The following is a 54,764-nucleotide window of genomic DNA, read 5'->3' as shown; positions in this document are numbered from 1 at the left end:
AAAACAGTCCATAAACAGTTATGCTGGCGACTATAGCAAGAGTGAACCACCTGATCCCTTCCCGAACTCAGAAGTGAAACCTCTTCGCGCTGATGGTAGTGTGGGATTACCCATGTGAGAGTAAGTCATCGCCAGCATCTTATTCCTTAAAAAGCCCCCTATAATAAGGGGGCTTTTTTTTATGCTGGAAAAAATTAATTAATCAATAAAGTTAACCATATTGATGCAATATGCTCAGGCTATACAGAGCCATTCTTACTATAAATTAGGTAAATACTTTACCCAATGAGCTGTAGTAAACTTTCCTTCATAAATCTCTGTGCTATGTTTATACAAAATTAGACTTTGATTCATGATCTTAAGCATGTTAAAACTAAAAATATTCAAAAAAACAGTGATAAGTAAGGGAATTTGACATGACCGTAAATAAAGGCATTGCAGTTTATGAAAATAATGCAGATGCAATTGGAAATACGCCATTAGTTAAAATTAATCGTATTATTTCTGGTGGCGCAACGGTACTTGCAAAAATTGAAAGCCGAAACCCTGCTTTTTCGGTGAAATGTCGTGTTGGAGCCGCACTGATTAAAGATGCTGAAGAACAAGGTGTTTTAAAAGCAGGTATGCATATTGTTGAGCCGACGAGTGGTAATACAGGCATTGCACTGGCATTTGTTGCGGCGGCCAAAGGGTATGAAATTACTTTAACAATGCCTGCAAGTATGAGTTTAGAGCGTAGAAAAGTACTTAAAGCATTGGGTGCAAATCTTGTACTTACTGAGCCAAGTAAGGGGATGAAAGGCGCAGTGGATGAAGCAATACGTTTAGCTACCGAAAATCCAGAAACGTATTTTCTACCACAACAGTTTGAAAATCCAGCAAATCCCAAAATTCATGAAACAACAACAGGACCTGAAATTTGGGATGCTACAGGTGGTGATGTAGATATTTTGGTATCTGGTGTAGGTACTGGCGGAACAATTACGGGGGTTTCTCATTATTTTGAGGGAGTTAAAGGTAAACCACTATATTCTGTGGCAGTAGAGCCTGCAGAATCTCCGATTATCACTCAGACTAAATCTGGAGAAGCGATTACCCCTGCACCCCATAAAATTCAGGGAATTGGTGCGAACTTTATTCCTAAAAATCTAGATTTAAATATTGTAGATGAGGTACTTACAGTATCTAGTCAAGATGCTATAGATTGGGCCAAAAAATGTGCCACTCAAGAGGGTATTTTAGTCGGTATTTCTTGTGGTGCAGCTTTAGCAGCGACAGCTGAAATTGCAGCACGACCTGAAAACAAAGATAAAACAATTGTTGTTGTTCTCCCAGACAGCGGTGAACGTTATTTATCTTCTGTACTATTTGAGGGCTTGTTTGAAGAATAGTTTTTTCTCGTTTATAAAAAAGGTCGCTATAACCTATAGCGACCTTTTTATTATTTTGATTTAACAGCAACGGCTGTCATTTCAACCAGTACTTCAGGAGCATATAGTTTTGCTTCTACGCATGTACGTGCAGGTGGGTGTTCTGGATCAATCCATGCATCCCAAACAGCATTCATGGCTTGGTAGTCTGTCTCTATATTTTTAAGGTAGATGGTCACAGATAGAATATCACGTTTGTTTGCATCTGCATCAGCCAAAAAACGGTCAATATTGTCTAGGGTTTGTTGTGTCTGAGAGGTAATATCTTTAGAAGTATCATCTGCAAGCTGTCCTGCTAAATGAATAAGGTCACCAGAAATAGCAACTTCACAGAATCTAGAGGTTTTATGTAGTCGAGAAATACTCATATTTTTACTCTTTATCATAGATAGTGAACATGATAATACGAAATAATCAGAGCGTTAAGTCTATACGTGGCTTATTGCTGTTTTTCTAGGTAATGTAAGTAGTTTTCCCAAATATCTTGTGATGCAGCGTAAACATTGATATCAACATCACCGTCGATACCATTAATACGCCCTTGTTTTGTGTGTTGCCAAAAGAACCAACTGTGCTGATCTGCAAGTATAGGTGGCGTAGTTTGGTAATGTCGAATCCACAATGGGGCAAAGCTAAATGTAGGGCTTAAAAATAAGTTGTAAAAACGACTCGATGTATAAATAATCGGTTTTTTTCCATAATGCTTTGCAAGTGATTGATATATTATTTTGATTTCTTGATTGAGCTGTTCTTTTGTATATGTTGTTATGCATTTACTGTCATATTCGATATCAATAACAGGTGGTAAATTACTGACTTGATTGGGTACAGTCTTAATAAAATTATTTGCTTGATCTTTTCCTAGACTACATAAGCGATAAAAATGGTATGCACCAACATGAAAGCCTCTTTCTTTGGCATTTAGCCAGTTTTCTTGAAATTTAGGATCTTGATAATCTCCACCTTCTGTTGCTTTGATATAGACAAATTGGTATTGCTGTGGTGATATTTTATTCCACTGAATATTGCCTTGATGGTGTGAAACATCGAAGCCTTTGACGGTATAGTCTTGTGCGTAGAGTGTTGAATTGAAAATAAATATGCTAGTGAAAAAGGCCAGATATATACTCAATGTTGTTGTATTTTTCTTAAGCATAAATACATGGCCTGTAAATAAAGCAGTATTGTGCAATATTTACATGAAAATTCAATAGATGTTGTGTTTTCAAATGGCAGATGAAATATAGTTATAGCCCAATGGATAATATCAATTTTTGCTTAAATCTTACAAAATAGACCATTAAGTAAAATCTTATTTATCATTTAATAAGGAAGAAATATGACAATGCATTATAGTGAACAAGAAAAACGTAGTCGTATTCAGGGAATTGTTGGAGCCGCATCTGGTAATTTGGTGGAGTGGTTCGATTTTTATATTTATGCAGTCTTTGCGGTTTATTTTACGCATGCTTTAACTGCACCGAATATGGATTCAACGACAAAGTCGATTTATGTTTGGGGGGTGTTTGCTGCCAGTTTCTTTATGCGTCCGATTGGAAGTTGGTTATTTGGACGTATTGCTGACCGTCATGGTCGTAAAAAGTCGATGGTCGTATCTATCTGCTTTATGGCGGCGAGTTCATTTTTGTTTGCGTTGTTACCTACATATGAACAAGTTGGTCTATGGGCACCATTTTTACTGTTAGTCATTCGCTTGCTACAAGGGCTTTCTGTGGGGGGAGAGTACGGTGCTGTTGCAACTTACATGAGTGAGATGGGGCTAAAAGGACAACGTGGTTTTTTCTCTTCGTTTCAGTATGTGACCTTAGCGGGTGGACAACTCTTAGCAAGTTTGCTTAGCGTAATTATGTTGGCTTTTTTAACGACACAGCAATTAGAAGCAGGTTGGTGGCGTTTGCCATTTTTTATTGGTGGTTGTGCTGCTTTATTGTCTTTATTGGCTCGTAGTCACTTAGAAGAAACTTTGTCTGTGGATGACAAGGATGATGCAAGTAAAAAAGCATCGGGTAGTTTACGTGAGTTACTTAAAAATCACTGGAAATCATTTCTATTGGTTGTTGGATATACCTCTGCTGGGTCATTGGCATTTTATACAATTACAGTATATTCAAAGACGTATTTAACCAATAGTGTTGGTGTGTCTGCACAGTCTGCAGGCTATATTATGACGGCTGCATTGTTTGTTTTTATGGTGATACAACCTGTCTTTGGCATAGTGGCAGATAAGATTGGTACACGTAAAGTCATGTTGATTTTTAGTGCAGCATTGGCGATTTGTATTTACCCTGTAATGGCTGTTGCAATGCCCATGAGTGTTCACTCACCCTTTTTACTGGCTGTGTTACTTATCTTTATGATGTTACTTTTGAGCTTTTATACATCTATTAGTGGGTTAATTAAAGCTGAAATGTTTCCAATGCATGTACGTGCTTTGGGTGTAGGTTTTTCATATGCTGTGGGTAACGCATTATTTGGCGGATCAGCACCTTCAGTTGCTTTGCAGTTTAAGTCTGCAGGTGTAGAGAATAGCTTCTTTTTCTATGTGATTGTTATGCTTGTGATTTGTTTCTTATGTAGCTTGGCTTTGCCGAAGAAGCCCGAGTATTTAGAGAAAGATCATTAATAGAAAAATGTTGATTGACCTTTTAAGTGGGGTTTAGATATATATGATGAATGATGTTCTAGACTTTTGGTTCTCTGAGCGACATCAACCGCTATGGTTTAAACAAGACAGCCAGTTTGATCAGGCGATTTTTAGCCAATTTTCAGGATTGCATAATCAGGCAAAACAGGCGGAGCTATGGTCTTGGCGTGAAACAGCAGAAGGTAGATTGGCAGAAATTATTGTATTAGATCAATTTTCTCGTAATTTATTCAGAGGGTCGGCACACGCTTTTGCTCAAGATGGATTAGCTTTGGCTTTGGCACAAGAGGCGATCGCTTTAAAAGTAGATGAGGAGTTATCGTCACAACAACGTGCTTTTTTGTATATGCCATTTATGCATAGTGAATCTAAAAAAATACATGAGCATGCTGTGGTGTTGTTTACAGCACTGGGTAATGCCAATAATTTAGATTTTGAGTATAAGCATAAAGCAATTATTGACCGTTTTGGGCGCTATCCACACCGTAATCAGGTTTTAGGGCGAGAGTCTACAGGCGGATGAACTTGAGTTTCTGAAACAGCCTGACAGCCACTTTTAGCTTAAAATAAATAAAGTGGATTCATTACTATGAATCCACTTTATTGCTTTAACAATACTCAATATTTATTTTGTTAACGCTTGGTCAATCACATTGAATACATCGGTGTTGTCGATGTAGCGACCATCATTCATTTTTGTATATTTTGCATAGCCTTTATCTATCCCTTTGACTTGATGTGCAAATCGTTCTGATCCAGCACCTTTTGCCCATAATGGTACTAGTGCATTTGAATGGTCACCTGTAGGTCTAAAGCTAAATTTTGGTAGATTGCCTTTACCTTTGTTTTCAATGAGCTGGAATGGTTTAGTATTTGCATCTGCACCCATTGGCATACCGTTGTCATGGTCTGTGGTAACAATAACAAGCGTTTCATTCCAGTTGCTGTTTTTTTCTACCCAATCAATGGTTGCTTTAACTGCATCATTAAAGTCTTTGGTCTCTTCCATCAGGCGACCATATTCAGGTTCGTTTGTACATGTACCATAGTTCCATTGTGAGCTACATGAGCTTGTATGAGCTGACCAGTCTGTTGCTCCACCTTCGACCATAAGAAAAAAGCCGTTCGGGTTTTTACTTAAATGGTTAATTGCACCTTTTGTCATCACACTTAATGTTGGCACTGTTTTTACGTAAGCATCACCTGATGGATTTTTACCGTCTTTACCAACAATGGCAACTTGTCTTGCTTGTTGTAGGGTGTTGGCAATTTTTGGAGAGGCAAATATTGGGCCTGTATAGACTTTGCTACCGTTAGCAAGCGCTTCAAAGTCTTGTTTGTCTCGAATAATGTTCCATGCAAATGCATTATTTTTAGCAACCAATTGGCCTTTTGTGAGTTTGTTCCAATCTTCGCTAGAGAGGTAGGTACTTCTGGTTTTTTCGTCACAACCGACTTTAGACTCGTTGCTTGCCAAAGCTTCACATGGTGTTCCGTTCACATTATAACCTGGTGCTCCCGTACCCATGACTAAGTCTAAATGCCCTTGAGAGAGCATTTGGTTGGAAATGGCATGGTAGTTGTTTCGTGAAATATTTTGTGCACCAAAAGCGGCAGGAGTTGCATGTGAAAATGGTACAGTGGTAATGACACCTGTGGCTTTGCCTTCTTTTTTAGCAGTAAGAGTAATAAAGTCGACTGGGTTACCGTAATTGTCATAGTTAATGGCATTATTAAAGGTTTTTTTACCTGAAGCCAAGGCTGTACCTGCAGCGGCACTGTCTGTTGGGTTTTTAGAAAGGTATTCGTAACCTTTTACGGCCAGTTTTTCTGATTGCGTTGGTGTAGTGTCCCATGCTTGTTGAGGGTCATAATTGACAACGGAGTCAGAGTTATTTGTCGGGCTTTTTGATGTATTAAGCGGGTAAGTTGTCATAGCATATTTTGCAGGGAAATTTGCATATGGTGTTTTCTCTCTACCACCATATTGCCAGTTTGCAGTGGCATCCCATGTGCCTACGCCTGCGCCATCATTAATGAGTACAATAATATTTTTAGGTTTTGCTACAGGTTTAGTCGTATTTTGACTGACAAGATGTTGTTGACCACAACCAACTAAAAGTAGTGAGAGTGACAATATGCTAAGAGCAAATAATTGATGTTTTTTTTGCATGATGCTTTGAATCTTAAAATAATCTTAAAAAAGAATATTAGAATATATATATTGCAATCATGTTAAATGGTGGTTGCCACTCCTTATGCTGTGTTGGCTTTAGATTGCCGTAAGCTCGATGGACTATAGCCAAAAAACTTTTTAAAGCGATAACTAAAGTGACTACTTGAGCTAAAACCATATTTAAATGCAATGTCTGTGAGTGTTTGATGATTCATTAAAATATCTGCATGCGCTTGGGTTAAACGTTGTTGCATGACATATTGATGTGGTGGTATTCCCATAGAGATCGTAAACAAGTGGGCAAAGTGGTATTCGCTGATTCCAATAGTCTGTGCTAACTCACTGATGGTGAGTGTTGTATCTAAATGATGATGAATCCATTCAATAATAAATTGTCGTTGAGTTGTACTTAGCCCCCCTTTGAGCTGTGGTACATGCCAAGATGTATTACTGTATTGCTTGATGATATGCGTGAGTAGCAACGTTGCTGCTGTACTCATTTCAAGGAGATTTTCACCTTGTTGCCAGTCATTATTGGTAATGAATTGTCGATATAAAGAGGTGATTTTTTCATCTAATACAAAGTTTTGTTCTGTCAGATGAATATGGCGAGGTTCTTTATCCCAAATTTGTGTCACGACCTGTTCTAGGTGTTGTTGCGTGTAGTATAGATGCACAAAAGAGAGGTCACCTCGTATATCCCATGTTGATTCTGTATGTTGTGGCATTAGGCAAAAATGGTCAGGTGCTCCACCATTTTCCCAACCTGTATTGGTTTTGCGGTAAGTATCATATCCTCCTCTTACATAAAGGCTCAGCGTATGGTGGTCACTACAGACGTGTACCTGATCTTGGTTGTTTGACCAATGTGCCAGTTGCATACCCGAGCCAATTTTTACCGTGTTGAGTAATTGTGCTTTGAAGCGCTGTAATTGGTCTAATGTTTGGTAGTGCATGATGTTTGGCTCATAAAATATGATTTATTATTTTGTTTTAAGCATATGGTTATTAAGCTTTAAAAAGCAAGAATATGTTAGTGCATCGCAAGAATATATAAGCTTCTTTTGGCAGTGTATATACAATAAAAATAAATATTTGGTAGATGTATGCATGAAATTAAATGTCTTTTTATATGCGTTGGTGGTTGTGCTGTGGGGCACAACCTGGAGTGCCATTACACTACAGCAAAGTAGTTTGATTGCACCTGAAGTTGCGGTGTTTTGGCGTTTTTTTATTGCGGCAATGATTTTATTGCTAGGCTTAGCTACCACAAAAAAACTGGTAAAGTTGTCGTTAAAAGATCATCTTTGGTGTGGGTTACAAGGGTGTTTTATTTTTGGCTTTAACTTTTTTTGTTTTTATACTGCAGTTGATTATATTAATAGTGGCTTAGAGGCTGTTATTTTTTCTATGGCGGTATTATTTAACACCCTAAATAGTAAGTTGTTTTTTAAGCAACCGATTAGGCTTCGTTTCTACCCTGCAGTGAGTTTTGGTTTCTTAGGCATGATTGCGTTATTTTGGCATGACCTACAAGGGACACATTTTAAACTAGATACTTTAAAAGCGATTGCTTTATGCTTACTGGGGACGTATGGGTTTTCTTTAGGCAATATGTTGAGTCTATATCATCAGAAAAAGGGCAACCCTGTATTGTCTACCACTGCCTATGCCATGTCGTATGGTGCATTGGTGATGTTATTGATCAGCCTTTTACAAGGCCATGATGTATTTCCTACATTAAAAACAGTGTCATTATTAGCCATTCTTTACTTGGCAATTTTTGGTTCAGTGATTGGTTTTTGTGCCTACTTCTTTTTAATTGGGCGAATTGGTGCAGGAAATGCGGCCTATAGCACCCTTATTTTTCCTTTAATTGCCTTATTATTGGCAACCTACTTTGAAGGTTATATTTGGCAGAGCAATGCAGTGATTGGTATTGTATGTATTTTAGTGGGTAATGCCATTTTCTTTGTGCCTTTTGAGCGAGTATGCCATGGCTTCAAACAGCGTACTTAACTAGTTTTTGACCACAATAGAGTCTATACCACTATTTTGTAAAAGTTGTTGAGCATTGAGGGCATTTTGTTGAGTTAAATAAGGCCCAGAAACAACACGATACCATGTGTGCCCATGCTCATTGAGCGTGATGACATTGGCAGGCAGTTTATTCATTAAAATTTCTGAACGTCGAGCATCTGCACTGTCTGGGTCACTAAAGCTTTTAATTTGTAAAAAATAGGCTGTTGTTGGTGTATCTTTGGCAGTGGCTGGGTCAGAGGCCATTTGTTGTGGTGCAGATACAATAATACTGTCGGTATTGATTTGTGACTTAGGTACAGCTTGTTCAGGAATAGGAGTGACTTGTTGTTTTGGAAGTTGCTCATAAAAGCGATAGTCATGGTTGGTTTCTTGGGCCATTTGTTTACTGTCTACCACGTTTGGGTTGACAGGAGCCCAAGGTTTCCAAAAGGCAAACCCAACAACAATACACATTAAAATAAAAAACACGACCGCTGTGCCTGCCCATGCGGGGAGCAGGGCAGGTTTAGGATGTTTTGGTTTTTCAGAAATGCAATGTTGCGTTTTTCCAAACACGAGTCTTTCCTTTTTTTATTACATGCTTTCAGGTGCAGATACGCCAAGTAGCGTGAGGCCATTGCGAAGTACCTGTTGAACATTTACCGAAAGCAATAAGCGTGCTTGGGTAAGTGCTAAGTCATCATTGAGTACTTTATGTTCGTTATACCATGCATGAAAGAGTGCTGCGAGTTCTTTTAAGTAATTACCGACTTGATGTGGCTCATAGCTACTTGCTGCACGGCGAATGATCTCTGGGTAAGCGGCCAATTTCGCTAAAATGGCTTCTTCTGCTGCTAAATCTAGGCGCGCAACGTGGTTTTGAGCTTCTTCTAGATTAAAGGCTACAGCGGTATTTTGTGCTTTTTCGAGCATACGGCAGATACGTGCATGTGCATATTGAATGTAGTACACAGCATTGTCTTTACTTTGCGAAACAGCAAGGTCTAAGTCAAAGTCAATGTGTTGTTCACTTTTACGCATGACGTAGTAAAAACGTGCAGCATCATTACCCACTTCTTTACGTAAATCTCGAAGCGTGACAAATTGACCAGAGCGAGAAGACATTTGTAGCATTTGACCACCACGCCATAGGCTAACAAACTGCACCAATAAAATGGTCAGTTTTGATGAGTCATAGCCTAATGCATCAATGGCTGCTTTCACACGTGTCATATAGCCATGGTGGTCTGAGCCCCAAATATTGACTAAATGGGTAAAGCCACGTTGTAACTTATTTAAATGATAAGCAATGTCTGAGGCAAAGTAAGTTGCTTGCCCATTACGACGTTTAACAACACGATCTTTTTCATCACCAAATGCTGTCGATTTAAACCAGATATTGCCATCTTGCTCGTATAAGAAACCACGTTGTTCAAGGGTTTCTAAAGCTTCATCTATTTTGTCGGCTAAAGTTGCTTCGCTAAACCATTGGTTAAATGTTACCCCAAACTCGCCTAAGTCATCTTTAATGTCTTCTAAAATGGCATGTAAAGCGGCTTGGTGGAAAATACGGTAATTCGGGCCAAGCAGTTGTTGTGCGTTGGCAATTAAACCATCAATGTGTTTTTCTTTGTCGCCAGAAAGAATGACTTTGTTGCCTTCAGCATCAAGCTCTTCGGCATATTGCACATCTTCAGGGACATTGTTGTAAACGTCAGCTACGGCAAACACATAGTCTTGGCCATCTTGGTCAATGATGCTTTGTGCAATTTCTTTGACGTAGTCGCCTTGGTATGCATTTTTAGGGAAAACTAAGTTTTGCCCACACAGTTCAAGGTAACGCAAATAGGTCGATGTGGCCAAAATGTCCATTTGACGACCTGCGTCATTGACATAGTATTCACGTTCAACGCTTGCACCTGTTGCCTCTAAAATATTGGCGATGGTCATGCCGTATGCTGCACCACGACCGTGTCCAACGTGTAGGCTTGAGGTTGGATTGGCAGATACAAATTCAATTTGTACACGCTCGTCTTTATTGTCTTGGCTTTGGCCAAACTTATCTTTTTCGGCTTGAATGAGCTGAAGTACGGCGTAGCGCTCATCTGCATTTAAAAAGAAATTAATAAATCCAGGGCCTGCAATTTCAGCTTTACTAATTTCAGACATTTGTGGCAAAGCCGAGAGAATTTTCTCTGCTAAATCACGTGGTCGCATACCTGCAGCTTTTGATGCCACCATTGCAATATTTGACGCGAAGTCACCGTGACTGCGGTCTTTAGTGCGTGTAAGTTGGCTAATATTTTTCCACTCAGAAGGCAGAATGTCTTGTGCAATGAGCGTTTGCACCGCATGGTCTAAAGCTGCTTGTATGGCCGTATTCATATTAATTAAAAAAGCTGTGGCATAAAAATGCTAAATATAGCAAATTTAGCGTCACTTGGGGGAAACGATTTATGGCACTTTGGTGTAATTTTTGCCTAGATGATGAATACAGCAGAGTTCAGATTGACAAATGCGAAATATTTCATTAGTGTTATGTTATAAAGTAACAATAGAATTGAATTTAGGACAATGGCCATGAGAGAAAATATTCACCCGCAATACCAAAAAGTATTGTTCCATGACACCAATGCAGACGTTTATTTTCTGATTGGTTCAACCATGAAACCAAGCCAGAAAAAAGTGTATGAAGGGGTAGAATACCCTTATGTCACTTTAGATATTTCAAGTGCATCACACCCGTTTTATACAGGTGAAATGCGTCAAGCCAGCAGTGATGGTCGTGTCGCTAACTTTAATCGTAAATTTGCGCGTTTTGCGAAAAAGAAAGCAAATTAAAAGACTTGATTTAAACGGTTCATATGTTTTGCTCTTAAATGATTTGTATGATTTAAGGGCATTTTTTTTGTTTGGTGGTGTTACAATGAGCAAACCTATTTTTGTCTAAAAACATGTCAGGTGGCCTGTTTAGTCATAAATAACACAGTCACAATGTATTTTAGCCAACCTCTGAGAGAAAGTTATGAGTGTAGATTTATCGCAGAAACGTCCGCTTTATATTCCTTATGCGGGAAATTCATTGCTTGAGTTACCTTTACTCAATAAGGGTTCTGCATTTGGTGAAGATGAACGTACACGCTTCAATTTACATGGTTTAATTCCTCACGTTGTAGAAACTATTGAAGAACAAAGCCAACGTGCGTACCAACAATATAGTGCGTTTAATAGCGATATTAACAAGCACATCTATTTAAGAAATATTCAAGACACCAATGAAACGCTATTTTTTAGAGTGCTTCAAGACCATTTAGCTGAAATGTTGCCCATTATTTATACTCCTACGGTGGGTGAGGCGTGTCAGCGTTTTTCTGATATTTATCGCCGTCATCGTGGTGTATTTATTTCATATCCAGACCGTCACCATGTGGATGACATCTTACAAAATGTGAATCGTAAAAACGTTAAAGTGATTGTGATTACTGATGGTGAGCGTATCTTAGGTTTAGGAGACCAAGGTATTGGTGGTATGGGTATTCCAATTGGTAAGCTGTCTTTATATACCGCATGTGGTGGTATTAGCCCTGCCTATACCTTACCAATTACCATTGATGTGGGTACAAATAATCAACAATTACTCAATGACCCCATTTATATGGGCTGGCGTCAGCCTCGTATTTCGGGTGATGAGTACTATGATTTTGTTGATGAAGTCATTCGTAGCGCACGTCGTCGTTGGCCAAAAGCCCTCATTCAGTTTGAAGACTTTGCACAGAAAAATGCCTTGCCATTACTAAACAAATACCGTGACCAAATTTGCTGTTTTAATGATGATATTCAAGGTACAGCAGCAGTTTCTGTGGGGAGCTTAATTGCGGCCAGTCGTGCTGCGGGTAAATCACTCAAAGACCAAACCATTGCATTTTTAGGTGCAGGGTCGGCAGGTTGTGGGATTGCTGAGCAAATTGTGGCACAAATGGTGGCCGAGGGCTTAACAGATGAACAAGCTCGTGCTCGTGTGTTTATGGTTGACCGCTTTGGTTTAATTACCGATAACCAGCCAAATGTGCTCGATTTCCAAAAGAAACTGGCACAAAAAGCAGATGTGGTCGAAGCATGGGTGAACCCAACAGATATCATTTCTTTACTTGATGTTGTGAAGCATGCCAAACCAACCGTATTGATAGGTGTATCTGGACAACCTGGCCTGTTTACTGAAGAAATTGTACGTACCATGGGCATGCATTGTTCACGCCCGATTATTTTCCCATTATCTAACCCAACATCACGTGCAGAAGCTGTGCCTGCTGACTTAATTCAGTGGACTGAAGGCCGTGCTCTCATTGCAACAGGTAGCCCATTTGCACCTGTTAATTATCAGGGACAGCTTTACACTATTGCACAGTGTAATAACTCGTATATTTTCCCTGGTATTGGTTTGGGGGTGATTGCATCGGGTGCAACACGTGTTACAGACAGCATGTTAATGGCTTCAAGTAATGCTTTAGCAGATTGCTCACCGTTATTACATGATACGCATGGTGACTTACTGCCTGATGTGAAACTGATTAAAGATGTCTCTCGTAAGATTGCTTTTGATGTGGCCAAAGCAGCGATTGCTGCTGGGGTTGCTCCTGCGATCTCTGATGAAATTTTGACAAAAAATATTCAAGATAATTTTTGGACACCTGAGTATCGTCAATACAAACGTGTCCCATTTTAATTAATGCATGTATAGGATAGTTAAATGAGTAACGAAAAGAAAAGTGGCCATAAAGGCTGGATTGGTGTAGGTATTACTGTATTTCTTGCAGTACTATTTTTAGGCTTTTTATTTATTTCTGTACAACATGACACACGTACAGTGAATAAATATGCTAAAACATGGGCGGGGGATGGTGCATCTGACCCTATGGCCAGTATGCCGATGGGCCATGATGGTATGAATCATAGTGGCCATGACCACGGTAAGAACTAAAGAGTAATTAGAAAAATGATTTTGTAATAAATTCATTCTACTAAGTCAAATTTCTTATTATTGGTGTAACAGTGACATTAAACTTATTGTATGCAATATTGCAGTAAGTTTAATGAAAATAATATGAGTATTTTTATCAATAATAATATGACATAGCATATTTAAATCCAACATTCATCATGATGTTAGAGAGTCTTTAAATAGTATAGCTTTAATTGACCAAAGCTAAAAATAGGGGTTTACCTGCTATTTAGTATAAGTTGCTTAAATTCATTTTAACTTCGTTACTTGATTTTAAATGCAAATAATTATCATTTGTGGTATTATTTTCACAATATAAAACTCTTAAACATATAGCCATATGAAAGATTCATCCTTACATATCGAAGAAAATGAAGAGCGACAAGTATTCATAAAGATATATAAAGAAAACTATCAATGGTTGAGTCATTGGCTATTCAAAAGTCTAAAGTCAAATGTACATCTAGATGATCTAGTTCAAGAAACGTTTTTAAAACTTTTTATTTCAAAAAATGCACACTTAATTCGTGAGCCGAAAGCATATTTAGCTACTACAGCACGTAGATTGTTTATCGATCAAACTCGCCATGAAATTATTGAAAGAAAATATCGCGATTACTTAAAGGAATCAGCAAATGAATACTTTGATCATTCGCCAGAAGATATTTTGTGTAATTTACAATTACTAGATCAGGTTGCTATGGCAATGAGTGAGTTGCCTGAGCGTCAAAGGATCAGTTTTTTACTCTATTATTTAGAAGGGATGAAGCAAAGTGATATCGCCATGCGATTTAATGTTTCAACCCGTACAATACAAAATGATCTTGTTAAAGCAATGATAAGATGCCACCTTTGTCTTCAAAAAGATTGTTAATCTTATTTTATGGCTCAAACTCAAGATCATCAAGAAGGCTTAGCATTCCATGCAGATGTTATGGAACAAGCAGCGCATTGGATTCTTGTTTTAGGTGATGATTATACACAAGAAGAATATGAACAGTTTCAAGTTTGGCTAAAAAAAAACCCTCAGCATGCATGCTGTTTTAATCAACTTAAATCTACTGTTGATCAGTTTTCTCAGCTTAGGCAGAGTCATCGAAGACCTATTCCACATCAATTGATTGAAAACTCAATTAAAAAAGCCGATGAAAATAAACTATTTAAGAAAACACGGTTATATTCAATAGCCATTACTTTTTTTCTTGTATCGTTATTATGGTGGGTAGTCCCAACAGATGCTTGGTTAGCAGACCAGAAAAATGCTTATAATGTATGGTCAGAAAAAGAGCTTTCTGATCACTCTGATATTAAAGTGAGTGGAAAAACATTATTTAATATTGATTATGATCAAAATCAAAGAAGTATTCATTTAATTACAGGTAATATTCTTGTCGATGTTGCTAAAGACAGTAAACGTCCTTTCTTTGTAAAAACTGATCAAGTGAGTATTAAAGCATTAGGGACACGCTTTATTGTTCATTACTTTAATGGTTTAACAATACTAACAATGCTTCACTCAACAACTCAGGTTGAATTTAATTTGCATGGTGGCGAAAAACAGAAGGTTTATGCACATGCAGGGCAACAACTTATTATAGATGAGAGTGGTGCATACTCAGTGCAAAACCTTTCTATAAATTTAGCTGAAGAGTCATGGAAAAAGCAAAGATTAGCAGTTGATCTGATGCCTTTAGACCAAGTATTAAATATTTTACAAACCTATGAAAAAAATACATTAAAGTATGATCCAACCGAGCTACATCATATTAACGTTTCTGCAATTTTACCGTTAAATGGTTCAGGTGTTGAATTATTACAAGACACTCTACCTATTTCTGTGAGCAGTAATATTCTTGATCAAAAGGTTATTTCTATTAAAAAAGAATAAATTTTTTCGTAATTTTAATTTTTGTACGACCTCTAGAGTGAAAAGGCAAATTTGATTTTTTTGCTTTCATTGTGAATTAAAGGGGAAGATTTGTGCAAAAAGAAACGCTATCACTGCGATTAAAAAGTGAAACAGCATCGGAACATGAGCGCATGTATCAATTGATGCATGCTGCTAATGTATTTTCAACAAAAGAAAAATATACCCAATTCACATTGTCTCAATACTACTTTCAAAAGCAAATTGAACACTTATTTTTAAACCCTAAGGTTATGGCCATTATTCCAGATTTAGATACGCGAGGGAGATCAGATTTAGCATTGCTAGATTTAAAATATTTGGGAGTGACACCACAAACACCTTACTCATTAAAAGAAATTGATTACCCGCAAGCATTGGGATGGATTTATGTTTCAGAGGGTTCAACATTAGGTGCAGCTTTTTTATTCAAAGAAGCACAAAAGATGTTGGGGTTCAATGAGAATTTAGGTGCCAGAAACTTGGCAGCTTATCCTGAAGGGCGTATGAAAGTATGGAAGCGGTTTACTCAAGCATTAAATGATGCAAGTTTTAGTATTGAGCAGCAAAATTTGGTGATCCAAGGGGCTTTAGAAGGATTTGAATACTTTGGTGAACTTTTACAATGTATAGGTAGTCTGGAGTAAATTGTTGATTCGTTAGAACTTTATATTAAAAAATACTAGGTCAATCTTTTAACTAAAGAGCCAAAAAAAATTATGACTATTTTTGTAGATCAAGAAAACCCCAAATCATTTTGGCTACGTTGGGTTTATTTTACGCTTGCATGTGTTTGTATTGTTTTAGGTTTTATTGGTATGTTTTTGCCAGGGCTACCTACAGTAGACTTTTTTGTTTTGGCTTCATTTTTTGCGGCGAAAGGATCTAGGCGTATGCATCAATGGTTCGTGAATCATTGGTGGTTTGGCCCAATTTTAAAACAATGGCATGAGCATAAAACACTACCAAGATCTGCAAAAATTTTGTCAGCTGTAAGTATGACGGTTAGTGCATTACTCATGTTGTACTATATTCCTCACCTTGAATGGGTTTTAGTGGTGATTTTTTGCATGCTTTCTTTTCAAGTATGGCTATGGGCTAAAAAATAACTATTTAGTATAGTGTTTTAAAAATTAATGAAAATAATTTGCATTATTATTTCGCTTTTTGTGTGTTTATACGACTTATTTGTAAAAGATGTAATTGTTCTTAACATTTAACAGCAGATCTGGGTAGTGAATCTTTTATGATGAAAACAAATCCTTTACTAAATAAGTTTAATTTAAAGCCGATGGTCATGAGTATTCATCTTGCATTGGTATCTACATTAATGCTTTCAACAAGCTCGACATTTGCGGGCACACAAGATGTTAAAAACTACAATATAGGTTCAGATAGCCTGAGCCATGTTTTGAGTCAATTTGCAGATCAGGCTGGTGTTACGATTGCTATGAATGGAAGTGAGCTTTCCACTTTGCAAAGCTCAGGGCTACAAGGGGAGTATCAGGTAGATCAGGGGTTTAATAAACTACTTTCTGATACAAGTTATCGTGTTGAAAAAACAAAGAATGGCTATGCTGTTTTGAAGAAAGTAGCGGATGCTGAATCAGCAACAACGATTACAACAGGTACATTAAATATTGCGGGTCAAACGGGAAATCTGGGCAATAGTGGTGACACAGAAGTATCTACTTTTGATGTTTATAAAATGCCAGGGTCTGTAGAGCATGTTTCTCATGAAATGTTAGAAAGAGTTCCTTATAGTCGTACAGGGGATATGTTTAATGATACGCCAGGTGTGGCAGCATCAAATAGTACTAACTCTACGGGCTTGCAAGTTAATATTCGAGGATTACAAGGACAAGGGCGTGTAAGAACGTTAATTGATGGTGCACAACAAAGTGTTTCGACGTATCGAGGCTACCCTGGTAATCGTGACGATACCTACATAGATCCTGATCTTATTGGAGCCATTGATATTAACAAAGGCCCAAGTGCAGGCGCCAATAGTGCAGGAGTTATTGGCGGTGTAGTTGCTTTAAGAACACTAAATGCAGATGATGTTATTACAGATCCTAATAAAAATTGGGGTGTGCGTATACGCGGTTCATTAGGTAACAATATTGTGTCAGGCCGTACCTGTACTCAGGTCTCTGAGTCTTATACAAGGTGTATTAACCGCTCAGAAGGTACAGGAGTCAGTTCTAGCCCATGGTCAAGCCGTGAGTATAGTCTTAATGGCAAGATCCCTAAGCATAATCTTTCAGGCAGTGTAGCAATGGCTTGGCGTCCAACTGAAAATTGGGATATTACAGTTGCACATGCTGAACGTGAATCTGGAAACTATAAATCAGGGAAAAAAGGAATCGAGAAGTGGAAAGGAATATATCGTGATTTTCAAGATGCTGAAGTTTCAAATACATCTATCGACTCTGAAAGTACATTAATAAAAACTAGAGTGAGATTTTTAGAAGATCATTCACTGGCATTTAGCTATTCAAGTTATGAGAATAATGCGGGGTATTATAGCTCTACGGCTGGACTTTTTACAGGTCCTAGACTCCAAGGTTCTTTGAGACGGACAGTAGCTAATAATTATACAGCAAATTATGCTTGGAACCCAGATACACCTTGGTTTGATCTTAAATTAAATGTATGGGGTACTAAAGTAAAAGGTGGTGAGGATATGCCAGATACTATAGATACTCCTACGGTGAAAATAAAAAGCCATATTATGGGAGCAGAGCTGTTTAATACTTCGAAACTTCCTGTACCTGTTGGTCATTTAAATGTGAAATATGGTTTATCTTTCTCTAAAGAAAAAACAATATTTGGATTAGATGATAATGTTGATACAAGTTATGGAATGTTTGTACATGGTCAAAAGACGAATACTGGACTATTTACATCTATAGATTGGCAAGCAACGCCATGGTTAACATTAAATGCAGGTCTACAGCATAATAAAAGCATGGCCAAAAATTTAGATACGCGATTAATTGAAGGTTTCCAAGGAAACCTTCCACAGAATCAAGAGAATACGTTTACTACAACTTCTCCAAATTTTAGTGTGGTTATGCAACCAACAGATGAATTACAGGTTTTTGCAAGTTGGAGTAAAGGAAAAAGAACGCCAAGTATTCGTGAATTATATATGGGTACCGTTGTAGAGTCTGACCCTAATCTGCGTCCTGAAGATCAGCGTAATTTAGAATATGGTATCAACTTTACTAAACAAGGCTTGATTACAGAGGATGATAAGTTTGGTATCAAGTTTTCTAGGTTTGAGAATTTGACAAAAAATTATATTGCCCGTGTGAGTTGGGCTGCTTTAGGAGAAAATAGGTTTGATCATAATGCAAGCTATGTATTTCATAATATTGAGAAAGTACAGCTTAAAGGGTATGAGCTATCTTTAGACTATGATAATTATCGTATGTTCTCAAATATTGGGTTAACGTATTTTGATTCGGTGAAGGCTTGTTATCCATCACGAGATGATGACGATAATACAATACCTAGCCAATGTTATTCTGTACCAGGTAGTGATGATTGGAGTGCAAGCTATATGCCTCCACGTTTTGAAGCTAAAGCAACGTTAGGCCTAAAGTTTCTTGATAGCAATTTAAAACTCGGCGCTAAAGTTCGTCACTCTACGGCAAGTTTGAGTGGAGGCTCTATGAGAGGGGTTAAAATGAGTGAGATGATTTGGGACAAGTACACCGTTTATGATCTGTTTGGAGACTACAAGATTAATAAGAACTGGACTGTTGGCTTTAGTGTGGAGAACTTAACAGATCAGTACTACATTCCGAGTTATTCAAATGCACTTGAGGCATTGCCTGCACCTGGCCGTACTGCACGTGGCACGATAACTTTTAACTTTTAACTTTTAACTTTTAACTTTTAACTTTTAACTTTTAACTTTTAACTTTATTTAATTAAAGAGCATTGGTTACATTTGATATATCCGATGCTCTTAAAGTTTAGAAAATTAATGATTGAGCATACATCATGGCGATTGATTCAAAAACTTCAGTTGTTTTAAACCCATGGAGCATGTTTTTACATGCCGATTGGGTTGTGCAAAGTACAATGATATTACTGATTATTGCATCTATTGCTACATGGACGATTTTAATTGCAAAGAGCTTAGAATTACGAAAAATAAATGCACATCTTTACCAAAGTTATAAAGTACTCGGCTCTATAAAAATCTTGAAAGATATTTCGATATCTCTAGATGTTAAAAATAGCGTAATTCAAGACTTCCTAGATGAAATAGATACAGAGTTTGAGCAGTCGAAAGGCTTGGCCAAATATTCAGGTATGAAAGAGCGTATTGCTGTCAGATTAGAAAATGTTGAGCTCTTATACTCGCGACATTTAAAAAAGGGGATCGGTCTATTAGCAACAATAGGTGCAGTTTCTCCTTTTATTGGCTTATTCGGCACCGTGTGGGGCATTATGAATAGTTTTATTGGAATTACACAAAGTAATACAACTAGCCTTGCAGTTGTTGCACCAGGTATTGCAGAAGCACTTCTTGCAACAGCATTTGGCTTAATGGCAGCGATACCAGCAGTTATTATTTATAACTACTTTACTCGTGTGTTAAATACTATGAATGAGAACCTTGGCTGTGTATCTTTATTAACGCAACAAATAGTATCTCGTGACTTAGATTACTACGAAGAACTTCAAAATGTCGAAAGAACAGAGTCTAGTTTATAATGAAGCGAAATCGATCTAGAGATATTTTAGAAGAAAGCCATAATATAAATATCACGCCATTTATTGATGTTATGTTGGTTTTACTAATTATTTTTATGGTGGTTGCACCACTTTCTACAGTTAATGTACCTATTGATTTACCTGCAAGTACAGAGAAGAAACAACAAGAGCCAACTAATCCAATTTATGTGACTATAAAAAAAGATTTGTCACTGGCTTTAAATGATAGCTCTATAGACTCATCACAGCTAACTAAAACTTTAGATCTACTCAGTCATAATAATCATGATGAACGTATTTTTTTACGTGCTGACAAGAGTATTTCATATGAAAGTGTGATGAATACGATTAATGTATTGCGTCAGGCTGGATATTTGAAGGTTGCACTTGTCGGTTTAGATGGTTCATCTATATGAGTATGATTGAAAAAGATCGCCAGCTAAGCCGTTGGTTTGTGAGCTTCATTATAGTAATGCTGATATATATTATTGCGATATATTGGCTTTTAAAAGGAAGTGAGGTCGCTACGATAATTATACCTCAAAAACCTCAAGCTGTGATGTTAGAATTAACTCAGTTGCCACCAACTGTTAAGGATTCTAAACCAAGTTCTCTTCCTGTAGGCGAGCTAAAGCAAGAGCAGCATCAATCACTATCTAATCCAAAAGCTACAGTCGCAAAACCAACGGTATTCCTTGAACCTGTTGTATCGAAAAAAGCAGAAGTTATTATTCCAAAGCCATCGAAAGTGTCATCAAGATCTGTACCTGTGGAAGAGTTAAATTCAGAAGATATTCAGGAAAATAAAAATACTCCAAAAAAGAATAATGAGATCAATCAAAAAGAAGTCGATCAAACCTCTGCACCTCCTTCTAATCATGCTATCAGAGATGAAAAAAGTGCGGCAAACCAAAATCTAAGTGGTGAATCATTGCAGAAAATAACCCTTTCTTGGCAATTAATGGTATTAAGTCGTCTTGAGCAATTTAAGCGTTATCCTCGAAAATCTCAATTTAATCGCCAAGAGGGTGTTGCTGTTGTACATTATATTGTGAATAGAAAAGGTGAAGTTTTATCTGTTCATCTGATAGAGAGTAGTGGATTTAAGGACTTAGATGACGAAGCTCTTTTTGCTGTAAAGCGTGCTAGTCCACTTCCACCACCACCTGAAGATGTAAAAGGTAATCCTTTAGAATTAAGTACACCAATTAAATTTTCTTTGGTTATTAGGTAGGTTTTTTAAAAAATATTAAAATTCAAATAATTATTTTTAATCTGATAGGTTTTTGTGATTATAAATAGCAAGCTTTATAGTTGCTTTTTTTAAGGGCAGGTATATGATAATTAGCACTTATTCAAGTAACCGATTCTTCGGGTATTGTGATTTATAAAAAGAGTCAGTTACAACTCATATTGAATAAATACAACCACACGGTTGAACAAAATAGCGGGCAGTGAATGTATACATCACAATACAGGCCCAATATCTGTGATGTATGGTTTTGACTGTCCAAAAACAATGAAAAGGTCAAGGAATATATGTCAAACCTTTCTTATGCAAACGAAAATACCAATGCTTGGCAAACCTATCTCGCACAGATTGATCGTGTTGCACCCTATCTTGGTGATTTAACCCCTTATTTAGATACCCTCAAACGTCCAAAGCGTGCATTAATTGTAGATGTACCTATTGTAATGGACGATGGCTCTATTCAACACTTTGAAGGCTACCGTGTTCAGCATAACTTATCTCGTGGGCCAGGTAAGGGGGGTATTCGTTATCACCCGAGTGTTGATCTAAATGAAGTCATGGCATTGTCTGCATGGATGACTATTAAAACAGCAGTACTTAATTTACCTTTTGGTGGTGCTAAAGGTGGTGTGCGTGTTGACCCACGCAAACTCTCAACTCGTGAGCTTGAGCGTTTAACACGCCGTTTTACCACTGAAATTAGCCCAATCATTGGCCCACAAAAAGATATTCCTGCACCTGATGTGGGTACAAACCCAAATATTATGGGCTGGATGATGGACACCTATTCAACCGGTCAAGGTCATACGGTCACAGGTGTGGTCACAGGTAAGCCTGTACACTTAGGCGGTTCGCTTGGTCGTGTACGTGCAACAGGTCGTGGCGTGTTTGTCACGGGGGTTGAAGCAGCTAAGAAAATTGGACTATCTCTTGAAGGTAGTAAAGTTGTGGTGCAAGGTTTTGGTAATGTAGGTAGTGAAGCTGCGTACTTATTTAACCAAGCAGGTGCAAAAGTTGTCGCTGTACAAGACCATACAGGCACAATTTTTGCCGCAAATGGTTTAGATGTGAAAGCATTGCAAAAATATGTTGCAGAGCATCAGGGGGTTGCTGGGTTTAGTGATGCAGAAGCCATAGACAATGAAGCCATGTGGGATTTAGACATGGATATTTTTGTTCCTGCTGCATTAGAGGGGCAAATTACTGTGGCAAGAGCTGAGCGTTTAACGGCAAAAATGGTACTAGAAGGGGCAAATGGCCCGACATATCCAGAAGCAGATGATGCCTTAATTGCACGTGGTGTAACGATTGTGCCTGACGTGATTTGTAATGCTGGTGGTGTGACGGTCAGTTACTTTGAATGGGTACAAGACATGGCAAGCTATTTCTGGAGCGAAGATGAAATTAATGAGCGTTTAGATAAGCTCATGATTAACGCCGTTGCAGATGTTTGGAATACTGCCACAGAAAAAGGCTGTAGTTTACGTACAGCTGCTTATATTTTGGCATGTGAGCGTATTTTAAAAGCCCGTAAAGAACGTGGTATTTTCCCTGGTTAAAATAAATTTATATAAATACACATTTAGGCTATGAAATCATGGCCTAAATGCTACTATCTAATAACCGATTAATATAATTATTTTTATGAAACGCACATTTATGTGCTGAGTTGAGGTTGGCATGCAAGATCAGATTCAAAGACATCATTTTGACGACTATATGGTTCCAGTATTTTCACCAGCACAGTTTGTACTGACTCATGGTCAAGGCTCTCGAGTGTGGGACCAAAATGATAAAGAATATATCGATTTTGCAGGGGGGATTGCCGTGAATGCTTTAGGGCATGCACACCCTATTGCAGTCAATGCATTGACAGAGCAAGCACAAAAACTATGGCATGTGAGTAATGTCTATACCAATGAACCCGTATTACGTTTGGCGAAAAACTTGGTAGAACATACCTTTGCAGATAAAGTCTTTTTCTCTAACTCTGGTGCAGAGGCCAACGAAGCGGCTTTAAAGCTAGCTCGTAAAATTGGTCTAAAAAGTGGCCAAGTAGATAAAAACCAAATTGTCGCCTTTAAAAATGCCTTTCATGGTCGTACTTTATTTACCGTGACTGCGGGTGGTCAGCCCAAATATTCACAAGACTTTGCACCATTGCCTGCAAATATTGAGCATGTAGATTACAACGACTTAGATGCAGCATTGGCTGTAATTGGTGAAAAAACCTGTGCGGTGATTGTTGAGCCAATACAAGGTGAAGGTGGGGTAGTACCTGCTCAAGTTGAGTTTTTACAGGGTTTACGCCGTCGTTGTGATGAAGTGGGTGCAGTATTAATTTTTGATGAAGTGCAAACAGGTGTTGGCCGTACAGGTGCTTTGTATGCCTATATGAATACAGGTGTTACTCCAGATATTTTAACCACGGCTAAAGCACTTGGCGGTGGCTTCCCAATCGGGGCGATGATTACAACAGATCATTATGCGAGCCAATATGCCATTGGTGACCACGGTACAACCTACGGTGGTAATCCACTAGGCTGTGCAGTTGCGAATGCGGTGTTTGAGTATGTGAATCGTCCAGAAACCTTGGATGGCGTGAAACAGCGTTCTGAACAATTTTTTACAGGTTTACAGGCACTGAATGACAAATATGCAGTGTTTGAACAAGTACGTGGTCAAGGCCTACTGATTGGTTGTGTGTTAAATGCTCAATACGCAGGTCGTGCCAAAGAGATCATGACTCTATGTGCTGAACATGGCTTATTGGTACTGATTGCAGGGCCAAATGTCGTGCGTTTTGCACCCGCATTGGTGATTACTGAAGAAGAAGTGGCCACAGGTTTGGCACGTTTTGAACAGGCTTTAGCAAGCTTTACTACAGTTTAATCATTCAAGGTGGGTTTAGCATGATGAGAGTGCGACACGCCGAGCAACGTGATTTAAATGACATCTATATTTTAGCGAAAAAGTCAGGCATTGGCCTGACTTCTTTGCCTGAAAATGAAGATGCATTAATTGCAAAACTTGTGCGTACAGAACAGACACGCCAAGGCCACTTGGAAAAAAGTGAGCAAGGCTATTTATTTGTTTTAGAAGATACCACGCAGCAAAAAGTGGTGGGTGTCAGTGGTATAGAAGTTGCGGTTGGGCTAGTTGAGCCGTTTTATAATTTTCATGTGGGTAAACAGGTGCATGCCTCTAAAGCACTGAATGTCTATCAATCACTTGATACCTTATTTTTAAGCAATGACCATACAGGTTCAAGTGAGCTTTGTACCTTATTTTTAGACCCTGAATTTAGAAAAAATCAAAATGGTAAATTTCTTTCTAAAATTCGATTTTTATTCATTGCAGCTTTTCAGCAAAAATTTGAACAGAAGTTGATTGCAGAAATGCGTGGCTATAGTGATGAACACGGCCATTCACCATTTTGGTCTGCTTTGGGTCATCATTTCTTTAATATGCCTTTTTCAAAAGCAGACTACTTAAGTGGTGTAGGGCAGAAAGTATTTATTGCCGAGTTAATGCCACGCTTTCCTGTATATGTTGACCTATTGCCCAAAGAGGCACAGCAAGTGATTGGTCAAGTGCATGAACACACACGCCCTGCATACCGTTTATTGGAAACTGAAGGTTTAAAGTATCAAGGCTATGTTGATATTTTTGATGCAGGGCCGACCATAGAAGCCAATATTGAAGACTTACGTGCAGTACGAGAGAGCGAACAACGCTGTGTTGTGATACAAGAATCCTCAGCACCATTAGAAGCCCCACGTTTCATGGTGGCCAATGACGATTATCAAAACTATTGTGCCATTTTAGTTGAAGCGGAAATGGACTTAGAACATATTTATTTAACCCATATGCAAGCTCAACAACTGCATGTAGTCGCGGGTAGCTACGTGCGGATATTGCCATTAAATACTTAGGAGCATTACAGCATGCAACACGGCAAAATGTTTATCAGTGGGCAATGGTTGCCTGCACAAGGTCAAGCCTTTGAAAAAAAAGATCCTGTGAGCCAGAATTTGGTGTGGTCAGGTCATGAAGCGACCATACAAGATGTGCAGTCTGCGTGTAGCTCGGCTCGCCAAGCTTTTCCTGCATGGGCAAGATTGCCAATCGCTGAACGTATAAAAACAATAGAAAAATTTGCAGCACTACTGACTGAACATAAACAACAATTGGCTGAAACCATTAGCCAAGAAACAGGAAAACCGTTGTGGGAATCTTTGACTGAAGTACAGTCTATGGTGGGTAAAGTTGCCATTTCTATTCGTGCATATCATGAACGTACAGGCGAGCATAGCCAAGACATGGCAGGTGGTCGTGCATCATTGAGACATAGACCACATGGCGTGTTGGCCGTTTTTGGCCCATACAATTTTCCGGGTCACTTACCCAATGGCCACATTGTTCCTGCACTGATTGCAGGTAATGCTGTGGTGTTTAAACCAAGTGAGCTCACGCCACGTACAGCAGAAGAAACCGTAAAGCTATGGCAACTGGCAGGCTTGCCAAACGGCGTACTTAATCTGATACAAGGTGGTCGCAGTACAGGCGAAGCTTTAGCCAATGCACTTGATATTGATGGTTTACTCTTTACAGGCAGTGCTAATACTGGCTATCACTTGCACCAACAATTCTCTGGTCGCCCCGATAAAATTTTAGCTTTAGAAATGGGTGGAAACAATGCGCTCATTATTGATGAAATAGAGCATTTAGATGCTGTCGTGCATTTGGCTATTCAGTCCGCATTTATTTCAGCAGGCCAGCGTTGTACCTGTGCACGTCGTATTTTAGTCAAAGAGGGTGCGATAGGTGATGCATTTGTGGCACGTTTTATTGAAGTGGCTAAACAACTAAAAGTCGATGCTTGGAACAGCGAGCCGGCACCATTTATGGGAGGCGTGATTTCATCATATGCTGCAGATCAGCTCATGCAAGCACAGCAACAATTAATTGATCTGGGTGCAAAACCACTGTTGGCAATGACACGACCAAACCCAGACACAGCCTTACTGACTGCGGGTATTTTAGAAGTTACAGATGTCACAGATATTCCAGATGAAGAATACTTCGGTCCATTGACTAAAATTTACCGTTATAGCAACTTTGATGAAGCACTTGAGCTTGCCAATCAGACCCGTTTTGGCTTGGCAGTTGGTTTGGTTTCTCCAAATAAAGCAGACTTTGAACGATTGGTGCTTGAAGCACGTGCAGGTATTGTGAATTGGAATAAGCCACTCACAGGGGCATCAAGTGCTGCACCTTTTGGTGGCGTGGGTGCATCAGGGAATCATCGTGCCAGCGCATTTTATGCGGCGGATTATTGTGCATGGCCAATGGCATCACTTGAAGAAGACCATGTGAGCCTCCCTGCGACATTAAGCCCAGGTATTCAACTATAAAAATAGATTTACAGGAGTGTTGTTATGTCTGGTTATGAAATTAACTTTGATGGTTTAGTTGGCCCAACGCATCACTATGCAGGGTTGTCATTTGGCAATGAAGCATCGACCAAAAATAAAAAAAATACCTCGAACCCTAAACTTGCAGCATTGCAAGGCTTAGAAAAAATGAAAACCTTGGCCGATATGGGCTTAAAGCAAGCGGTTTTTGCACCACAAGAACGCCCACATTTAACAACATTACGCCAACTTGGTTTTAGTGGCACAGATGAGCAAGTCATTACACAGGCGATGAAAACGTCGCCTGATTTACTGTCATCACTCAGTTCGGCATCGAGTATGTGGACAGCCAATTCGTGTACCGTTACGCCTTCAGCGGACAGTGCAGATGGTAAAATACACTTTACTCCGGCTAATCTAAACAATAAGTTTCATCGTGCCATTGAACACCCAACCACGGGGCGTATTTTACAAGCCATGTTTCATGATGAACAATATTTTAGCCACCACCATGCATTGCCAAGTGTAGCCTTATTTGGGGACGAAGGAGCGGCCAACCATAACCGTTTAGGCGGTGCTTATGACAAGCCGAGTCTGAATGTATTTGTTTATGGTCAACAGTTTATTGGCAATCATTTAGGGCCGAAAAAATACCCTGCAAGACAGTCTTTGGAAGCCAGTCAAGCAATTGCTCGCTTACATGGTTTAAGTGATTTAAATACTGTATTTTTACAGCAAAACCCAGATGTGATTGATCAGGGGGTTTTTCATAATGATGTGATTGCGGTGAGTAATCAGCAAGTTTTATTTTGCCATGAATATGCCTTTGTACAAACAGCACATGCTTTTGCTGAAATAGAAGCCAAAATGGCAGCCTTAGGTGCAACATTTAACCCAATTATTGTGCCGAACTCTCGTGTTTCAGTACAAGATGCAGTATCTACCTATTTATTTAATAGCCAAATACTCACCCGTACCGACGGAAAAATGACTTTAGTTGTACCTGAAGAATCTCGTCAAAATCAAGCCGTTTGGGATTATCTTACGGAAATGACTCAGTCAGGCTTAGCAATAGATCAAATTAAAGTCTTTGACTTAAGAGAAAGTATGCGTAATGGTGGTGGCCCAGCATGTTTACGCTTACGTGTTGCTGTCAATGAAGATGAGCTTGAGGCGATTAATCAGCATGTCTTTATGAATGAAGCGGTGTATGAAATTTTAACAGACTGGGTTGAAAAACATTACCGTGATGAATTGTCACAACATGACTTGGCAGATCCAGCTTTACTGCAAGAAAACAGAACGGCACTTGATGAGCTAACACAAATTTTAAAACTGGGCTCAGTATACGATTTTCAGCGTATTTAATTTGTTCTCCGAGGGAATGACATGAACATGTTACAGCAGGTCTTACAGTCATCACATGATCTTTTAGTGAAAAAGGGGGAAGAAGCCAATTTTCATTGGTCATGGTGGGACGAAGGTGTGGTGTGTTTTACACCGAAGACGGCTTATAACAGCTCAGTGGTGATTTCCGCAGGTGTTCATGGGAATGAAACAGCACCGATCGAGTTGTTATTTAACATCTATGATGACCTCATGGCAGATCGGTTGCAGTTAAATGTCGGGCTATTGCTGATTTTAGGTAATCCAGAAGCCATACGGCAGGGTATGCGTTATATTGACTATGATATGAACCGTATGTTTTGTGGTGCATATCAAAAAATTGAGTCATGTGCTGAAACGGAGCGTGCACAAAAGCTGGAGCAATATTGTGTAGACTTTTATCATATTGCACCGCATACACAGCGGTATCATTATGATTTACATACTGCTATTCGTGATGCGGTTTTTCCAACGTTTGCGATGTTGCCGTATCAAACACATGCCTATGACCCATTATTATTAGCGCAGTTGAAGTGTGCAGATTTAGATGCATTGGTCTATCATAATAGTGTAGGTGTGACCTTTAGCCATTTTAGTATGCAAGTATGTCATGCGCACAGCGTGACTTTAGAATTAGGTAAAGCCAAGCCATTTGGTCATAATCATTTGGCTGATTTTACAGGGATAGAACTGTTACTTCGTGCAGTGATTGCACAAGATACGTTGCCTTTACGCCGTAAAGAAACCATCAAACAATTTGCAGTCCAACAGGCCATTATTAAAAAAACAGCAACATTTCAACTGAATTTAAGCCCAGATGCAGCTAATTTTTCGCTATTTAAACAAGGCGATTGGGTGGCTAAATCATCTGAACAAGATGTCATGTATGCCACAGAAAACTTTTATATTTTATTTCCAAACCCAAACGTGGCTTTAGGTTTACGTGCAGGATTATTACTTAAACGCATAGAATGAGAGATAATAATGAAAACAATTGGCTTATTGGGTGGTATGAGCTGGGAGTCTACAGCATTGTATTATCAGCATTTAAACAAGGCAGTACAGCAACGTTTAGGTGGTTTAAATAGTGCTCAGATTATTTTAAATAGCGTAAATTTTGCAGAAATAGAAAAGCTCCAACAACAAGGTGATTGGGCACAAGCCGCCAAAATATTACAACAAGAAGCTCAAAAATTACAATGTGCAGAGGTTGATGCGATTGTACTGTGTACCAATACCATGCATTTGGTTGCACCAGAAATTCAACAAGCCATGAGCGTGCCTTTATTACACATTGCTGATGCCACAGCAAAACATATTTTGGCACAGGGCATACAGCGAATCGCTTTGCTAGGTACAGCTTTTACCATGGAGCAAGATTTTTATAAAGCACGGTTGATTGAGCATGGTTTAGAGGTATTGATACCCCAAGAGAAAGATCGGGCAACGATACATCGCACTATTTATGATGAGCTGTGTTTGGGTCAGGTCAACGCATCATCTAAGCAAGCGTTTTTAAACATAATTGAAGGCTTAAAACAACAAGGGGCACAAGGTATTATTTTAGGCTGTACCGAAATTGTGATGTTGTTGCCAGAGGCAGAAGCGTGTGGCTTACCACTATTTGATACCACTGCGATACATGTGCAGGCGGCTGTTGAGTTTATGTTAGGTGAGTAAGTTTGCTTTGAGTGAGTGATATCTCTTTCTGGTAATTAAGTAATTCGAGTTTTATCTCATGACAAATACTATTAAATTCATTTAATAAAAATAACCCAATACCCTCAGCCATTAACGGAGGAATGGCATTGCCGACCTGAGTATACTTCGGACAGCTTACTTTCCTTCTTTCTCCACCAGTTGTATAAGGGCCATGAAATTCGAACCAGTCGGGAAATGATTGTAAACGGGCGCATTCTCGTACGGTTAAGATACGAGGTTCATCATAGTGTAATAAATCATCCGGTAATGTTGTGATAGTTGGAGCACATTCTGATGGATCTAAAACTTTAGTAATCTGCTTTTTAGTATTGAAAGCATCTAATACATAATCTTTTGGTAGAGTTCGCATTCTTTGTAATTGATATTTTCCAGATAGTTTAGGGTTATTTAAATCGCTTAAAATTCTTTTAAATTTATTTTTTATAATGGGGGTATGGTTAGCTAAGCGTAAACCTGTTGGTAAAAAATTTTTAACAAGTCCATCCCTCATTAAATCAATATAGCTCCTATTTAAATTTTCAGGACAATGTGTACTAGATATTTGTAAGAACCTATCACTTGGAATATCCGTGACATTTTTTAATTTATAAGCACGATTATATTTGCTTAACGTTTTTAAATCAGCAATAGCTTCTTGAGTAGAAACTTTGATCGGCAAATTTTTCTTCGCTTTAAATTTTTTAGTAAATAGATTAAATTTCTCTTCAAATAAGGGAGTTACTTTTTTGCTGAACTCTAATATTTGTTTTTTAGATAAAGATGGATTAACTCCAATTATCTCTTCAATATTAATACCAAATAATATGAATCGAATCCGATGTTGAGGAACTCCCCATACAGAACAATCTTCAATAAATGTTATTGGCAGATAGCCCAATTCTGCTAACTTACTTTTGATGCTATTAGCTATGGCTGGTTGATCTTTAATTTTATATGTTATTCCTTTAACATTTTCCATTAAAATAATCTTGGGGCGGACTAAAGAGACAACTTTTAAATAGTCGTATACCAGTTTGCTTCTAGGATCATTTGGATCTCGTCTTCCAGCCGTTGAAAAGCCTTGGCATGGTGGACCACCTACTACCAAATCAACAATTTTATCTTTCCCTAATTGAGCTAAATAATCCTTTTTTTCTTCTAAGACTTCATGAATATCATGGTGTTGTACAGAAAGTTGGGAAGAATCCCACTTGAAAGTATTTTTCAAATTTGGATTAGGTGTAACAAGATTGTTTTTTAAACTAAGAAAGGCATCTGTATTCTTTTCAATGGCAAAAAGACCTGTCAAACCAGCGTTTAGTAGTCCTAATGAGAGTCCGCCACAGCCAGAAAACAAGTCTATAAAGCGCATAATAGGTTCTTATACTAGAATTTCAAGAGAAGTGTAATGGATTTATGATTCAAACACCAGGACTATTCACGTTGGACTTCTTCAAGGTTACCATTAATAAGCAAGTTTTTAAGATCGTTAAAATTATCTCGGTGATTTAATAAGTTTTGACGTAACAATTTAAATTCATTTTCGCCATATAGCTTGTCACCTACCTTAAAAACAGTTTTCCCCTTTTCTTCTGTTGGTTTTACATGCGCCAGCTCATTTCTTGGTGCTATAACGTCTTCATTGTATTTTTTTAAGACTTCTAATATATTCGTTATATTATATTTGTCTTCTAAATCTTCCAACATTCTCTTTAAAACTTCGTATTTTATGAAACTACTACATGCTCTATGGTTTATAAGTTCTTCGAACATATAACCTGATTCATTATTAATAATATTGCTTATTTGAGAAACATTTTTTGAACCTAATGTTGTAATCTTCTCTTGGATGAATGATGAAATTTCTTTTCTTTTTTCACTACAATCAATTTTAGATTCAAGGTTTTTTGTTAAATCACTAATTGATTCATCAAACTCACTCACAACCTCCATTACAATTCCGCGCATATGATTAATATCAAGAATTTTACGTATTCTATTTTGTATGATCTCGAATGATTCACCTTGTAAATTATTTCTATTAATACAAAAGACACCATCCACGTGATGGTCAAACATGAACCGGCGTAAATTACTAGGTGAGGCTGAGCTGTAAAAAATAATATCTGTTAGTAAATTTGAACGTCTAAGCTTTTTTGCAATATCAGCACCATTGAAGCTATCTTTACCTAAATCATAATCAAGTAAGATGAGATCAAAGTTATTAACAATATTCTTTATATTGCCGAAAGTATTATTGAGGTCGCTTCCAGGTTTAATCCATTGTACTTTTAAATTAAAGCCTAGACGACTTAATCGAGTAGATAGACCTTTTGCTACTTCTTCAACATTATTTTGCTGATCTTCAAACCACAATATCTGGTAATCTAAACGCATCTTATACTAGCCTAATTATAAATTGACAACCATTATGGTAGTCTTCGTTTAAAGAAATACTTCCGCCCATTTGCTCTATAATAAATTTCACATGGTAGAGACCAAGCCCAGAACCATCAGTAGTACTGAAGCCTTTCTCAAATATTCTATTTTGTTCATATGAGTCTATGCCTTGACCATCATCGGTTATAGAAATTTCAATTTGTTTTGAACCTATTTTTTTAAAGCTAAAATTAACAGTAGTTGCTCTAGCCTTACGTGAATTATGTACGAGATTGTCAATGACCATTGAAAGTTCAATCGGTAGAAATGTTCTTTCAAATGAGTCAATATCAGTATCAAAAGTAATCTTTAATGTATCGCCAGTATATATACTACAAATTGCTAACAAGTATTCTTCAAAAAAATTAACTAAGTTGGCTGTAATTTGTTCTGATTGAATTCTAAAATTAGCCTGCGTTGCAAATCTGGAGACCGATAATGTTTGCTGGTTTTTGAATGTTAGTCTTTCAAATATATTAATTAATTCTTCTTTAGTGAATTTTTCATCATGATTTAGTTTATCAATTTGGTTTGTAAGAATAGTATGAATAGTTGAAGCATAAATTCCAATTTGGTGCATGAGATTAACAATATTATCTTTATCTAATGATGAATTAGCTGTTAGAAATAGATTTCTTTTCTTCTCTTCTTCATATGCTAGAGAGACTTGTTCTTTTTCAGATAAAGCTTCTTGTTTCTCTTCTTCAGCCTGTTTTGTTGCCTCTTCAGCCGCCTGCTTCTGTTTTTCAGCTTCCTGGCGTTCTTTATTTGCTTTTCTTGCTTCTTCTTCAGCTAGTCTTCTGGCTTCTACAGCTTCTACAGCCTCCTTTTTAGCTTGTATTTCGGCTTCTTTAAGCTCTAAATATCTCTGTTCAGCTTTATTAACTTTTTCCCATAGTTCAATATTATTAGATTTGCGGGCAACTGCTTTTAAGCCTTCAATAGACTCTTCAAATTCTTTTGATTTCTCATTAAGTATCGTGATTAAATTTTCACTATATTCTAATAATTCTATTTTTTTTGAATTAGCTAGTTTCGAAACAATTTGTATAATGCGTGCTTTAGCAAGATCTGTATTTAATCTTTCAGGAGTATCTAATTCTCTATCAAGACTATCTTTCCAAGTAACATCAACAATATAGCTTTCTAATCGTTTGATACATTTTTCCATAAAGCATTCTTCTAATTGAAGATATGCTGGCGTTTCAATTAATCCTTGATCTCTGCTGGTTGTTTCCTTAAATTGTTCTTCAGTACCTTTTACATCAATTTTTCCTATAACATCACGTGTACCTAAATATCTGGCATAACCTTGTTGTTTTCTTCTATCCAGACGAAAAGTATCATCCCCTTCATTACCAATAGGGTAGACGCGAAAGCCATTACGAAACACAAAAATTGATCCAAACGATACTGATGTTAGGCCCATTCGTCGTTTAAATGTTTGTTTTGCTGCTGTATTTAAATAGTAAATACTAGATGAAAATTCTGAATTTTTTATATTTGTGTAATCATTAGGTTCTTTAATTTTATATATTAATTCCCCACGATCTCTAAGGGTCGAAGTAATGGTTTCACCATTATCGGTAAAGTTAACATCTAAGTAAGTTGATTTAGATTGTAATGTATCAAAAATAAAATTTTGGATCGAGCCATTTACTAAAGGTATATATTCATCTGAGTTTTTTTTATCTTGGTATTCTTTATTATCCTTATCTATTTCGTCAGGGGCATAAATAATAATTTTGAAATCACTTTCTTGCTTAAATGGGTTAATAAGTTTCGCTAAAGAATTTTTAAGATCTAGTAGTTTTTTTCTATCCCAAACTTCTCGTAAGTTCTTTATTTCAATGATTGTTCCATGCTTTGGAAGTTCTAAAGATTTGTTTAATGAGAAAATATTAAATAAGTCTATAGAATATTCAAAACACTCTAAATTAAAGCTTGAACTTGAGCTATTATACACTTGGATTGATTCAAATCGATTAAGGTCATTAGATTCAAACCTGTCCCATTCAATATCTAAAATTTCACTATGATTTATATGATTTTCATGTATTGTTTGAAGCCTTAAACTTTTTCCCAACCTATCACATGAGAAGCGTCCTACACCTTTGCTACCGGCAAAATTTTTGTTAATCACGCTATGACGATAGTCAGTATGGTTTGACTGATTTTGCTTTTTCTTCTCTGAATAAGCTACAAATAACCATTTATTAACTAAGTCATCATAGTTCATACCATGACCATCATCAATGATGATAATTCTCTCTTTATCAAAATAGAGTTGAACTGTCCGAGCATTTGCATCAAATGCATTTTTTACTAATTCAAAAATAGCTACGGTATCGTTAATAATTAAATCACGACCAATAATATTTTTTAATCCAGAGCTGACCTTAAAATTTAATTGATTACTCATAAATTTTCCTTAAATTCCAGATCGGCGACTTGACCCAAATAGCTGTATATTGATGTTTAATTTTATTCTAAGCTAAAATATTTGATTTTAAAAGCTTTTCCTGTTTTTGCAATTCTTGATATAAATATAGATGAAAATCTTTAGTTTCATCTTCAACACCATTAAATTTAGTAGAGGGATAGTGTTCTCAGAAACAGGTTAATTGGTGCTAACCATCAGATGATGGGGTGGTATAGTGTGTAGGCTAAAACTCCTAATACATGTATAAAAAACATCTGAAATAGTTGGTCAATACAATCTTCCCGCTACTCTTTCTATTGATCCTAGATAGAGTTTTGTGGAGATTCGAGCCCTAAATGGTTTTGTTCAAAATTCTCAGGGCTTAACCAACCATTTGCAGAATGTCATCTGATCCGATTCACTTGCTTGAACCCTCCGGATTGGCTGTGCGAATCCATTTATCTGATGTTGAATAACTAACACCTAGTTTCACTGCAATTGATGCTAATGGTTGGTGTGAGTTTGCAAGCGCATAATCGATTGCTTGCGACTTAAATTCTGGACTAAAGCATTTAGTCATAAGTGTGCCCCAACGTTAGTTTATATTAGTTTTAGCGTGATTTTTGTCCACTTTTTTAGGTTTAAGCAGTTGTTCAAAAGTAGATAAATTTTTTTGTAAAAGTCATATGCTGTATAAAATATCCCTAAACAATAGCGAAAAACCAAACATGAATTTCATTCATATTTTTGTGAAATAAAGTCACTTTTATTCATGTAGTGATTGATGTATAAATTACCTTATGTTCTTAAGGTAGAGCATGTGATTGTTCACTCTTACTTGTAGCATTCGTTATGAGCAAGAAAAATACATAGACTGACTGTTAAACGCCAAAACTGGAACATGCAGCAAGCAAGAGCAACATACATTCAGGTTTTATCTCAAATTTAGGGTCGCAGAGCAATGAGTACAGCATTTCAATTTACAGTTAAAAGCATTCGTTTTGATGAAAACTATCACCCATCAAACAATACTCGTACAACGACAAACTTTGCTAACTTAGCACGAGGCGAGAGTCGTGAAGAAAATCTGCGTAAAACTCTAAAAATGATGAATAATCGTTTTAATGACTTGGCACATTGGGACAACCCAAATGCAGACCGTTATTCTCTAGAGCTAGACATTATATCTGTTGATATTGATGTTGAAGGTAATGGCAATACATTCCCAACCATTGAAATTTTGAAAACAAATATTGTTGATCATAAAACCAATCAGCGTATAGATGGGATTGTTGGTAACAACTTTTCTTCTTATGTACGTGACTATGACTTTAGCGTATTGTTATTAGAGCACAATAAAAACAAAACAGAATTTACAGTACCAGCGGGCTATGGCGACTTGCATGGCAAGATTTTTCAGTCATTTGTGAACTCAAAAACCTACACTGAAAGATTTAATAAACAACCTGTGATTTGTTTAAGTGTTTCAACCACCAAAACGTATCATCGCACGACAAATGAACACCCAATTTTAGGTGTTGAATATAAACAAGAGGCATACTCTTTAACAGATGAATATTTTGCAAAAATGGGCTTAGAGGTTCGCTACTTTATGCCAAAAAATAGCGTTGCGCCTTTAGCATTTTACTTCCGTGGTGACTTGTTAGCAGACTATACCAACCTTGAGTTGATTGGCACAATTAGTACCATGGAAACCTTCCAGCGAATTTACCGTCCTGAGATTTATAATGCCAATGCGGCAGCAGGGCAGTGCTATCAACCAAGTTTGAAGTATCAAGACTACTCACTGACCCAAATTGTATATGATCGTGAAGAACGTAGCCAATTGGCAGTAAAACAAGGTAAATTTACAGAAGAACAGTTTATTCAGCCATACCAAGCCATTCTTGAAAAATGGGCTGCAGATTACGTTGTTTAACTGACCAATTAAAAATAGGCAAGATGACTTTATTATGAAAAAATTATTACCGACTTCAACTGCTGGCAGTTTGCCAAAACCATCTTGGCTTGCTCAACCTGAGAAGCTTTGGTCACCATGGAAATTAGAAGGCGATCAACTTGTTGAAGGCAAACAAGATGCATTACGTGTGTCATTACAAGAACAAGCGGTTGCAGGCATAGATATTGTGAGTGATGGTGAACAATCACGCCAACACTTTGTGACTACTTTTATTGAACACCTTGAAGGTGTTGATTTTGAAAAGCGTGAAACGGTTAAAATCCGTGATCGTTACGATGCAAGTGTTCCTACAGTTGTTGGCCCTGTGTCACGTAAAAAGCCTGTTTTTGTTGAAGATGCGAAGTTTTTACGTCAGCAGACAGACCAGCCAATCAAATGGGCACTTCCTGGCCCAATGACTATGATTGATACGCTGTACGATAGCCACTATAAAAGCCGTGAAAAATTGGCTTGGGAATTTGCCAAAATTCTTAACCAAGAAGCGTTAGAGCTAGAGGCCGCAGGGGTTGATATTATTCAGTTTGATGAGCCTGCATTTAATGTCTTTTTTGATGAAGTCAACGAATGGGGAATTGCTACCCTTGAAAGAGCCATTGAAGGTCTGAAATGTGAAACTGCCGTGCATATTTGCTATGGTTACGGTATTCAAGCCAATACAGATTGGAAAAAGACTTTAGGTTCAGAGTGGCGTCAGTACGAAGAAGCATTTCCTAAATTGCAAAAATCTAACATCGACATCATTTCATTAGAGTGTCATAACTCTCATGTGCCAATGGATTTACTTGAGCTGATTCGTGGTAAAAAAGTGATGGTGGGTGCAATTGATGTGGCAAACCATCAGATTGAAACACCAGAAGAAGTTGCAGATACGCTACGCAAAGCATTGCAATTTGTAGATGCAGATAAACTTTACCCATGCACAAACTGTGGTATGGCACCACTGCCCCGTGCAGTAGCAAGAGGCAAGTTAAATGCTTTGGCTGCAGGTGCTGCCATTGTGCGCAATGAGCTATTAAAATAGTATAGCAATTTCTCAAAGTGACTGCTTTGGCTGATGGCGAAGGTAGTCACTTTTTACTATATCGTTTTTAATCTATTTTATGTCATCAGGCTACGTAACACGGTTGCGTGGTGTGATTTATATACACTACACATGTGGTGCAAACAAGGAATAACGTCATGGTCGAAGCAATAGACTTTAGAAATGCAATGTCTTTATTAACAAGTGCAGTTAATGTGATTACCACAAATGGTGTATCTGGACAGCATGGTTTTACTGCATCTGCCGTGTGTAGCGTCACAGATACACCTGGAACGTTATTGGTTTGTATGAATAAGGCATCTAGATCATATGTACACTTTGTTGAAAACAATATTTTGACTGTAAATGTATTAGCAGCACATCAAGAAAATATATCGCAAGTCTTTGCCTCTAAATTGAGTTCAGAAGAGCGCTTTGAGCATGGTGAGTGGGAAACACTGGTTACAGGTGCACCCATTTTAAAAGATGCACTGGTTAGCTTTGATTGCAAAATTGATCAAATTCAAGAGGTGGGTACACATGCTGTATTTATGTGTGCGGTGGTTGCTATTCAGCAAAATAAAAATGATCAGGGGTTGGTTTATTTTAACCGTGCGTATCATCAGGTGGGTAAAAAATAGATGAATTAAGACAGCATATCTAGCTGGGCGAAAGAGATACCTAACGGTTTTTATAGTATGGGTATTTATCATATTATATGGTTAAACCACGTCATTACTTTAGATGATAATTCTCTCAATAAATCATAATATCTAATATTATTTATATCTTACCCTCAGATGAATAACTGATGATTGGTTAAGAATACTTATATTTTTGCTAAATAATAATATTAATGATAATTATTGTATTTTAAGTTACTGATTTAAAATAATAAAAAATTTGTATTACATTTTTGTTACAACTACTATATGCGGGAGCGAAGTTTGAAATTTAATAATATATGACAAGATCTTTTTGTATCGACAACTTTAGGGCATTGGTAATATTGCTTATCGTATTATCTCACTGTACTGGTTTCTTGTACGATAATAAATTAAACAATATAAATATGCTTGATTCGTTTATTAGTAATATTTTTGCGGGTGCAACATTCTTTTTTGTATTTATTACAGGTTACTTAACACCCAAAGTATTTTATCCAAGATATACATTTAGAGATTTTTTTTCAAAAAAAATCATACAGCTTATTCCACCATATTTATGTATGAGCTTACCCATGATCTTGATGTGGGTCTTAAGAGATAAGGGTTTTTTTGCTGGATATGATCATTGGCTTCAACCGATTTTATATATTCTTACAGGTATGTCATTTTTTGCCTATTGGTATATCCCATTTGCGATACTACTATTTTTAGCGTATCCAATCTTAAGGAAGGTTGATAGTTATACCAACTTAATGTCAGTTTTAATTGTTGTACTTAGTGTTATTTCTATTTTTGTGCAAAGACCAATAGATAGCTTTAATGCATTCCAATCGCTTATTTATTATATTCCTGTTTACTTAATGGGGTCTTTTGTATTAAAAAAACAAGATATATTCTCCTCTAACTTAGCTATTACCATTAGCTTCATATTGTTTACTTTTCTTGTTGTGACTCAAACAACATTTAAGAATCATATTGGCAATTATCATTCAAATATGATGGATTTTAATGGTATAGACTATATGTATTTGCAAAAAATGTGCTTAACCATATTTATATTTGGTTTATTTTCTAGGTATTTAAATAAAGAATATAGTGTACTGTCTATATTTGCTAGAAATAGTTTTGGTATATTTTTTATGCATATGCCTGTTTTATATGGAGTGCTTTTTTTTAATAAATGGGTTCAAGTTGAGCCAAATCTGATGAGTTATTTATTCATATCATTATTTATTACTGTAATGTCTTTACTATTGTTGAAGTTTACTAAATTGGTTTTTAAAAAGAATTCTCGTTATATTGTTGGTGTTTGATTAAATATACTTACTATTTAAGATGAGCTTAAACGATAGTATACATAAGTGGCCTCAGGGTCATGATATACATCATATGAAGGTTGTTTATAGTCTGAAACCCACTGTGTCCCTGTATAGCCTGCAATATGCCCATAGGTATGTCGTTTGGTGCGTTGAATAATATAAATATCGCCTTCAATAGGCTGGTCAAAGGCAGGGTCAATTTTTTTATAGCCAATTTTCTCTAAGGTTCGGCCCCAGTCAGAGGCGGCAACGGGGTGTTGATCAATGTGTGCCCCTGCATTTTCAAGGGCAGTACGTATGCTACGGGCACAACGTGCAGAGCTTACTCGTGCAGAAATTTGTTTTAGTCGCCCTGTAAATTTACTTAAATCGAAAAACTGGTTCATTTGATCTGTTTGTTTAATAATGGCATCATTCAAATGTTTATAAATAGCAGTATATGTGTCAGATAAACTATTTTTAACTCGCTTTTTGCTCAGTTGTTTTTGTATGTAATCATCTATAGAAAAGCTATTTTTATTGATTGTATGGGGTGCATTGGCATAATGTGCAACACTTGGGTTGGTATAGTCTAATTCTTGTATGCTGTAGTCACTGTAAATCATAGTTACTCTCTAAGTACGTTTGTTACATTTTGCCAACAGGAATTGATCTTAGAGTACAAAACTTAAAATAGCTTAAAAATAAAGCTGATTCGGTAAAATTTTGGCTTAAAGCAATTACATGCGATATAAGGAAACCACATTGCCATTTACAATTTCTCACGCCGTACTTGCACAGCCATTGGCGCGACTTAGCCAAGGTAAACTGCCTATTGCGGCATTGGCTGTGGGATGTATGGCACCTGACCTGATTCGTTTTTTTGTGGAAAATGATCATAATGCAAGCCACCAATGGTCAGCAATTATCGAGCCAAATTTGTTTATAGGGCTATTTTTTTCTGCACTATGGTACATATTTTACCGCCCAATGCTATATCAAATTTTTGCATTAAATGATCCCATTGATATGCCCACGTGGCGTAAAAAAATCTTTTTTATTGTTATGACCATTGTTGCAATTATGATTGGTACTGTAACTCACTTACTTTGGGATGGTTTTACACATGCAGACGCACGCACGTTAGTATTTTATGAGCAACTTTCAAAAAATATTTCAGTTTTTGGTCATCTGATTTCTATTCATATGCTTCTACAGTTGCTCAGTTCAGCCATTCCTTTGCCAATCATTGCTTATATGATTTATCGGTATGTAAAGCAATATCGGGTAAGCGTACTGTTTGTAAAGAAGTCCGCAGTAATGATTTTATGTATTGTGGTTTGTATCTGTGCATTTGCACAAGTATGGCATGGTGCAGGTGTATTAAGTTGGCAGCGTTTACAGGCAGACCCTTATCATACCGTTGGTGATGGTTTAGTGGATTTTTTTAAAGGGGCTTGGCTCGGTTTAACAGCTATGAGTGTGGTATATATGTTACATCAAAAACTAAAGTTGATTTTTTCGAAATATTAAGGTGGAAGTAAAATCTACAGCAATATCACTCAGTTATATTAGATCATATGTTGTTTTATTTTCTTGTATTTTGAGCTTGTGTTTGTATTTAAGCTTTAGATTTTTATAATAAATAAATAAATTACATCTGAGTGTTTGGAATATGGGAAAATTAGATTATTATAAGTCAAATAACATATATGACAGTGTCTAGACTCAAGTGATAAAAGTGAATTACTCTAAAATACTTCTAGTTGGTTTTTTAAGCATAAATGTCACGAGCTGTGCAATGGTGTCAGGTTTACAAACATATAACCTGCCTACACAAGGCGAGTATAAAACAGACTTAGGTACAACAGTGAACGTTGTGCCCTTAAATCAAACAACAATTAGTGCCATACCATCGATAAAAGGTGAAAATCTTTCTAATTACAGTGTGTTATTTAATACACAACAACAGATTTATAAATTAACCTCTGGCGATGTGTTATCTATACAGCTTTGGAACTATCCAGAAATTTCGCCACCTGTTGCCACCTCTAATGAGCAAACAGTACAAGCTTATGGTTACCCAATAGACCAAGAGGGATATATTCAACTGCCATTGGTTGGTCGCTATTTGGCACAAGGCAAAACCCTCACGCAAGTGAATAAAGAAGTACGTCAGCTTTTTGCACGTTATTTGAAAAGCCCCGATGTTGTTGTACGCGTCATTACTTATCAGGGTAAACGTTACTCTGTACAAGGCAATGTACAAAAAGGCGGTCAGTTTTATTTAAATGACCAACCGATCAGCGTGTATGCTGCCCTTGGCCTTGCAGGTGGAGTAAGTACGACAGGTGACAGTACTTCTGTAGTGTTGGTACGTCAGGGCCAAAGCTATAACCTAAATACGGTTGCATTAGAAAAAGCAGGTTATTCACTGAATAAACTCCTGTTACAGCCTGACGATACCATTTATGTCAATGCTAAAGCAGACAACAAAATTTACCTGATGGGTGAAGCTGGGAAAAATCAAGCATTGGCCATGCGTGACCAAGGCATGAGCTTGTCTGATGTGTTGGGTGAAGGTTTAGGTATAGATGCCACTGCAGCCAGTGCCAGTAAAATTTATGTCGTCCGTAGTGATATAAAAGATAAAAAAACCACGATTTACCAAATGAACTTATCTAATATTGGTGACCTTGCCATTGCAAATCAATTTGTGATGCAACGTAACGATGTGGTTTATGTTGATGCTACAGGCTTGACCCGTTGGCAGCGTATCGTGAATCAAATCATTCCATTCTCTAGTACACTGTATACGATTGACCAGTTAGGAAAATAATATGCAAATCAAAAATGTATTGGTGGTTTGCATTGGTAATATTTGCCGTAGCCCTATTGGTGAGTATTTGCTAAAAAAACAATGCCCTCACTTAAACGTGTCATCTGCAGGCATTTCTGCATTGGTTGATTATCCCGCAGATGAAAAAGCACAATACACGGCTAAACGTTTGCAGTTAGATTTGTCACCACACCGTGCAAGACAATTAAATACAGCACTTGTTGCGGAAGCAGACCTGATTCTGGTCATGAGTCAGCGCCAGCAAAAGCATGTGGAACAAACGTGGCCGATGGCGAAAGGGAAAACTTTTCGTTTAGGGCACTGGCAAGATAAAAATATTGCTGACCCGTTTAAAAAAGAGCAACATGTTTTTGATGAGGCCTGTGACCTAATTACGGCATGCGTTGCGGATTGGAATAAGAATTTAACACATTGATGCGGATGCTATGAGCTATACATATACACCACAAAAACCAGAAGATACCATAGATTTAAAAGAGCTATTTTTTTCTTTAATTGCACAGTGGAAAGTCATTATTATTTGCATAATTATTGCATTGATATGTGCAACTTTATACTTACGTGTGACACCAAAAGTCTATTCTGTAGATGCCATGGTACAAGTAGAAGACAAAAGTGGTGCATCATCGGCCCTGTTGGGTAAAGAGCTATCTGGTATTATGGGCGCAGGCGGACTTGGTGGTTCGCAATTGGCAGATGGCGAAGTTGAAATATTAAAGTCTCGTCTTGTACTGGGTAGTACTATACAGCAACTTAATTTAGACATTGCGGTTGAACCAAAAAACAACTCATTGATCACTAAAGTTTTTAGTCCACTTAAATTTAATACACAATACTCACCACAAGGTGTAAGTGTTTATCAAGATAAAGCCAGTTTCGTCATTAAAAAACTGAATGTACCGCAGGCATTTTTAGACCAACCGTTGCTACTCAGTTTTACTGCAAACACCTATACATTTACTGACAAAAAAACAGAACAAGTGCTGTTTAAAGGTCAGCTGAATACTTTAGAGCAGAAAAAAACCGATTCAGATAATGTATGGACCGTTGAAATAGACAGTAAAGATACATTACCTGATCAATATATTGTCACTAAAAATGCCATTACAACGGCTACCAATAACTTTATAGGGAACTATTCTGCACAGGAAAGAGGTAAGCAAACCAATATTATTGGTTTAACCTACCAAGGTACAGACAAACAACTGATTACAGAAGCACTTAACCGCGTGTTGAGTAACTATAAACAACAAAATATAGAAAGTAGCTCTGCACAAAAAGCACAAACTTTATCTTTTTTAAACAAGCAATTGCCAGTTTTAAAAGAAGATTTAGACACGGCTGAAAAAGTGTTTAACCGCTTTCGTGAAAAAAATAATACTGTAGATGTAAACCAAGAAGCCCAACTGTACTTAAAGCAAAGTGTAGACCTAGAAACACAGAAAATTGTGCTCAAGGAAAAACAGGCGGAGTTACAAGCCAAATACACCTCTGAGCACCCAATGGTATTGCAAATAAATGCCCAAATTACTGCAATAGATCAAAAAATTGCTGAGTTAAATAGCAGTTTAAAAAAGTTGCCAGAAACACAGCGTCAGTACTTACAACTGTACCGTGAAGTTGAAGTGAAAAATGAGTTATATACCAGTTTACTCAATACTTACCAAACGATGAGTGTTGCTAAAGCGGGTGAAATTGGTAATGTACGTATTATTGATACAGCCATTCAGCCAATTAAAGCTATTAAACCGCGCGGCTTAATTATTTTGGCGTTATCTATAATAGTTGGCTTATTCTTTGGTGTCATGATTGCACTCACACGTAATCTATTACGTACAGGCATAAAAGACACGGCCGAAATTGAGACTCAGTTTGACTTGCCTGTGTATGCAACAGTACCACGCTCACCACAGCAATTGCTTAAAGATAAATTACTGAAAAAGAAAAGTAGCATTCCTTTGCTTGCGATTAAAGACAGTGATGATGTAGCCATTGAAAGTTTAAGAAGTTTGCGTACGGCTATTCATTTTGCTTTAGCAAAAACTGAAAATAAAGTCATTATGATTTCTGGTGCATCACCTGCGGTTGGGAAATCATTTATATCTGCAAACTTAGCTGCTATTTTGGCACAAAGTGGCAGTCGTATTTTACTTATAGATGGCGACATGCGTCGTGGTTACTTACATAAGTATTTTAGTAATGAAAATGAAAATGGTCTTGCAGAGGTTTTACTTGAAAAATCGAGTATTAATGAAGTGATTAAACCTACAGACTTAGAAACACTGCACTTTTTAGGTCGTGGTAAGAACCCATCACACCCATCTGAGTTACTCAACACAGGCTTGTTTGAGAAAATGCTAGATCAACTCAAAACAGAGTATGATCATATTATTATAGACACACCACCTGTATTGGCTGTGACAGACGCCACTATTGTTTCGCAGTTTAGTGATGTGAATTTATTGGTGGTACGTTTTGCTAAAACCAGTAAAAAAGAGCTTGAGCTCACAATTAACCGTTTTACGAACTCAAATAGCCCAATTCATGGTGTAGTGCTTAATGATATTCAAAGCACGGGCAGTTATGGCTACGGCTATAATTACGCATACGACTACAAGGCAAAGAAGTAAATTGATATAAATGCCAAGTGAGGAAAGATATGTTGTTTAAAAAAATACTGTTGCTGTCTATATTGGGTTTAACAGGTACGTGTGCATCTGCACAAGCTTTGTTGCTGAATGACAATAATCTACGCTCAGACCTTAACTGGCTAAACCAGCAAGGCGTGATAGCACTGAGCACCTCAACTTGGCCAATCAGTGCAGATGCGGTGAGTGATGCTTTAAGCCATGCTGTGATTAAAAACAGTGCTCAAAAAAAGGTACTTGATGCCGTTTCGCAAAAGCTACAGCCACAAGCATTTGCCACTGCACAGATTAATGTTGCAACAGCTCAAAACCGGTTGCCTGCGAGTTTTTCTGAAACAGCAAGCAATGCAGCTCAATATAATGCTGGGCTGACGTTACAACAGAGTCGCTCAAATTGGGATATACATTTACAAACTAATGTTGAAGCCGAACAGCGTATTAGCACAAACAATAAGCTGAACCTTAATGGCTCTTATGCGGCAGGAAAATTATGGAACCAATGGCTTATTGTTGGCGACATACCTGTGTGGTGGGGGCCTGGGCATGATGGCAGTTTAATTCGTGGTGATGCTACTCGTCCAGTGGCAGGTTTTTCAGCCCAACGTGCACAGCAACAAGCTTTTGAAACCAAATGGCTGTCTTGGTTAGGCCCATGGCAATACCAACTGTTTGCAGGCCAGTTACAGCACTATACAGCATTACCACAAACTAAACTTTTGGGCATGCGTGTAACCATACAACCTTTTTCATTTTTAGAGCTTGGTGCATCTAGGTCTATTCAGTGGGGTGGTAAAAATAGAGATGAAGGGTTAAGTACTTTATGGAAAGCGACTATAGGTCAAGATAATGTATATGGCAATACATTAGACCCTTCAAATCAGCTTGGTGGTTTCGATGCCAGACTTAATTTACAGCCTTTATTGCAACTACCTGTAGGTATATATGGTCAATTAGTCGGTGAAGATGAAGCAGGTAAATTACCATCACGTAATTTATACTTAGCAGGCCTAGACTTTTCTTCTAGTTACCAAGGTTTGCCTTATCAAATCTATGCAGAGTGGGCAGATACCCGCACCAGCGGCAAAGTCTGGGGCTATACCTATAACCATCATGTCTATAGAGGTGGGTACTACGAATATGGTTACCCACTAGGACATGCCATGGGCGGGGATGGTCAAATGTACAGCATTGGTGGAAATATACAGCTAGATGCGACCAACCGTGTAAATACCCGATTGTTATATGCAAAAGTAGATCAATCTAATACAGTCAACCAAGGTGTGCATATTAATAAAGCATTTCCAGTAGAAGACACCATAAAAGCACTACAGCTTGGGTGGGTGAATACATTTAAGCCTGGTTACGAAGTACAACTAAATGGTTGGGTTGGGCATTCAGAATCTCGACACTTCGATAATGGCGTTTCTTTGGGTGTGAAATTTCCACTCGTTTTTTAACAAATTTAAATCAATACAATGGTGTTTTAAAGATGAACATTTTAGTCACAGGTGGTGCAGGATTTATTGGGTCAGCCGTTGTGCGCCATATTATTCAAAATACAACACACCATGTTTTAAATCTAGATAAGCTGACTTATGCAGGTAATCTAGAGTCATTGGTGAGTGTTGCGAATAATGAGCGTTACCAGTTTTCACAAACTGACATTTGTGATCGTGTTGCATTAGATCAAATCTTTCAAGAGTTTCAGCCAGATTTAGTCATGCATTTGGCTGCTGAGTCACACGTAGACCGTTCGATTACAGGGTCACAAGACTTTATTGAAACCAATATTATTGGTACGTACCAATTACTAGAGGCTACGCGTTTTTATTGGAATGCTTTAGAAGAAAGTAAAAAAGCGACGTTCCGTTTCCATCATATTTCTACAGATGAAGTGTATGGTGATTTAGAAGGTACAGAGGATTTATTTACAGAAACTACACCGTATGCACCAAGCTCACCGTATTCTGCAAGTAAAGCCAGCTCAGACCATTTAGTACGTGCATGGCACAGAACCTATGGGCTACCTGTTGTACTGACGAACTGTTCAAATAACTATGGGCCATTCCACTTCCCTGAAAAGCTTATTCCTCTTATTATCTTAAATGCACTTGCAGGTAAAGCACTGCCAGTTTATGGCAATGGTGAGCAAATTCGTGACTGGTTATATGTAGAAGATCATGCTCGTGCTTTATATAAAGTCGTGACCGAAGCGAAAATAGGTGAAACATATAATATTGGTGGTCACAACGAGCAAAAAAATATAGATGTTGTAAAATCTATTTGTACACTTTTGGAAGAATTAGCACCCAATAAACCGGCAGGTGTTGAACATTACCAAGACTTAATTACTTATGTAAAAGACCGCCCTGGCCATGATTTACGTTATGCCATTGATGCAAGTAAAATTGAGAAAGATTTAGGTTGGGTTCCACTAGAAAGTTTTGAAACAGGCCTAAGAAAAACAGTGCAGTGGTATTTAGAGAATACACAGTGGATTGAAAATGTACAAAGTGGTGACTACAAAAACTGGCTAACCCAACAATACCAAGCCGAGCAGTGAGATTGCTACGTATGAAAATACTATTACTTGGTAAAAATGGACAAGTTGGTTGGGAGCTACAACGTGCTTTACAGCCTTTAGGTGATGTATTGGCATTAGACCGCCAAATACATCCTACATTGGGTTTGAGTGGCGATCTTTGTGACTTTGACCAAATCAGTCAAGTGTTCGAGCAGTATCAACCTCATATTGTGGTGAATGCCACAGCGTATACTGCCGTAGATAAAGCTGAAACAGAGCAAGAACAAGCCAATTTAGTCAACCATTTAGCTGTAGAGCATTTGGCGATGCAAGCCAAAAAACATAATGCATTACTCGTGCATTACTCTACAGATTATGTTTTTTCAGGCCAAGGTACAACGCCGTGGTCTGAAACAGATACAACCGCACCAAATAATGTGTATGGGAAAAGCAAGCGAGCAGGTGAAGTTGCATTAGAGCAATCTGGTGTAAACTTTTTGAACTTTCGTACCAGTTGGGTCTATGGTACACATGGCCATAATTTTATTAAGACCATGCTCAAATTGGCACAGATGAAAGAAGAGCTGAGTATTATTGCTGATCAGATTGGTGCACCGACCAGTGCTGCACTCATTGCAGATATTACCGCTCAGGTCATTCGTTATTATGTATTAAACCCAAGTTTACAAAAAACTTTACATGGGCATTATCACTTAGCACCACAGGGTGAAACCTCTTGGTTTGAGTATGCTCAGTTTATTTTTGCAACAGCAAGTCGCTTAGGTGCAACACATACCCTAAAAAAGGTTCATCCTATTACGACCGAAGCATATCCTACACCTGCAACACGCCCTTTAAACTCACGTTTAAACACAGATAAGCTAACACAACAATTTAAAGTACATTTGCCACACTGGCAACAAGGCGTGGCACATACGCTCGGAGAAATTTTATCATGAGTCAAACGAAAAAACGTAAAGGCATTATTTTAGCGGGCGGTTCAGGTACACGCTTATATCCAATTACTATGGGTACATCGAAACAGCTTTTACCTATTTATGACAAGCCAATGATTTACTACCCGTTATCTGTACTTATGCTTGCGGGTATCAATGAAATTCTTATTATTTCTACACCAGAAGACTTACCTAATTTTGAAAAACTATTGGGTACAGGTGAAGAACTCGGTATTAAACTTTCTTATAAAGTACAGCCTTCTCCAGATGGCTTAGCTCAAGCCTTTATTCTAGGTGAAGAGTTTATTGGCCAAGACAATGTGTGCCTTATTTTAGGTGACAATATTTTTTATGGTCAACATTTTAGTGATCAGCTCAAGCGTGCAGCAGCCCAAGAACAGGGTGCAACAGTCTTTGGGTATTATGTAAATGACCCAGAGCGTTTTGGTGTGGTTGACTTTGATCAACAAGGTAAAGCGTTAAGTATTGAGGAAAAACCAACTCAACCGAAGTCAAACTATGCAGTGACGGGACTATATTTTTATGACAACAGTGTCGTTGACGTTGCAAAAAATATTAAACCATCACACCGTGGTGAGTTAGAAATCACAGATGTAAACAATGTTTACTTACAGCAAGAGCAGTTAAATGTTGAAGTGTTGGGCCGTGGTTTTGCATGGTTAGATACAGGTACACACGACTCATTGCTAGAAGCAAGCCAATTTGTACAAACAATCGAACACCGCCAAGGTCTTAAAGTCGCAAGTTTGGAAGAAATTTCTTTTAACAATGGTTGGATTAGCCCAGAACAATTATTAGCACGTGGTGAGTTCTTCAAAAAAACAGGTTATGGTCAGTACTTACTGAAACTTTACCAAGAAAACCAAGCTAAAGCGTAAGGGAATATTGCATCATGAATATTATAGAAACAAAGATTAAAGGGCTACTTATACTAGAGCCAAAAGTATTTGGCGATGACCGTGGTTGGTTTATGGAAAGTTTTAACCAACAAAACTTTGAAAATGCCCTGCGTGAGCGAAACTTAGATGTGCCACAATTTGTACAAGACAATCACTCATATTCGCAAAAAGGAGTATTGCGTGGTTTGCACTACCAACTTAACCCACATGCACAAGGTAAACTTGTACGTGTAGTACAAGGCCGTGCTTGGGATGTTGCCGTAGATATTCGCAAAGACTCAGAAACTTTTGGTCAGTGGGTCGGTTTAGAGCTTAGCGGTGAAAACCATAAGCAGTTTTGGATTCCTGCAGGATTTGCACACGGTTTTGTTGCATTAGAAGACAATACCCAGTTCTTGTACAAAACCACAAACTACTACTCTAAAGCATGCGAGCGTTCTATTGTTTGGAATGATAAAGACATTGGCATTGAGTGGCCAATTGATGCATCTGTTGAGCTAAAACTCACAGACAAAGACCAATTTGCACCGTCTTTAAATCAAGCAAAAACCAACAACGATGTATTTTAATAGGTAGTTTATACATGGGGTGTCCAGTCGTATCTGTTATTGTTCCGAGCTATAACCATGCACAGTTTTTAGAGCAACGGCTAGAAAGTATTTTAAAGCAAACTTTTCAAGACTTTGAGCTGATTATTCTAGATGATCTGTCGCCAGACAATAGCCGAAACATTATAGAAAAATACCGACAACACCCCAAAGTGAGCCACATTGTTTACAATGAAAAAAACTCTGGTTCTACTTTTTTTCAGTGGAACAAAGCTGTTTTTGAACTTGCACAAGGTCAATTTATTTGGATTGCAGAATCAGATGATGTTGCAGAGCCCACTTTATTAGAAACCCTTGTTACACCAATGCAAGCACAGCCAAAAATTGCTGTGGCATATTGTCAATCTACACGTATGAATGCATGTGGAGAGGTGACAGGCGATTGGTTAAGTCATACATCAGACTTAACCAATCCCACCCAGTTTCAGCAAGCATTTAGCATGCAAGGTACAGCGTTTATAAACCAATATTTGGTCTATAAAAATACAATACCTAATGCCAGTGCTGTTGTATTTAATGCCAATACTTATCGAAAAGTTGGTGGGGCACAGCCTTCGCTACGCACCAATGGTGATTGGGACTTATGGTTTAAAATGCTTCTGTTAGGAGATGTATTCTACACCCCAGAACAACTTAACCACTTTCGTTATCATGACGCAAGTGTGATTGCAAAAGAAGATCAAAGAGACCAAACAAAACGTAGTCGCAGACTACATAAGAAAAAAATGTACCAATATGGTTTTGATGTACGAGCATCTATGCACAATGCTATGTTGTCATGTCAGCAATCTAGTCTTGATGCATTTAAAATAAATAAAAAAAGAAAGCAAAAAAATAAAAAACACATCATTTGGTTATCTTTCTTAGTTAAACTCATGCCCGCATAAAGTTTAGGGAACGTACGCATTTAATGAAAGATATTACAACGCTCAACCAAAGTACCAAGTTATTTTGCTTTTGTACTTTGGTCACACGTTTTGACGAATACCAAGAAATGGTGGAAAGTGCGAAGCAAGCAGGTTTTACTGACGCTGAATTTTATTATTTTGATAATAAGAACAATAATAGTTTTGACGGTTTTAGTGGTATAAACTATGCAATTAATCAATGTACTGCAAAGTATTTAATTTTTTGTCATCAGGATATTTTATTTAATTTTGACAGAAAAGATCACCTGCTTAACAAAATTGCTGAGTTAGACAAAGTAGATCCTAACTGGGCAGTTATTGGTAATGCTGGTAGAACAGCTAAAGGGAAGCTGATTGCACGAATTACAGACCCACATGCTGATAATCAGAGTTATGGTCCTTTTCCATCTGAAGTCATGAGTGTAGATGAAAATTTTATGATCATAAATATGAAGCATAACCTCAGTTGCAGCACACAAATGAAAGGCTTTCACTTATACGGTTTAGACCTATGCCAAAATGCACAGTTTTTAGGTTTAAAAAGTTATGTTATAGATTTTCATTTACTTCATAAAAGTAAAGGCAATATAGACCAAAATTTTTTAGCAGCAAAGGCCGAATATATTAAACTACAACAGCAAAGAAAATCTTGGCAAGTCTACTTTACAACATGCACTTGCTTCTACGTGAGTTCATTAAAGTTTTTAAATAGATTTTTTGCTAGAAAAACCTTTTTTAGATGGTTATGTAGTTGGGTGAAGCGAGTTGTGTAAAGTAGAGAGTCTGATAATGAAAATGCTTTGAAGCTTAAAGCTTTTTGAAGATATTTAGACCTCCTTGCCTAAGAGTTAGTATAGTACGTATGAGATACTATGATTTTAGTTTATATGTCTTATCAAGTACTGTTACTAAATGAGCAAGTAAGTTATTATTCGAATAAGAAGTTTTATTTTAAGTATCTAAATGTATAATTTAAAGAATATAAAGTTTAATGTATTTTCTAATACACTTTGGATTGTGGCTGAAAAATCATTGTCTATTTTTGGGTTGATATTTGTAACGTCCTTAGTTGCTAAATATATTGGCCCTGAAAATTTTGGTAAATTAGTCTTTGCAAGCTCAATCTTTGCTGTATTACAGACTGTAGCAATGTTTGGTTCTGAAAATGTAATCTTCCAAAAAACGAGTACTAGCGTAAAAATAGGCCAAAGAATTATAGAAACAACAAGAATAATTAGAAATACTATTTATTTTATTATGGCATATATGTTAATTGTTTACTTATATTATACGGTTGACTTTTTAACACTTTCTTATTCACTTGCAACATGTGTTGCAGTATTTTTTTCATTACAAGATGTATATAATATATACTTTGATGCTCAACTTAAATCTAAAATAAATGTAATTTGTAATACTATTGGGTTAGCAATTTCTCTTCTTATTCGTTATATTGTTGTTGAACTAAAACTAGATGTTATTTGGTTTTGTGCACCTATTATTTCATTGACAGTTATTCCTTATCTTATACGGCTTTACATCTATAATAATAATAAAGTTGAATTAAGGAAATTAAATAAAAATAGAGTAAGAATATATCAAAAGTATATGATAAATGTTGGTAAAGACCTTGTTCTATATAGTTTCTCTATTGTTTTATATACAAAGATTTGTCAATTATTTTTAGGTTTAAAATCACAGCATGACTTAGGTATTTATTCAATTGCTGTGACTCTTGGGACAAGTTACTACTTTGTTCTTAATGCAATAATTTGTTCTTATATGACCCAAGTGTATCAAGAGAAAAATGAGCAACGTAGTGCTGAAATGCTAGCAGTATTAAATTTTATTGTTTTTAGTGTTTCTTTGGCTGCATTTATATTTTTATATTTATTTGGGCATACTCTTGTAGAATGGTTATATGGACCTGATTATAAAGAAGTAAATAATATTGTACTTTATTTAGTTTTAGTCTGCATGTTTTCAGGTTTAGCAACAGTTGCTGATAAATATATCATCTGTTTTGGCGGACATAAATACTTAAGAAATAAGACACTTTTTCTTGTCTTCTTAAACTTATTTATGGCTTACTTCTTAATAAATTTTTATGGAATATATGGGGCAGTTACCTCAATATTTATTACAGAGTTAGTTGCAGGTACACTAGCTAACTATTTTTTTAAAAATGGATTGTTATTTAAAGTGCAATTAAAAAGTTTTTATATAAAGAATATATTAGGTCATAAATTAGGTAAATAATATGTCAAATGAAAATCTATTAAGTATTATTGTGCCAGTTTATAATGTGGAAATATATATAGATGATTTTTTAAGTGATTTATACCCTCAATTAAATAATAATGTAGAAGTTGTTTTTATTAACGATGGTAGTTTAGATCGCTCCGTTGATATTATTTTTGATAAAACAGAAATTTTACCACAACATATAAAGGCTAATATTAAAATAGTAAATCAGAGTAATGCTGGTGTGAGCATGGCAAGGAATACTGGATTAGCTTTAGCAAGAGGAAAGTTTATTGCTTTTTTAGATCCTGATGACATTTTAGAAAAAAATTATATATACGAAATAATTCAGTCTCTTAATAAGCATCCTGAGATAGATATTTTAAGCTTTGAAGCATCAGCTGTAAGTAGTAATGGCAATGAAATATTATGGTCTGTAAATGATTCTTTACCAAACGGTACTTATTATAAAGATATAGATTTTCTGACAAAAGTGTTTAAAGAATGTTCTTGGCAATCTTGGCTTAGGGTAATAAAAAATGATTTACTAAAAGATATGGAGTTTAAAAAAGGTATTATTTTAGAAGATATACATTTCTTTGTTCAGCTATATTTAAAAGATGTTTCTATAATGCATACAAAGCATAGTTTAGTAAAATATCGCCAAAGAGAAGAAAGTGCGGTTCATCAAACAAATCAGAAAATAATAGATGATTATAGAACAGCCATAGATTTTCTAAAATCGTTTGATAAACATCGTCACTTTACAGATCATAGTTTGAAAAAAATTTACTTAGACTATTATTCACATGTTAAAAATTTTTCTGGATTAAAAAAATCTATAGTATTGATGTATAAAGAAAAGCCACCCATAGATGTTGCTTTAAAATTTATATATTTTTACTTTAAACAATTGTGAGGAGCATACTGTGAATAAGCCTGTTTCTACTTTTTTAAGATTTTTATTTCATGTATTAAAATCTGTTTTTAATTTCATTTTCTCTATTTATACAGCTAAAGAATATTGGTTTACCAATAAAACTGATGGCTCCAAAGAAAATATTCCAAAGGTGATTTGGATGTATTGGGAGTCAGAGCATCCAAATCACCTTGTTGACTACTGTATAGAAAATACAAAAAATGTTTGTTGTGATTATGACGTTTTTATATTGAATAGCAGTAATATTCATAAATATATAGATATGCCAAGTTTAGATGATAAAAAACTAAAGAAGGCGATTCAGGCTGACTATATTAGGCTTGCATTATTAAAAAAATATGGTGGAATTTGGATGGATGCATCTATATTTATTACACAGGATTTTAGCTGGTTTCTAGATAAGCTAGACCAAAATAGTAATTTTCTCTTTTATTCTGACCATTGTACTACAAATAGTGAACTTCCTATATTTGAAAACTGGTTTATTGCTGCACCTAAAAATAGCTTGCTTATTGCAGATTGGTTTAGTGAATTTGAAAAGTGTATTTTAAGTTCAGAACCTACAAAATATTATGAGGCTGTGACTGGTGAGGATTTTATTCAAAAAATTCCTAATACAGATTATCTGATGTGTTATAT

The 54,764-nt window shown here is 37.0% G+C and carries 49 protein-coding genes, 1 rRNA gene and 2 pseudogenes; 41 read left to right on the top strand and 11 right to left on the bottom strand.

What is annotated here, in order from left to right; translation table 11 throughout:
• Window positions 1–22 precede the first annotated feature (22 nt).
• Both rrf and cysK read left to right on the top strand, forming a co-directional pair.
• Window positions 23–137, top strand: a 5S ribosomal RNA gene (rrf, locus tag I2F31_RS12615).
• A gap of 279 nt (window positions 138–416) precedes the next feature.
• Window positions 417–1,391, top strand: a complete 975-nt coding sequence (gene cysK, locus I2F31_RS12610) for a cysteine synthase A (RefSeq protein ID WP_195769971.1) — start codon at window positions 417–419, stop codon at window positions 1,389–1,391.
• Window positions 1,392–1,441: 50 nt separating this feature from the next.
• On the opposite strand, the gene I2F31_RS12605 is transcribed toward cysK, so the two are convergent.
• Together I2F31_RS12605 and I2F31_RS12600 are read right to left on the bottom strand one after the other, a co-directional pair.
• Complete coding sequence (locus I2F31_RS12605; protein WP_195769970.1) at window positions 1,442–1,798, bottom strand: RidA family protein; 357 nt, start codon at window positions 1,796–1,798, stop codon at window positions 1,442–1,444.
• Window positions 1,799–1,869: 71 nt separating this feature from the next.
• Entirely contained in the window at window positions 1,870–2,586 is a 717-nt protein-coding gene (locus I2F31_RS12600) for a GH25 family lysozyme (RefSeq protein ID WP_195769969.1), read from the bottom strand.
• Between the two features lie 189 nt (window positions 2,587–2,775).
• Here I2F31_RS12600 and I2F31_RS12595 point away from each other — a divergent pair, with 189 nt between their 5' ends.
• Together I2F31_RS12595 and I2F31_RS12590 are read left to right on the top strand one after the other, a co-directional pair.
• On the top strand, window positions 2,776–4,074 hold the full coding sequence (locus I2F31_RS12595; protein WP_195769975.1) for an MFS transporter: 1,299 nt from the start codon (window positions 2,776–2,778) through the stop codon (window positions 4,072–4,074).
• Window positions 4,075–4,117: 43 nt separating this feature from the next.
• Window positions 4,118–4,655: pseudogene (locus tag I2F31_RS12590) on the top strand (DUF924 family protein).
• Between the two features lie 65 nt (window positions 4,656–4,720).
• Here the strand turns inward: I2F31_RS12590 and I2F31_RS12585 are convergent.
• Both I2F31_RS12585 and I2F31_RS12580 read right to left on the bottom strand, forming a co-directional pair.
• Window positions 4,721–6,268, bottom strand: coding sequence for an alkaline phosphatase (locus I2F31_RS12585; protein WP_195769968.1), 1,548 nt, complete (start codon window positions 6,266–6,268; stop codon window positions 4,721–4,723).
• 83 nt (window positions 6,269–6,351) lie between these two features.
• Window positions 6,352–7,227 (bottom strand): helix-turn-helix transcriptional regulator, encoded by an 876-nt coding sequence (locus tag I2F31_RS12580; protein ID WP_195773974.1) that lies wholly within the window; start codon window positions 7,225–7,227, stop codon window positions 6,352–6,354.
• 154 nt (window positions 7,228–7,381) lie between these two features.
• On the opposite strand from I2F31_RS12580, the gene I2F31_RS12575 reads away from it, so the two are divergent.
• On the top strand, window positions 7,382–8,290 hold the full coding sequence (locus I2F31_RS12575) for a DMT family transporter (RefSeq protein ID WP_195773973.1): 909 nt from the start codon (window positions 7,382–7,384) through the stop codon (window positions 8,288–8,290).
• Here I2F31_RS12575 and I2F31_RS12570 read toward each other — a convergent pair whose 3' ends face one another.
• Entirely contained in the window at window positions 8,291–8,869 is a 579-nt protein-coding gene (locus tag I2F31_RS12570) for an SPOR domain-containing protein (RefSeq protein ID WP_195773972.1), read from the bottom strand.
• Between the two features lie 18 nt (window positions 8,870–8,887).
• A complete protein-coding gene (gene argS / locus I2F31_RS12565; RefSeq protein ID WP_195769964.1) occupies window positions 8,888–10,678 on the bottom strand; it encodes an arginine--tRNA ligase in 1,791 nt (596 codons plus the stop codon).
• A 195-nt stretch (window positions 10,679–10,873) separates the two neighbouring features.
• Between argS and I2F31_RS12560 the strand changes: the two genes are divergently transcribed.
• The 18 genes from I2F31_RS12560 (at window position 10,874) to I2F31_RS12475 (ending at window position 29,667) form a co-directional block, all read left to right on the top strand.
• A complete protein-coding gene (locus I2F31_RS12560) occupies window positions 10,874–11,134 on the top strand; it encodes a type B 50S ribosomal protein L31 (protein WP_195769963.1) in 261 nt (86 codons plus the stop codon).
• Between the two features lie 184 nt (window positions 11,135–11,318).
• On the top strand, window positions 11,319–13,016 hold the full coding sequence (locus I2F31_RS12555) for an NAD-dependent malic enzyme (RefSeq protein WP_195769962.1): 1,698 nt from the start codon (window positions 11,319–11,321) through the stop codon (window positions 13,014–13,016).
• Between the two features lie 24 nt (window positions 13,017–13,040).
• Window positions 13,041–13,271: a hypothetical protein gene (locus tag I2F31_RS12550; RefSeq protein WP_195769961.1), complete on the top strand. Its 231-nt coding sequence runs from the start codon at window positions 13,041–13,043 to the stop codon at window positions 13,269–13,271.
• 361 nt (window positions 13,272–13,632) lie between these two features.
• On the top strand, window positions 13,633–14,166 hold the full coding sequence (locus tag I2F31_RS12545) for an RNA polymerase sigma factor (protein WP_195769960.1): 534 nt from the start codon (window positions 13,633–13,635) through the stop codon (window positions 14,164–14,166).
• Window positions 14,167–14,175: 9 nt separating this feature from the next.
• The gene (locus I2F31_RS12540; protein WP_195769959.1) at window positions 14,176–15,180 is read left to right on the top strand and encodes a FecR family protein; all 1,005 of its coding nucleotides are present in this window, start codon (window positions 14,176–14,178) and stop codon (window positions 15,178–15,180) included.
• Window positions 15,181–15,272: 92 nt separating this feature from the next.
• On the top strand, window positions 15,273–15,845 hold the full coding sequence (locus I2F31_RS12535; RefSeq protein ID WP_323127586.1) for a biliverdin-producing heme oxygenase: 573 nt from the start codon (window positions 15,273–15,275) through the stop codon (window positions 15,843–15,845).
• Between the two features lie 72 nt (window positions 15,846–15,917).
• A complete protein-coding gene (locus tag I2F31_RS12530; protein ID WP_195769958.1) occupies window positions 15,918–16,307 on the top strand; it encodes a YbaN family protein in 390 nt (129 codons plus the stop codon).
• A gap of 188 nt (window positions 16,308–16,495) precedes the next feature.
• Window positions 16,496–19,087, top strand: a complete 2,592-nt coding sequence (locus tag I2F31_RS12525; RefSeq protein ID WP_195773971.1) for a TonB-dependent receptor — start codon at window positions 16,496–16,498, stop codon at window positions 19,085–19,087.
• A gap of 125 nt (window positions 19,088–19,212) precedes the next feature.
• Entirely contained in the window at window positions 19,213–19,932 is a 720-nt protein-coding gene (exbB, locus tag I2F31_RS12520; protein WP_213014893.1) for a tonB-system energizer ExbB, read from the top strand.
• The gene (gene exbD / locus I2F31_RS12515) at window positions 19,932–20,348 is read left to right on the top strand and encodes a TonB system transport protein ExbD (RefSeq protein WP_195769956.1); all 417 of its coding nucleotides are present in this window, start codon (window positions 19,932–19,934) and stop codon (window positions 20,346–20,348) included. The genes exbB and exbD overlap by 1 nt, the downstream gene beginning before the upstream one ends.
• The gene (locus I2F31_RS12510) at window positions 20,345–21,166 is read left to right on the top strand and encodes an energy transducer TonB family protein (protein WP_195769955.1); all 822 of its coding nucleotides are present in this window, start codon (window positions 20,345–20,347) and stop codon (window positions 21,164–21,166) included. Before exbD ends, I2F31_RS12510 begins: the two co-directional genes overlap by 4 nt.
• A 305-nt stretch (window positions 21,167–21,471) precedes the next feature.
• Complete coding sequence (locus tag I2F31_RS12505) at window positions 21,472–22,743, top strand: Glu/Leu/Phe/Val family dehydrogenase (protein WP_195769954.1); 1,272 nt, start codon at window positions 21,472–21,474, stop codon at window positions 22,741–22,743.
• Window positions 22,744–22,864: 121 nt separating this feature from the next.
• Window positions 22,865–24,076 (top strand): acetylornithine/succinylornithine family transaminase, encoded by a 1,212-nt coding sequence (gene astC / locus I2F31_RS12500; protein ID WP_195769953.1) that lies wholly within the window; start codon window positions 22,865–22,867, stop codon window positions 24,074–24,076.
• Window positions 24,077–24,096: 20 nt separating this feature from the next.
• Entirely contained in the window at window positions 24,097–25,119 is a 1,023-nt protein-coding gene (gene astA, locus I2F31_RS12495) for an arginine N-succinyltransferase (protein ID WP_195773970.1), read from the top strand.
• A 27-nt stretch (window positions 25,120–25,146) separates the two neighbouring features.
• Window positions 25,147–26,601: a succinylglutamate-semialdehyde dehydrogenase gene (gene astD / locus I2F31_RS12490; protein WP_407647893.1), complete on the top strand. Its 1,455-nt coding sequence runs from the start codon at window positions 25,147–25,149 to the stop codon at window positions 26,599–26,601.
• Window positions 26,602–26,625: 24 nt separating this feature from the next.
• Complete coding sequence (gene astB, locus I2F31_RS12485) at window positions 26,626–27,969, top strand: N-succinylarginine dihydrolase (protein ID WP_195769950.1); 1,344 nt, start codon at window positions 26,626–26,628, stop codon at window positions 27,967–27,969.
• 21 nt (window positions 27,970–27,990) lie between these two features.
• On the top strand, window positions 27,991–28,962 hold the full coding sequence (gene astE / locus I2F31_RS12480) for a succinylglutamate desuccinylase (RefSeq protein WP_195773969.1): 972 nt from the start codon (window positions 27,991–27,993) through the stop codon (window positions 28,960–28,962).
• Between the two features lie 9 nt (window positions 28,963–28,971).
• Window positions 28,972–29,667 (top strand): aspartate/glutamate racemase family protein, encoded by a 696-nt coding sequence (locus tag I2F31_RS12475; protein ID WP_195769948.1) that lies wholly within the window; start codon window positions 28,972–28,974, stop codon window positions 29,665–29,667.
• Here the strand turns inward: I2F31_RS12475 and I2F31_RS12470 are convergent.
• The 4 genes and pseudogenes from I2F31_RS12470 to I2F31_RS12455 all read right to left on the bottom strand — a co-directional run.
• Complete coding sequence (locus I2F31_RS12470; protein WP_195769947.1) at window positions 29,651–31,060, bottom strand: DNA cytosine methyltransferase; 1,410 nt, start codon at window positions 31,058–31,060, stop codon at window positions 29,651–29,653. The two genes, I2F31_RS12475 and I2F31_RS12470, sit on opposite strands and share 17 nt — an antisense overlap.
• A gap of 62 nt (window positions 31,061–31,122) precedes the next feature.
• A complete protein-coding gene (locus tag I2F31_RS12465; RefSeq protein ID WP_195773968.1) occupies window positions 31,123–32,085 on the bottom strand; it encodes a response regulator in 963 nt (320 codons plus the stop codon).
• Between the two features lies 1 nt (window position 32,086).
• Window positions 32,087–34,549: a sensor histidine kinase gene (locus I2F31_RS12460; protein ID WP_195773967.1), complete on the bottom strand. Its 2,463-nt coding sequence runs from the start codon at window positions 34,547–34,549 to the stop codon at window positions 32,087–32,089.
• Between the two features lie 421 nt (window positions 34,550–34,970).
• Window positions 34,971–35,129: pseudogene (locus I2F31_RS12455) on the bottom strand (transposase); the annotation flags it as partial.
• Window positions 35,130–35,510: 381 nt separating this feature from the next.
• On the opposite strand from I2F31_RS12455, the gene I2F31_RS12450 reads away from it, so the two are divergent.
• The 4 genes from I2F31_RS12450 to I2F31_RS12435 all read left to right on the top strand — a co-directional run bounded on the left by I2F31_RS12450 (window position 35,511) and on the right by I2F31_RS12435 (window position 39,532).
• Window positions 35,511–36,488 carry a DUF1852 domain-containing protein gene (locus I2F31_RS12450; RefSeq protein ID WP_195769944.1) on the top strand — a complete coding sequence of 326 codons (978 nt, stop codon included), beginning with the start codon at window positions 35,511–35,513 and terminating at the stop codon, window positions 36,486–36,488.
• Window positions 36,489–36,522: 34 nt separating this feature from the next.
• Window positions 36,523–37,551 (top strand): methionine synthase, encoded by a 1,029-nt coding sequence (locus tag I2F31_RS12445; RefSeq protein ID WP_195769943.1) that lies wholly within the window; start codon window positions 36,523–36,525, stop codon window positions 37,549–37,551.
• A 158-nt stretch (window positions 37,552–37,709) separates the two neighbouring features.
• On the top strand, window positions 37,710–38,192 hold the full coding sequence (locus I2F31_RS12440; protein ID WP_195769942.1) for a flavin reductase family protein: 483 nt from the start codon (window positions 37,710–37,712) through the stop codon (window positions 38,190–38,192).
• Window positions 38,193–38,515: 323 nt separating this feature from the next.
• Window positions 38,516–39,532, top strand: coding sequence for an acyltransferase family protein (locus I2F31_RS12435; RefSeq protein ID WP_228285935.1), 1,017 nt, complete (start codon window positions 38,516–38,518; stop codon window positions 39,530–39,532).
• Window positions 39,533–39,549: 17 nt separating this feature from the next.
• On the opposite strand, the gene I2F31_RS12430 is transcribed toward I2F31_RS12435, so the two are convergent.
• Window positions 39,550–40,143, bottom strand: a complete 594-nt coding sequence (locus I2F31_RS12430) for a CHAP domain-containing protein (protein WP_195769940.1) — start codon at window positions 40,141–40,143, stop codon at window positions 39,550–39,552.
• Between the two features lie 139 nt (window positions 40,144–40,282).
• Here I2F31_RS12430 and I2F31_RS12425 point away from each other — a divergent pair, with 139 nt between their 5' ends.
• The 14 genes from I2F31_RS12425 to I2F31_RS12360 form a co-directional block, all read left to right on the top strand.
• A complete protein-coding gene (locus I2F31_RS12425; RefSeq protein WP_195769939.1) occupies window positions 40,283–41,050 on the top strand; it encodes a DUF4184 family protein in 768 nt (255 codons plus the stop codon).
• Between the two features lie 208 nt (window positions 41,051–41,258).
• Window positions 41,259–42,356: a polysaccharide biosynthesis/export family protein gene (locus tag I2F31_RS12420; protein ID WP_407647892.1), complete on the top strand. Its 1,098-nt coding sequence runs from the start codon at window positions 41,259–41,261 to the stop codon at window positions 42,354–42,356.
• Window position 42,357: 1 nt separating this feature from the next.
• Window positions 42,358–42,792 carry a low molecular weight protein-tyrosine-phosphatase gene (locus I2F31_RS12415; protein ID WP_195769938.1) on the top strand — a complete coding sequence of 145 codons (435 nt, stop codon included), beginning with the start codon at window positions 42,358–42,360 and terminating at the stop codon, window positions 42,790–42,792.
• Between the two features lie 10 nt (window positions 42,793–42,802).
• Window positions 42,803–45,007, top strand: coding sequence for a polysaccharide biosynthesis tyrosine autokinase (locus I2F31_RS12410; RefSeq protein ID WP_195769937.1), 2,205 nt, complete (start codon window positions 42,803–42,805; stop codon window positions 45,005–45,007).
• A 29-nt stretch (window positions 45,008–45,036) separates the two neighbouring features.
• The gene (locus tag I2F31_RS12405) at window positions 45,037–46,482 is read left to right on the top strand and encodes a capsule assembly Wzi family protein (RefSeq protein WP_195773966.1); all 1,446 of its coding nucleotides are present in this window, start codon (window positions 45,037–45,039) and stop codon (window positions 46,480–46,482) included.
• Window positions 46,483–46,514: 32 nt separating this feature from the next.
• Window positions 46,515–47,588 (top strand): dTDP-glucose 4,6-dehydratase, encoded by a 1,074-nt coding sequence (rfbB, locus tag I2F31_RS12400; protein ID WP_195773965.1) that lies wholly within the window; start codon window positions 46,515–46,517, stop codon window positions 47,586–47,588.
• Between the two features lie 11 nt (window positions 47,589–47,599).
• A complete protein-coding gene (gene rfbD, locus I2F31_RS12395; RefSeq protein ID WP_195773964.1) occupies window positions 47,600–48,508 on the top strand; it encodes a dTDP-4-dehydrorhamnose reductase in 909 nt (302 codons plus the stop codon).
• Complete coding sequence (gene rfbA / locus I2F31_RS12390) at window positions 48,505–49,404, top strand: glucose-1-phosphate thymidylyltransferase RfbA (RefSeq protein WP_195773963.1); 900 nt, start codon at window positions 48,505–48,507, stop codon at window positions 49,402–49,404. Before rfbD ends, rfbA begins: the two co-directional genes overlap by 4 nt.
• A gap of 14 nt (window positions 49,405–49,418) precedes the next feature.
• Window positions 49,419–49,994 (top strand): dTDP-4-dehydrorhamnose 3,5-epimerase, encoded by a 576-nt coding sequence (gene rfbC / locus I2F31_RS12385; RefSeq protein WP_195773962.1) that lies wholly within the window; start codon window positions 49,419–49,421, stop codon window positions 49,992–49,994.
• A gap of 14 nt (window positions 49,995–50,008) precedes the next feature.
• On the top strand, window positions 50,009–50,920 hold the full coding sequence (locus tag I2F31_RS12380) for a glycosyltransferase (protein ID WP_195773961.1): 912 nt from the start codon (window positions 50,009–50,011) through the stop codon (window positions 50,918–50,920).
• Window positions 50,921–50,943: 23 nt separating this feature from the next.
• Window positions 50,944–51,714 carry a glycosyltransferase family protein gene (locus I2F31_RS12375; protein WP_195773960.1) on the top strand — a complete coding sequence of 257 codons (771 nt, stop codon included), beginning with the start codon at window positions 50,944–50,946 and terminating at the stop codon, window positions 51,712–51,714.
• Window positions 51,715–51,904: 190 nt separating this feature from the next.
• Window positions 51,905–53,200 carry an MATE family efflux transporter gene (locus I2F31_RS12370; RefSeq protein WP_195773959.1) on the top strand — a complete coding sequence of 432 codons (1,296 nt, stop codon included), beginning with the start codon at window positions 51,905–51,907 and terminating at the stop codon, window positions 53,198–53,200.
• A gap of 1 nt (window position 53,201) precedes the next feature.
• A complete protein-coding gene (locus I2F31_RS12365; RefSeq protein ID WP_195773958.1) occupies window positions 53,202–54,104 on the top strand; it encodes a glycosyltransferase in 903 nt (300 codons plus the stop codon).
• A gap of 10 nt (window positions 54,105–54,114) precedes the next feature.
• On the top strand, window positions 54,115–54,764 hold a 650-nt coding region (locus tag I2F31_RS12360; RefSeq protein WP_323127585.1), incomplete at its 3' end, for a glycosyltransferase family 32 protein.

The sequence above is a fragment of the Acinetobacter rathckeae genome, assembly GCF_015627125.1.
Classification (GTDB): Bacteria; Pseudomonadota; Gammaproteobacteria; order Pseudomonadales; family Moraxellaceae; genus Acinetobacter; species Acinetobacter rathckeae.
Note: the sequence above shows the minus strand (reverse complement) of the source record. Positions and strands in the feature narration are given on the sequence as shown.

Bases quoted from the DNA above. Each gene is read 5' to 3' on its own strand.
- cysK (WP_195769971.1), top strand. From the start codon at position 417: ATGACCGTAAATAAAGGCATTGCAGTTTATGAAAATAATGCAGATGCA.
- I2F31_RS12605 (WP_195769970.1), bottom strand. From the start codon at position 1,798: ATGAGTATTTCTCGACTACATAAAACCTCTAGATTCTGTGAAGTTGCT.
- I2F31_RS12600 (WP_195769969.1), bottom strand. From the start codon at position 2,586: ATGCTTAAGAAAAATACAACAACATTGAGTATATATCTGGCCTTTTTC.
- I2F31_RS12595 (WP_195769975.1), top strand. From the start codon at position 2,776: ATGCATTATAGTGAACAAGAAAAACGTAGTCGTATTCAGGGAATTGTT.
- I2F31_RS12585 (WP_195769968.1), bottom strand. From the start codon at position 6,268: ATGCAAAAAAAACATCAATTATTTGCTCTTAGCATATTGTCACTCTCA.
- I2F31_RS12580 (WP_195773974.1), bottom strand. From the start codon at position 7,227: ATGCACTACCAAACATTAGACCAATTACAGCGCTTCAAAGCACAATTA.
- I2F31_RS12575 (WP_195773973.1), top strand. From the start codon at position 7,382: ATGAAATTAAATGTCTTTTTATATGCGTTGGTGGTTGTGCTGTGGGGC.
- argS (WP_195769964.1), bottom strand. From the start codon at position 10,678: ATGAATACGGCCATACAAGCAGCTTTAGACCATGCGGTGCAAACGCTC.
- I2F31_RS12560 (WP_195769963.1), top strand. From the start codon at position 10,874: ATGAGAGAAAATATTCACCCGCAATACCAAAAAGTATTGTTCCATGAC.
- I2F31_RS12555 (WP_195769962.1), top strand. From the start codon at position 11,319: ATGAGTGTAGATTTATCGCAGAAACGTCCGCTTTATATTCCTTATGCG.
- I2F31_RS12550 (WP_195769961.1), top strand. From the start codon at position 13,041: ATGAGTAACGAAAAGAAAAGTGGCCATAAAGGCTGGATTGGTGTAGGT.
- I2F31_RS12545 (WP_195769960.1), top strand. From the start codon at position 13,633: ATGAAAGATTCATCCTTACATATCGAAGAAAATGAAGAGCGACAAGTA.
- I2F31_RS12540 (WP_195769959.1), top strand. From the start codon at position 14,176: ATGGCTCAAACTCAAGATCATCAAGAAGGCTTAGCATTCCATGCAGAT.
- I2F31_RS12530 (WP_195769958.1), top strand. From the start codon at position 15,918: ATGACTATTTTTGTAGATCAAGAAAACCCCAAATCATTTTGGCTACGT.
- I2F31_RS12525 (WP_195773971.1), top strand. From the start codon at position 16,496: ATGAGTATTCATCTTGCATTGGTATCTACATTAATGCTTTCAACAAGC.
- exbB (WP_213014893.1), top strand. From the start codon at position 19,213: ATGGCGATTGATTCAAAAACTTCAGTTGTTTTAAACCCATGGAGCATG.
- exbD (WP_195769956.1), top strand. From the start codon at position 19,932: ATGAAGCGAAATCGATCTAGAGATATTTTAGAAGAAAGCCATAATATA.
- I2F31_RS12510 (WP_195769955.1), top strand. From the start codon at position 20,345: ATGAGTATGATTGAAAAAGATCGCCAGCTAAGCCGTTGGTTTGTGAGC.
- I2F31_RS12505 (WP_195769954.1), top strand. From the start codon at position 21,472: ATGTCAAACCTTTCTTATGCAAACGAAAATACCAATGCTTGGCAAACC.
- astC (WP_195769953.1), top strand. From the start codon at position 22,865: ATGCAAGATCAGATTCAAAGACATCATTTTGACGACTATATGGTTCCA.
- astA (WP_195773970.1), top strand. From the start codon at position 24,097: ATGATGAGAGTGCGACACGCCGAGCAACGTGATTTAAATGACATCTAT.
- astD (WP_407647893.1), top strand. From the start codon at position 25,147: ATGTTTATCAGTGGGCAATGGTTGCCTGCACAAGGTCAAGCCTTTGAA.
- astB (WP_195769950.1), top strand. From the start codon at position 26,626: ATGTCTGGTTATGAAATTAACTTTGATGGTTTAGTTGGCCCAACGCAT.
- astE (WP_195773969.1), top strand. From the start codon at position 27,991: ATGAACATGTTACAGCAGGTCTTACAGTCATCACATGATCTTTTAGTG.
- I2F31_RS12475 (WP_195769948.1), top strand. From the start codon at position 28,972: ATGAAAACAATTGGCTTATTGGGTGGTATGAGCTGGGAGTCTACAGCA.
- I2F31_RS12470 (WP_195769947.1), bottom strand. From the start codon at position 31,060: ATGCGCTTTATAGACTTGTTTTCTGGCTGTGGCGGACTCTCATTAGGA.
- I2F31_RS12465 (WP_195773968.1), bottom strand. From the start codon at position 32,085: ATGCGTTTAGATTACCAGATATTGTGGTTTGAAGATCAGCAAAATAAT.
- I2F31_RS12460 (WP_195773967.1), bottom strand. From the start codon at position 34,549: ATGAGTAATCAATTAAATTTTAAGGTCAGCTCTGGATTAAAAAATATT.
- I2F31_RS12450 (WP_195769944.1), top strand. From the start codon at position 35,511: ATGAGTACAGCATTTCAATTTACAGTTAAAAGCATTCGTTTTGATGAA.
- I2F31_RS12445 (WP_195769943.1), top strand. From the start codon at position 36,523: ATGAAAAAATTATTACCGACTTCAACTGCTGGCAGTTTGCCAAAACCA.
- I2F31_RS12440 (WP_195769942.1), top strand. From the start codon at position 37,710: ATGGTCGAAGCAATAGACTTTAGAAATGCAATGTCTTTATTAACAAGT.
- I2F31_RS12435 (WP_228285935.1), top strand. From the start codon at position 38,516: ATGACAAGATCTTTTTGTATCGACAACTTTAGGGCATTGGTAATATTG.
- I2F31_RS12430 (WP_195769940.1), bottom strand. From the start codon at position 40,143: ATGATTTACAGTGACTACAGCATACAAGAATTAGACTATACCAACCCA.
- I2F31_RS12415 (WP_195769938.1), top strand. From the start codon at position 42,358: ATGCAAATCAAAAATGTATTGGTGGTTTGCATTGGTAATATTTGCCGT.
- I2F31_RS12410 (WP_195769937.1), top strand. From the start codon at position 42,803: ATGAGCTATACATATACACCACAAAAACCAGAAGATACCATAGATTTA.
- I2F31_RS12405 (WP_195773966.1), top strand. From the start codon at position 45,037: ATGTTGTTTAAAAAAATACTGTTGCTGTCTATATTGGGTTTAACAGGT.
- rfbB (WP_195773965.1), top strand. From the start codon at position 46,515: ATGAACATTTTAGTCACAGGTGGTGCAGGATTTATTGGGTCAGCCGTT.
- rfbD (WP_195773964.1), top strand. From the start codon at position 47,600: ATGAAAATACTATTACTTGGTAAAAATGGACAAGTTGGTTGGGAGCTA.
- rfbA (WP_195773963.1), top strand. From the start codon at position 48,505: ATGAGTCAAACGAAAAAACGTAAAGGCATTATTTTAGCGGGCGGTTCA.
- rfbC (WP_195773962.1), top strand. From the start codon at position 49,419: ATGAATATTATAGAAACAAAGATTAAAGGGCTACTTATACTAGAGCCA.
- I2F31_RS12380 (WP_195773961.1), top strand. From the start codon at position 50,009: ATGGGGTGTCCAGTCGTATCTGTTATTGTTCCGAGCTATAACCATGCA.
- I2F31_RS12375 (WP_195773960.1), top strand. From the start codon at position 50,944: ATGAAAGATATTACAACGCTCAACCAAAGTACCAAGTTATTTTGCTTT.
- I2F31_RS12370 (WP_195773959.1), top strand. From the start codon at position 51,905: ATGTATAATTTAAAGAATATAAAGTTTAATGTATTTTCTAATACACTT.
- I2F31_RS12365 (WP_195773958.1), top strand. From the start codon at position 53,202: ATGTCAAATGAAAATCTATTAAGTATTATTGTGCCAGTTTATAATGTG.